This window comes from Paraburkholderia sp. BL27I4N3 (genome assembly GCF_003386115.1).
Taxonomy (GTDB): Bacteria; Pseudomonadota; Gammaproteobacteria; order Burkholderiales; family Burkholderiaceae; genus Paraburkholderia.
This window is the reverse complement of the sequence record NZ_QREJ01000001.1, coordinates 3,330,197-3,387,867: the sequence shown is the minus strand read 5'-3', so window position 1 is coordinate 3,387,867 and position 57,671 is coordinate 3,330,197. Positions and strand designations below refer to the sequence as shown.

Annotated in this window: 45 protein-coding genes and 1 tRNA gene (2 of these 46 running past the window's edge); 22 read left to right on the top strand and 24 right to left on the bottom strand. The window is 62.8% G+C overall.

Annotation, left to right across the window (positions count from 1 at the left end):
• The 3 genes in view from cobD to cobU are tightly spaced (each overlapping or abutting the next) and all read right to left on the bottom strand, a layout consistent with a single transcriptional unit that may run on beyond the window.
• Positions 1-484, bottom strand: the 5' end (the start) of a protein-coding gene (gene cobD, locus B0G71_RS15420) for a threonine-phosphate decarboxylase CobD (RefSeq protein WP_116142622.1). Its footprint begins 581 nt before the window's first position; 484 of the gene's 1,065 nt are visible here — the first part of the coding sequence; its start codon is at positions 482-484; the stop codon falls past the left edge of the window.
• Positions 477-1,412 (bottom strand): adenosylcobinamide-phosphate synthase CbiB, encoded by a 936-nt coding sequence (cbiB, locus tag B0G71_RS15415; RefSeq protein ID WP_116142621.1) that lies wholly within the window; start codon positions 1,410-1,412, stop codon positions 477-479. Before cbiB ends, cobD begins: the two co-directional genes overlap by 8 nt.
• Positions 1,412-1,966 (bottom strand): bifunctional adenosylcobinamide kinase/adenosylcobinamide-phosphate guanylyltransferase, encoded by a 555-nt coding sequence (gene cobU, locus B0G71_RS15410; protein ID WP_116142620.1) that lies wholly within the window; start codon positions 1,964-1,966, stop codon positions 1,412-1,414. Before cobU ends, cbiB begins: the two co-directional genes overlap by 1 nt.
• Positions 1,967-2,230: 264 nt before the next feature.
• Here cobU and B0G71_RS15405 point away from each other — a divergent pair, with 264 nt between their 5' ends.
• Together B0G71_RS15405 and B0G71_RS15400 are read left to right on the top strand one after the other, a co-directional pair.
• On the top strand, positions 2,231-3,691 hold the full coding sequence (locus tag B0G71_RS15405; RefSeq protein ID WP_116142619.1) for a cobyric acid synthase: 1,461 nt from the start codon (positions 2,231-2,233) through the stop codon (positions 3,689-3,691).
• A gap of 155 nt (positions 3,692-3,846) precedes the next feature.
• Positions 3,847-4,263 carry a DoxX family protein gene (locus tag B0G71_RS15400; RefSeq protein WP_116119236.1) on the top strand — a complete coding sequence of 139 codons (417 nt, stop codon included), beginning with the start codon at positions 3,847-3,849 and terminating at the stop codon, positions 4,261-4,263.
• Between the two features lie 103 nt (positions 4,264-4,366).
• Here B0G71_RS15400 and B0G71_RS15395 read toward each other — a convergent pair whose 3' ends face one another.
• On the bottom strand, positions 4,367-4,786 hold the full coding sequence (locus B0G71_RS15395; RefSeq protein WP_106279901.1) for a PaaI family thioesterase: 420 nt from the start codon (positions 4,784-4,786) through the stop codon (positions 4,367-4,369).
• A gap of 208 nt (positions 4,787-4,994) precedes the next feature.
• Between B0G71_RS15395 and B0G71_RS15390 the strand changes: the two genes are divergently transcribed.
• A complete protein-coding gene (locus tag B0G71_RS15390) occupies positions 4,995-5,633 on the top strand; it encodes a ParA family protein (protein WP_116142618.1) in 639 nt (212 codons plus the stop codon).
• 201 nt (positions 5,634-5,834) lie between these two features.
• On the opposite strand, the gene panD is transcribed toward B0G71_RS15390, so the two are convergent.
• The 4 genes from panD to B0G71_RS15370 form a co-directional block, all read right to left on the bottom strand.
• Positions 5,835-6,221, bottom strand: coding sequence for an aspartate 1-decarboxylase (gene panD, locus B0G71_RS15385; protein WP_012432059.1), 387 nt, complete (start codon positions 6,219-6,221; stop codon positions 5,835-5,837).
• Positions 6,222-6,270: 49 nt separating this feature from the next.
• Entirely contained in the window at positions 6,271-7,104 is an 834-nt protein-coding gene (gene panC / locus B0G71_RS15380; protein ID WP_116142617.1) for a pantoate--beta-alanine ligase, read from the bottom strand.
• Between the two features lie 202 nt (positions 7,105-7,306).
• Positions 7,307-8,182 carry a ScpA family protein gene (locus B0G71_RS15375; RefSeq protein WP_116119239.1) on the bottom strand — a complete coding sequence of 292 codons (876 nt, stop codon included), beginning with the start codon at positions 8,180-8,182 and terminating at the stop codon, positions 7,307-7,309.
• Between the two features lie 4 nt (positions 8,183-8,186).
• Positions 8,187-8,372 carry a DUF3460 family protein gene (locus B0G71_RS15370; RefSeq protein ID WP_007175923.1) on the bottom strand — a complete coding sequence of 62 codons (186 nt, stop codon included), beginning with the start codon at positions 8,370-8,372 and terminating at the stop codon, positions 8,187-8,189.
• Positions 8,373-8,714: 342 nt separating this feature from the next.
• Here B0G71_RS15370 and B0G71_RS15365 point away from each other — a divergent pair, with 342 nt between their 5' ends.
• Both B0G71_RS15365 and B0G71_RS15360 read left to right on the top strand, forming a co-directional pair.
• Positions 8,715-10,550: an autotransporter assembly complex family protein gene (locus B0G71_RS15365; RefSeq protein ID WP_116142616.1), complete on the top strand. Its 1,836-nt coding sequence runs from the start codon at positions 8,715-8,717 to the stop codon at positions 10,548-10,550.
• Between the two features lie 28 nt (positions 10,551-10,578).
• Positions 10,579-15,075 carry a translocation/assembly module TamB domain-containing protein gene (locus B0G71_RS15360; protein WP_116142615.1) on the top strand — a complete coding sequence of 1,499 codons (4,497 nt, stop codon included), beginning with the start codon at positions 10,579-10,581 and terminating at the stop codon, positions 15,073-15,075.
• A gap of 114 nt (positions 15,076-15,189) precedes the next feature.
• Here B0G71_RS15360 and metG read toward each other — a convergent pair whose 3' ends face one another.
• A complete protein-coding gene (gene metG, locus B0G71_RS15355; protein ID WP_116142614.1) occupies positions 15,190-17,325 on the bottom strand; it encodes a methionine--tRNA ligase in 2,136 nt (711 codons plus the stop codon).
• Between the two features lie 362 nt (positions 17,326-17,687).
• Positions 17,688-18,341 (bottom strand): OmpA family protein, encoded by a 654-nt coding sequence (locus tag B0G71_RS15345; RefSeq protein WP_106279916.1) that lies wholly within the window; start codon positions 18,339-18,341, stop codon positions 17,688-17,690.
• Between the two features lie 346 nt (positions 18,342-18,687).
• Here B0G71_RS15345 and apbC point away from each other — a divergent pair, with 346 nt between their 5' ends.
• From apbC to B0G71_RS15320, 5 genes are all read left to right on the top strand, one after another.
• Positions 18,688-19,776, top strand: coding sequence for an iron-sulfur cluster carrier protein ApbC (gene apbC / locus B0G71_RS15340; protein ID WP_116142613.1), 1,089 nt, complete (start codon positions 18,688-18,690; stop codon positions 19,774-19,776).
• A 222-nt stretch (positions 19,777-19,998) separates the two neighbouring features.
• Positions 19,999-20,532, top strand: a complete 534-nt coding sequence (locus tag B0G71_RS15335) for a superoxide dismutase family protein (protein WP_106279920.1) — start codon at positions 19,999-20,001, stop codon at positions 20,530-20,532.
• Positions 20,533-20,875: 343 nt separating this feature from the next.
• Positions 20,876-21,445, top strand: coding sequence for a dCTP deaminase (gene dcd / locus B0G71_RS15330; RefSeq protein WP_012432068.1), 570 nt, complete (start codon positions 20,876-20,878; stop codon positions 21,443-21,445).
• Positions 21,446-21,532: 87 nt separating this feature from the next.
• Positions 21,533-23,818: an arginine/lysine/ornithine decarboxylase gene (locus tag B0G71_RS15325; RefSeq protein ID WP_106279922.1), complete on the top strand. Its 2,286-nt coding sequence runs from the start codon at positions 21,533-21,535 to the stop codon at positions 23,816-23,818.
• Between the two features lie 2 nt (positions 23,819-23,820).
• Positions 23,821-24,558, top strand: coding sequence for a lysozyme inhibitor LprI family protein (locus tag B0G71_RS15320; protein WP_258875765.1), 738 nt, complete (start codon positions 23,821-23,823; stop codon positions 24,556-24,558).
• A 38-nt stretch (positions 24,559-24,596) separates the two neighbouring features.
• Here B0G71_RS15320 and B0G71_RS15315 read toward each other — a convergent pair whose 3' ends face one another.
• Together B0G71_RS15315 and B0G71_RS15310 are read right to left on the bottom strand one after the other, a co-directional pair.
• A complete protein-coding gene (locus B0G71_RS15315) occupies positions 24,597-25,523 on the bottom strand; it encodes a bestrophin family protein (RefSeq protein WP_116142612.1) in 927 nt (308 codons plus the stop codon).
• Positions 25,524-25,779: 256 nt separating this feature from the next.
• Entirely contained in the window at positions 25,780-26,850 is a 1,071-nt protein-coding gene (locus B0G71_RS15310; RefSeq protein ID WP_258875480.1) for a transposase, read from the bottom strand.
• A 746-nt stretch (positions 26,851-27,596) separates the two neighbouring features.
• Between B0G71_RS15310 and B0G71_RS15305 the strand changes: the two genes are divergently transcribed.
• Positions 27,597-28,049 (top strand): hypothetical protein, encoded by a 453-nt coding sequence (locus B0G71_RS15305; protein ID WP_116142611.1) that lies wholly within the window; start codon positions 27,597-27,599, stop codon positions 28,047-28,049.
• Between the two features lie 876 nt (positions 28,050-28,925).
• On the opposite strand, the gene B0G71_RS15295 is transcribed toward B0G71_RS15305, so the two are convergent.
• The 3 genes from B0G71_RS15295 to zwf form a co-directional block, all read right to left on the bottom strand.
• The gene (locus B0G71_RS15295) at positions 28,926-30,842 is read right to left on the bottom strand and encodes a bifunctional transcriptional regulator/glucokinase (RefSeq protein WP_106279928.1); all 1,917 of its coding nucleotides are present in this window, start codon (positions 30,840-30,842) and stop codon (positions 28,926-28,928) included.
• Positions 30,820-31,527, bottom strand: a complete 708-nt coding sequence (pgl, locus tag B0G71_RS15290) for a 6-phosphogluconolactonase (RefSeq protein WP_116142610.1) — start codon at positions 31,525-31,527, stop codon at positions 30,820-30,822. The genes B0G71_RS15295 and pgl overlap by 23 nt, the downstream gene beginning before the upstream one ends.
• A 180-nt stretch (positions 31,528-31,707) precedes the next feature.
• Positions 31,708-33,171, bottom strand: a complete 1,464-nt coding sequence (gene zwf, locus B0G71_RS15285; RefSeq protein WP_106279932.1) for a glucose-6-phosphate dehydrogenase — start codon at positions 33,169-33,171, stop codon at positions 31,708-31,710.
• A gap of 544 nt (positions 33,172-33,715) precedes the next feature.
• Between zwf and B0G71_RS15280 the strand changes: the two genes are divergently transcribed.
• The 4 genes from B0G71_RS15280 (at position 33,716) to B0G71_RS15265 (ending at position 38,164) form a co-directional block, all read left to right on the top strand.
• A complete protein-coding gene (locus B0G71_RS15280; protein WP_116142609.1) occupies positions 33,716-34,963 on the top strand; it encodes an ABC transporter substrate-binding protein in 1,248 nt (415 codons plus the stop codon).
• 196 nt (positions 34,964-35,159) lie between these two features.
• Positions 35,160-36,098: a carbohydrate ABC transporter permease gene (locus B0G71_RS15275; RefSeq protein WP_116142608.1), complete on the top strand. Its 939-nt coding sequence runs from the start codon at positions 35,160-35,162 to the stop codon at positions 36,096-36,098.
• On the top strand, positions 36,088-36,945 hold the full coding sequence (locus B0G71_RS15270) for a carbohydrate ABC transporter permease (RefSeq protein ID WP_106279938.1): 858 nt from the start codon (positions 36,088-36,090) through the stop codon (positions 36,943-36,945). Before B0G71_RS15275 ends, B0G71_RS15270 begins: the two co-directional genes overlap by 11 nt.
• Positions 36,946-37,048: 103 nt before the next feature.
• Positions 37,049-38,164 carry an ABC transporter ATP-binding protein gene (locus B0G71_RS15265; protein ID WP_116142607.1) on the top strand — a complete coding sequence of 372 codons (1,116 nt, stop codon included), beginning with the start codon at positions 37,049-37,051 and terminating at the stop codon, positions 38,162-38,164.
• 92 nt (positions 38,165-38,256) lie between these two features.
• Here the strand turns inward: B0G71_RS15265 and B0G71_RS15260 are convergent, their stop codons facing one another.
• Both B0G71_RS15260 and B0G71_RS15255 read right to left on the bottom strand, forming a co-directional pair.
• Complete coding sequence (locus B0G71_RS15260; RefSeq protein WP_116142606.1) at positions 38,257-39,171, bottom strand: LysR family transcriptional regulator; 915 nt, start codon at positions 39,169-39,171, stop codon at positions 38,257-38,259.
• A 136-nt stretch (positions 39,172-39,307) separates the two neighbouring features.
• Positions 39,308-39,967, bottom strand: coding sequence for a glutathione S-transferase family protein (locus tag B0G71_RS15255; protein WP_116142605.1), 660 nt, complete (start codon positions 39,965-39,967; stop codon positions 39,308-39,310).
• A gap of 280 nt (positions 39,968-40,247) precedes the next feature.
• Here B0G71_RS15255 and fliD point away from each other — a divergent pair, with 280 nt between their 5' ends.
• Positions 40,248-41,756, top strand: a complete 1,509-nt coding sequence (fliD, locus tag B0G71_RS15250) for a flagellar filament capping protein FliD (RefSeq protein WP_116142604.1) — start codon at positions 40,248-40,250, stop codon at positions 41,754-41,756.
• 69 nt (positions 41,757-41,825) lie between these two features.
• Here fliD and B0G71_RS15245 read toward each other — a convergent pair whose 3' ends face one another.
• The 3 genes from B0G71_RS15245 to trxB form a co-directional block, all read right to left on the bottom strand.
• A complete protein-coding gene (locus B0G71_RS15245; RefSeq protein ID WP_106280433.1) occupies positions 41,826-42,446 on the bottom strand; it encodes a trimeric intracellular cation channel family protein in 621 nt (206 codons plus the stop codon).
• 13 nt (positions 42,447-42,459) lie between these two features.
• Positions 42,460-43,218 (bottom strand): Smr/MutS family protein, encoded by a 759-nt coding sequence (locus B0G71_RS15240; RefSeq protein ID WP_116142603.1) that lies wholly within the window; start codon positions 43,216-43,218, stop codon positions 42,460-42,462.
• Between the two features lie 199 nt (positions 43,219-43,417).
• Positions 43,418-44,419, bottom strand: a complete 1,002-nt coding sequence (gene trxB / locus B0G71_RS15235; protein ID WP_116142602.1) for a thioredoxin-disulfide reductase — start codon at positions 44,417-44,419, stop codon at positions 43,418-43,420.
• Positions 44,420-44,774: 355 nt separating this feature from the next.
• Between trxB and B0G71_RS15230 the strand changes: the two genes are divergently transcribed.
• Together B0G71_RS15230 and lolA are read left to right on the top strand one after the other, a co-directional pair.
• Positions 44,775-47,087 (top strand): DNA translocase FtsK, encoded by a 2,313-nt coding sequence (locus tag B0G71_RS15230; protein WP_116142601.1) that lies wholly within the window; start codon positions 44,775-44,777, stop codon positions 47,085-47,087.
• A gap of 348 nt (positions 47,088-47,435) precedes the next feature.
• A complete protein-coding gene (gene lolA, locus B0G71_RS15225; RefSeq protein WP_116142600.1) occupies positions 47,436-48,170 on the top strand; it encodes an outer membrane lipoprotein chaperone LolA in 735 nt (244 codons plus the stop codon).
• Positions 48,171-48,250: 80 nt separating this feature from the next.
• Here lolA and B0G71_RS15220 read toward each other — a convergent pair whose 3' ends face one another.
• The gene (locus B0G71_RS15220; RefSeq protein WP_116142599.1) at positions 48,251-49,171 is read right to left on the bottom strand and encodes a LysR family transcriptional regulator; all 921 of its coding nucleotides are present in this window, start codon (positions 49,169-49,171) and stop codon (positions 48,251-48,253) included.
• 171 nt (positions 49,172-49,342) lie between these two features.
• Between B0G71_RS15220 and speB the strand changes: the two genes are divergently transcribed.
• Positions 49,343-50,332, top strand: a complete 990-nt coding sequence (speB, locus tag B0G71_RS15215) for an agmatinase (protein ID WP_116142598.1) — start codon at positions 49,343-49,345, stop codon at positions 50,330-50,332.
• A gap of 82 nt (positions 50,333-50,414) precedes the next feature.
• On the opposite strand, the gene cytX is transcribed toward speB, so the two are convergent.
• The gene (cytX, locus tag B0G71_RS15210) at positions 50,415-51,731 is read right to left on the bottom strand and encodes a putative hydroxymethylpyrimidine transporter CytX (protein WP_116142597.1); all 1,317 of its coding nucleotides are present in this window, start codon (positions 51,729-51,731) and stop codon (positions 50,415-50,417) included.
• Positions 51,732-52,112: 381 nt separating this feature from the next.
• On the opposite strand from cytX, the gene B0G71_RS15205 reads away from it, so the two are divergent.
• From B0G71_RS15205 to B0G71_RS15190, 3 genes are all read left to right on the top strand, one after another.
• The gene (locus tag B0G71_RS15205; RefSeq protein WP_116142596.1) at positions 52,113-53,426 is read left to right on the top strand and encodes a replication-associated recombination protein A; all 1,314 of its coding nucleotides are present in this window, start codon (positions 52,113-52,115) and stop codon (positions 53,424-53,426) included.
• 236 nt (positions 53,427-53,662) lie between these two features.
• The gene (gene serS / locus B0G71_RS15195) at positions 53,663-54,958 is read left to right on the top strand and encodes a serine--tRNA ligase (protein ID WP_116142594.1); all 1,296 of its coding nucleotides are present in this window, start codon (positions 53,663-53,665) and stop codon (positions 54,956-54,958) included.
• 206 nt (positions 54,959-55,164) lie between these two features.
• Positions 55,165-55,255, top strand: a tRNA-Ser gene (locus tag B0G71_RS15190).
• A 279-nt stretch (positions 55,256-55,534) separates the two neighbouring features.
• Here the strand turns inward: B0G71_RS15190 and B0G71_RS15185 are convergent.
• Together B0G71_RS15185 and B0G71_RS15180 are read right to left on the bottom strand one after the other, a co-directional pair.
• A complete protein-coding gene (locus tag B0G71_RS15185; protein ID WP_116142593.1) occupies positions 55,535-57,289 on the bottom strand; it encodes a ShlB/FhaC/HecB family hemolysin secretion/activation protein in 1,755 nt (584 codons plus the stop codon).
• 48 nt (positions 57,290-57,337) lie between these two features.
• On the bottom strand, positions 57,338-57,671 hold the 3' portion of the coding sequence (locus tag B0G71_RS15180) for a hypothetical protein (RefSeq protein ID WP_116142592.1). 296 nt of this gene lie beyond the right edge of the window; only the last 334 of its 630 coding nucleotides appear in the window; its start codon lies off the right edge, out of view; its stop codon occupies positions 57,338-57,340.

The window sequence follows — 57,671 nt, the reverse complement described above, 5'->3', positions numbered from 1 at the left end:
TCAGATGTGCGGCGGTGGGATTGTTCGGATTCACGACGACTACATGCATGAGCGCTTCGGGCAACGTTTCCCACGCGACGTCGAGCGGCATCACTTCATGGCCGCTGCGCTCGAACGCGGGCGCGTATTCGCTATACGTAAGCGGCGCGATGCCGACGCATGCGCGCGGCAGCAGCGCGGGCAGCGCGCGAATCGCCGCCTGGCTGCCGGCGACCGGCAGTACATGCGTCGCGTCGGGCGCGCCGTAATAGCGCGCGGCGCACGCGGCGAAATCGTCGCCTTCGTCGGGCAGACGGCGCCAGACATCGGCGGGGACCGGCGGGACCGGATAGCCGTGCGGATTGATACCCGTCGACAGGTCGAGCCACTGTGCGTACGGAATGTCGTAGCGCCGCGCCGCTTCGTGCAGATTGCCGCCATGCACGACCGCATCTATCGCGGCGAATGCTTCGCCGCCCACGTGGACATTCACTGAATCAACCATGAAACGGTACGCTTAACAACGCCAGCACGATCAACACCGCAAGCCACAGAATCACCGTGCGCTCGACCAGCATCAACGCGGCGCTCACGTGACTGGCTTTCGCGGTATGCCCGAAGCCGAGCGTCGGCCGGTGTTCCAGCGCGCCGTGATACACCGCCGGCCCGCCGATCAGCACGTTCAGGCTGCCCGCGCCCGATGCCATCACCGGCCCGGCGTTCGGGCTGTCCCACCTTGGCGCCTGCTCGCGCCAGCAGCGCCACGCGGTGCGCGTGTCGCCGAGCAACGCGTAGCTCGCGGCGGTCAGGCGCGCGGGAATCCAGTTGAGCACGTCGTCGATACGCGCGGCGGCCCAGCCGTAGCGCACATAGCGCGGCGTGCGATAACCCCACATCGCGTCGAGCGTGTTGGCGAGGCGGAACGCGAGCGCGCCCGGACCGCCCGCAATGGCGAACCAGAACAGCGCGCCGAAGATCGCGTCGTTGCCGTTTTCGAGCGCCGATTCGACGGCGGCGCGCGATAACGCACCTTCGTCGGCGTCCGCGGTTTCGCGCGAGACGATGCGCGCGGTCAGCAAACGCGCTTGCGGGAGATCACGCTGCACCAACGCCTGCGCGATCGGCGCGATGTGCTCGTGCAGACTGCGCGCGCCGAGCGCGAACCACAGCAGCAGCACATGTACCACGCAAGCGCCGTAAAACGGCAGCACGGCGATCAGACACCACGCGATCAGCACTGGCGGCACGACGGCCAGCGACCACGCCAGCAGACCTTTGAGCCGTAAGCGCCGCCCAGTGTTGTAGCGTTTTTCCAGGCGCTTCGCCCAGTTGCCAAAGCCCACCAGCGGATGCGCCACGCGCGGCTCGCCGAACCAGCGGTCGACGGCGACGCCCGCGGTGGCCAGCGTCACGAGAAGCGGGAGCGAGAGCATCACGCGTGGCTCGCGGTTTTCAGCGCGAGCGGCAAACCGGCGACCATCATCGTGGCCTGAGTGCTCAACGCGGCGATGCGCTGGTTGAGCCGGCCGAGTTCATCGACGTAAAGACGCGTGGCCGCGCCGAGCGGCACCACGCCCAGGCCGATCTCATTGCTGACCACGATGAGCTTGCCTTTGGCGTTAAGAAGCGCTGCTTCGAGCGCGGCGACTTGCGCGTGATAGCGCTCGAGCGGCAGAGCGTCGCTATCTGGCGGACACAACAGATTGGCGAGCCACAACGTGAGGCAATCGATCAGGATGCAGTGGCCGGACGCGTCGTTTTGAGTCACGGCGCCGGCGAGATCGACGCCCGCTTCGAACAGTTGCCAATGCCCTGGACGCCGTTCGCGATGATGCGCGATGCGCGCGCGAAATTCGGCGTCGTCCGTCACGCGCGCGGTGGCGATGTAGGTGACGGGGAGAGCGCTGTCGGCGGCAAGCTGTTCGGCGTGCAGGCTTTTGCCTGAGCGGGCGCCGCCGAGTACGAAGGTGAGGTCGCGGGGAGTCATCGCGTGATTGTACCGGCGTGCAGCGCGGGCCGGCGCGATGGGATAATGCCGCGTTCGACGGGTTTGGTGCGAACGACGCGAACTACGCGACGCGAGTGGCATGCATGCGTTTAGCCGCGTTCCACACCCCGCGCGCAGTGTCGCCGCGTCGCCGCTTGCTTCACTGCTTAACCCAATCGACTCACTGTTCACCGCCAAGCCCGAGATTCCGTGACCACCACTTCGACCCCGCCTGTCGCCCTACCTGTGCCGCGCGGCACGCTGATGATTCAGGGCACCACGTCCGATGCCGGCAAGAGCACGCTAGTCGCCGGGCTGTGCCGCCTCGCGCGCCGCGCCGGAGTGCGGGTCGCGCCGTTCAAGCCGCAGAATATGGCGCTCAACAGCGCGGTGACGGTGGACGGCGGCGAGATCGGTCGCGCCCAGGCTTTGCAGGCGATCGCCGCGGGGATTGCCGCGCACACGGATCTGAACCCGGTGCTGCTCAAGCCGACCAGCGACCGCGGCGCGCAAGTGATCATCCATGGCAAGGCGCGCATGAATCTCGACGCGCGCGCGTATCACGACTACAAACCCGTCGCGTTCGAAGCGGTGCTGCAATCGTATGCGCGTCTGCAGGCGGCGTACGAGACGATATTCGTCGAAGGCGCGGGCAGTCCGGCGGAAATCAATTTGCGTGATCGCGATATCGCCAACATGGGTTTCGCGGAAGCGGTCGATTGTCCGGTCGTGCTGGTCGCCGATATCGACCGCGGCGGTGTGTTCGCCCATCTCACGGGCACGCTCGCGTGCCTGTCGGAGAGCGAGCAGGCGCGGGTGCGCGGATTCATCATCAACCGCTTTCGCGGCGACGTCAGTTTGCTGAAGCCCGGTTTGGATTGGCTCGAAGCGAAGACCGGCAAGCCGGTGCTCGGCGTCGTGCCCTACTTGCACGGCCTCACGCTCGACGCCGAAGACATGCTGCCGCCCGAGTTGCGCGCGGCACACAGCGGCGGCGCGGGACGCATGCTGAGAGTGGTCGTGCCGGTGCTGCCGCACATCAGCAATCACACGGATTTCGACGCGCTGCGCGCGCATCCGCAGGTCGATTTTCATTACGTGCGTAGCGGCACGCCACCGCCGCGGGCTGATCTGATCATTCTGCCGGGCTCGAAGAACGTGCCCGGCGATCTGGCGTTTTTGCGCGCGCAAGGTTGGGACGCGGTGCTGCAAAAGCATTTGCGTTACGGCGGCCGCGTGATCGGCATTTGCGGCGGCATGCAGATGCTTGGGCGTGAAGTGGCCGATCCGCATGGTGTCGAGAGCGCGCCGGGGATGTCGGCGGGACTCGGCTGGCTCGACTACTCGACGGTGCTCACGCGCGACAAGACGCTCAAGAATGTCACCGGACACCTCGCGTTGCCGGGCTCGCCAGAAGTGGCCGGCTACGAGATTCATATGGGCGAAACGCGCGGCCCCGCGCTCGACAGGCCCGCGTTACGCTTGGGCGATGCGCACGCCGCGCATCCCGACGGCGCGATTTCCGCCGACGGCCAGATTCTCGCGACATACGTCCACGGGTTGTTCGACACGCCGGCCGCATGCGCCGCGCTGCTCGAATGGGCGGGATTGCGCGAGGCCGAGGAAATCGACTATCCGGCGTTGCGCGAAGCGTCGCTGGAACGTCTTGCGGATACGCTTGCGGAGCATCTCGATCTGCCGAAATTGTTTGCGGCGATCGGGTGACCTGGCGTCCGGCGCGGCGGGGTGCGGGGTGGGCCAATTAAATCCTACTGAGAAATAATCAAAGCCCGCAGGGCGGTTTTTTGCCATATATGGTTCGAATAGAGTTCCGATATCGACGGCCGGTTCCAGGCTGTCCCTCTCTCAAGGATCTCGTCATGAACTCGAACCGCTCCGCCGATCTGGCCGCTTTGCTTCTTCGCGTCGCCCTGGGCGTGCTGTATCTTGCTCACAGTCTGCAGAAGATTTTCGTCTTCACGCTGCCCGGCACGGCACAGTTCTTCGTTTCGCTCGGCTTGCCGGGTTGGCTCGGCTATGTGACGGCGTTCGTCGAACTGTTCGGCGGCATCGCGCTGCTGCTCGGCGTGCAGGTTCGCTGGGTCGCGCTGGTGCTGCTGCCGTTCATGCTCGGCGCGATGTCGCAACATCTGCATAACGGCTGGGGCTTCGCGTCGCCGCATGGCGGCTGGGAGTATCCGGCGTTCTGGGCGGTGACCTTGGCGGTGCAGTCGCTGCTCGGCGGCGGGGCGCTGGCGTTCGGTGGGGCGAGGGCGCCGCGGGCGGTGGCTGCCTGACCGGCCAGGCCCGGTAGGGCCAAACCCAGTCAAAAAAAGCACGCGCCCGGAAGGCCGCGTGCTTTTTTCATGGCGCGGCGCTCGTTGCGCCGGCTTCATGCAATCAATACAACACCATCTGCGTACAACGAAACAGCGCCATCGTCTTGCCGTTCGGATCGGTGACCGTGGCGTCCCACACCTGCGTGCTGCGCCCAAGATGCACGCCCGTCGCGACCGCGCGGATCGTTCCCTCCGTCGCCGTGCCGAGAAAATTGCTTTTCAGCTCGATGGTCGTGAAATTGCGCGCCGTCTCCGGCAAATGGGCGAGGCAGGCGTAACCGCAGGCGGTATCGGCGAGACCGATCACGGTGGCGGCGTGCAAAAAGCCATTCGGCGCGAGCAATTCCGTGCGCACGGCCAATTCCGCGGTCAGGACGCCTTCTTCCAGCGACAGCACATGCACGCCCAGCAAGCCGGGCAGCGAGCCTTTCTGGCGTTCGTGGAGACGTTCGACGGTGTATTCCGGGCGGAGTTTGCTCATGAGATTCGGGTCCTCGATGGAAAAATCGGCGGGCACGGCGGCCGATTAGCCGTTTGGGGGCTTCGGCCAACGTGCATTTGTCGATATTATCAACGGCTGGATCAGCAGGTGGCACTGAACCCGGCACGAATCCGGGCACACTTGCGCATGTCAAGCAACTACGCGGCAAACCGGCTGGCGGCGCCCAGCCTTCTTTCCGGGAGAATTCATGACGGTGATCGTGGTGGCGAATCCGAAGGGCGGCGTGGGCAAAAGCACGCTGTCGACCAATCTGGCCGGCTATTTCGCCGCAGCCGGCGAATGGGTCGCACTGGCGGACCTGGACAAACAGCAGTCCGCGCACGCGTGGCTGTCGTTGCGGCCCGACACGCTGCCGCCCATCGAAACCTGGGAAGTCAATCAGGACGCGCCGGCCAAACCGCCCAAAGGGCTGGAGCACGCGGTGATCGACACGCCGGCCGGGCTCCACGGCAATCGTCTGGGTATCGCGCTGGATCTGGCGGACAAGGTGATCGTGCCGCTCCAGCCGTCCATGTTCGATATTCTGGCCACCCAGGAATTCCTCGAACGGCTGGCCAAGGAGAAGGCCGTCAGGAAAGGCGCGATCGAAATCGGCGTGGTCGGCATGCGCGTGGATGCGCGCACGCGCTCGGCGGAACAACTGCATCGTTTCGTCGAGGGTTTGAAACTGCCGGTGCTGGGCTTTTTGCGCGACACGCAGAATTACGTGCAACTGGCGGCCCACGGGCTGACCCTGTGGGACGTCGCGAAAAGCCGTGTGGAGAAGGATCTGGAGCAGTGGCAGCCGATCCTCGAATGGACTAACGGGAGCGGCAAGAAAGGATGAAGCGGGCAGGCGGGCCGAGCGGCCCGCTACACGGTGATGCAGCCCACGTTGTAAGTCTTTGGACGCTTAACGAAGGGCGCACGCCAGTGGTCTACGAGGGCTGAAAGTCCAGACTGACATTTCACGCTCACGCCTTGACCCGGCCAAAAAGAAGCGTTCAGCGCCGCGACCAGACGAGGGCTCAAGCGAACTACAGGGCGTTCAGGTCCAGTTCTGCGTCGGCACGTGATCGCGGCTGCCCTTGATCTTGTTGTTGTCGTCTACGAAAACCAGGTCCGGCTTCCAGCCGGCCTTCAGTTCCGCTTCATCCACCACCGCGAACGCCGCGATGATCACCAGATCGCCCAACTGCGCGCGCCGCGCGGCGGAACCGTTCAGCGAAATCATGCCGCTGCCGCGCTCGCCCTTGATCGCGTAGGTCGAGAAACGCTCGCCGTTGTTGATATTCCAGATGTCGATCCGCTCGTTCTCGACGATATTCGCCGCTTCCAGCAAGTCTTCGTCGATCGCGCACGAGCCTTCGTAGTGCAGCTCGCAGTGCGTGACCGCGACGCGGTGGATCTTCGACTTCAGCATATTGCGTTGCATGACCAATCCTGTGTGATTCTTATGCGTGTCTACGTTATCTGAGACGGCTTCAGATTTCGAGGTTGTCGATAAGACGAGTGGCGCCGAGCTTGGCGGCCGCCAGCACGACCAGTTCCGCGTTCGCGTCTTGCGGACCCGGCGGCAGCAGATTCGAGCGCTTGCGCACCGCGATGTAATCCGGCTGCCAGCCGCGCGCGGCCAAGGCCGCCATCGCCGTCTGTTCGACCTTCGCGAAGTCGCGCTCGCCGGAAAGCACGGCGTCGCGCACGCGATTCAATTCAGCGGCCAGCTTCGGCGCTTCGGCGCGCTCGGCGGCCTGCAGATAGCGATTGCGTGAGCTGAGCGCGAGCCCGTCGGTGTCACGCACGGTTTCGGCGGCGATGATGTCCGTAGGCAGCGCGAACTGGTTGCACATGCGGCGCACGATCATCAACTGCTGGTAATCCTTCTTGCCGAATACGGCGACGCGCGGCTGCACGCACGACATCAGCTTCATCACCACCGTGCACACGCCCTGGAAGAAGCCAGGCCGGAATTCGCCTTCGAGGATATCGCCCAGATCGTGTGGCGGATGCACGCGGTACTCCTGCGGCTCCGGATACAGATCCTTTTCCGTCGGCGCGAACAGCACGTAGACGTTTTCCTTCTGGAGCTTTTCGATATCCGCTTCCATGGTGCGCGGGTATTTGTCGAAATCCTCGTTCGGACCGAACTGCAGCCGATTGACGAAAATACTCGCCACCACCGGATCGCCGTGCTGGCGGGCGAGACGCATCAGCGACAGATGGCCCTCGTGCAGATTGCCCATGGTCGGCACAAAGGCCGTGCGATTCTGGCCGCGCAACTGGTCGCGCAATTCATGGATCGAGCTGATGACTTTCATGATCGGACAGGGATTTCCTCGCGCGGCGCGAGACTGGCTGGACGCAAATCCCTACGGAATCGCGCGGGCCGCCGCCTCACTGGTAATGACAGGTTCGGAGCGCGGGATTGTAGTGGATTTGCGTGGCCGCCGCACCGAAAAGAGGCGGCTTTCCCCATCGGGTTAAATCCTCATATGCGGGATTTCGCCCTGTTCGAGGCCGTCAGGCGGGCAGATAGGCGAGGCGCACATAAATCGGCGCGAAGGGTTCTGCCTGGGTGATTTCGACGAGCGTTTCGCGGCACAGCTCGAGCACGGCGATGAAATTCACCACCACCACCGGCACGCCCTTGCTCGTGTCGAACAGGTCGGAGAACTCGATGAAGCGCGCGTTCTGCAGCTGCCGCAGGATCGAGCTCATATGCTCGCGCACCGACAGTTCTTCGCGCGAAATCTTGTGATGCTGGACCAGCTTGGCGCGTTTGATCACGTCGGCCCACGCGGCGCGCAGGTCTTCGCTGTTCACGTCGGGAAAACGCGGCGTGATGCTTTGCTCGATGTACACCTCGGCGCGCAGGAAATCGCGCCCGAGTTGCGGCAACTGGTCGATACGCTGCGCAGCGAGTTTCATCTGCTCGTATTCGAGCAGGCGCCGCACGAGTTCCGCGCGCGGATCTTCGGCTTCCTCGCCGCTGTCGGCTTTCTTGACCGGCAGCAGCATGCGCGACTTGATCTCGATCAGCATCGCGGCCATGAGCAGATACTCGGACGCGAGTTCGAGATTGGTCTGGCGCAACTGGTCGACATAGCCGAGGTATTGCACCGTGACGTCCGCCATCGGGATGTCGAGTACGTTGAAGTTCTGCTTGCGGATCAGGTACAGCAACAGATCCAGCGGTCCTTCGAACGTTTCGAGAAAGACTTCGAGCGCGTCCGGCGGAATGTACAGGTCCGTCGGCAGCTTGAAGAGCGGCTCGCCGTACAGGCGTGCGAACGCAATGCCGTCGACGGTGTCCGGTGTCGAATCGGTGGCGGGCGCGGCGAGCGCGGCGTCGGCGGGGGCCGGCGGTGCGCCGTGGGCCTCGTCGGCGTGACTCACGCGCTTAGAAGTTTTGATAGTACGAGTAAGGCGTCTGTTCCACGCGCGAGGCTTTCTGCTCGGCGCGTTCTTCCAGGTCGATCGGCTGTTTGTCCCACAGCAGCGCGCGGCCGCGGCGTTGTTCGGCTTCCAGATTGGGTTTCTGTTGCTTGAGCTGGTTCAGGAACTGGGTGATGTCCGATTGATACATGGCTCGACGTCCGTGGTGTGGGAATTGGCGGCTGCCCGGCGCGCATTTGCGTAGCTCGCATCTGGGTTGTTTCGTCGCACGGTGCCGCTGCTATTCCATAATTTTACCGCATGCGCGGCGCGGGGTCGAAAAACCGCGGCATAGCCGGGCGGGCGGTGTATGAAAATAGCTGGAACCCGCGTGGCGCGGCGTGCGTCCAAGGCGGGCGCGTTGGCGGCTGGCGTGCCGCGGACGTTGTTTTAGAGATCTGGCGGCGTCGCGCCAATGTGGTCAAATAGCGTGCTTCGGCCGCCGCGGCGCGCCTGAGCGACAAAATTCATCAACCACGGCCGGAGGTCCTGTTTGGCGGGGTGCGCGATCGACAAGCCGCGGCTGCGGCGCGGCAAGGCCGGTTCCGGGTCTGGGCATCGCACGCCCATGCGGCACTGGCTGCGCACGTGGCTGGCATTTGGCCTCGTCATGCTGGCGCTGGCAACCGGCAACGCCCATGCAGCGAAAGCGGCAGCCAGCTACAAGGTCGACATCGAAGCCACGCCGCGCTCGCTGCGCAAGCTGTTGGAAGCGCATCTGGATATCGCGCGTTTCGCCAAACGCCCCGACATCAGCGACGACCAGTTCGAGTTTCTGATCACCGCCACGCCCCAGCAAGTGCGAGATCTGGCCTCCACACAGGGCTATTTCACGCCGATCGTGCGCACGGACGTGCGTACCGTCGATGACGCGAAGCGCGTCACGGTGAGCGTCGATCCCGGTCCGCAGACCGTCGTCTCTTCGGTTTCGCTGTCGTTTCGCGGGCCGGTGCTGACCGAAGATCCTGAGCAGGAAAACACCGCGCGCTTCGCATTTTCACTGCACGAAGGCGATCCGTTCTCGCAGGGCGGTTGGGACGATGCGAAAAACGCGTCGCTCAAGGCCTTGCAGGCGCGTCGCTATCTGGGCGCGAAGATCTACCACTCGGAGGCACGAGTCGATCCGCGCACGCACGAGGCCAAACTGTCGGTCACGTACGACAGCGGGCCGACCTTCACGATGGGCAAGCTCGACGTATCGGGCACGCGCCGCTATCCGGAACAGATCGTCGAGAACGTGAATCCGATTTCGGTGGGCGATATCTACGACGTTCAGCGCATCACCGAATTGCAGCGGCAGTTGCAGAACACGCCTTACTACGCGAGCGTTGCGATCGACGTGAACAGCGACCCCGCCAAGCCGGTCGAGACGCCGGTGCACGTGAAGGTGTCGGAATATCCGTACAACAGCATTCGAGGCGGCGTCGGCTATTCGACGGACAACGGTCCGCTGGTCCAGGGTTCCTATTCGTATCTCGACACGTTCGGCAAAGCGTGGCCGTTCACCATTCAGGGTCGCGTCGACCAGATCCAGCAATACGGGCAAATCCAGCTCGCCATGCCGCCGGGGCCGCGTGGGTGGACCAATAGCACGCTGGCGTCCTACACCACCACCGACGTATCCGACACGCGTATTTACAGTATCCGCGGCGGCGTGCAGCGAGCCCGGACCTCGCAATTTATCGACTACAACTACTCGCTCCTGTACTACCAGGACCGGCTCGATCAGAATGCGGCGGAGCCGACCACGAGCCGCGCGCTGGTACCGTCCTGGTCGTGGACCCGGCGCCATACCGACGACCCGTTGTTTCCGCGCAGCGGCAACCTGATTCACGTCGAGGCGGGTTTCGCGGTCAAAGGCGTGCTGACCGACCAGACCTTCATTCGCGGCTACGCGCGCGGTCAGCAGTATCTGCCGATCGGCAAGCAAGACCTCGTGCTGATTCGCGCCGAACTCGGCGGCGTGTTCACGAGCGGCCCTTCGAGCGGCATTCCGGCGTCGCTGCTGTTTCGCGCGGGCGGATCGAATTCGGTGCGCGGCTATGGCTATCAGAGCATCGGTAACAGCGTCGATGGTTCGGTGCTGCCCACCAAGTATCTCGTCACGGGCTCGGCCGAGTACCAGCACTGGTTCAATCACGACTGGGGCGCAGCTGCGTTCTTCGACGTCGGCACCGCCACGGACACATGGGGCGAAAAAGTCTTTTATCCCGGTGTCGGCGTCGGGGCGCGCTGGCGCAGCCCGGTTGGACCGGTCAACGTCGATCTCGCCTACGGCATTCGCAACAGGAGCGTGCGGCCGTATCTGACGCTGGGCATTGCCTTCTGATGAAAACCTGCTTCCACATGATCCACGCATGACCACCGACGTTTCCACTCAACCTCCCGTGCAGCCTCCCGGCGCTAATCCGCCAGGAGAGCCGCCGGGACAGCAGCCGCCGCCCGGGGCGCCGCCGCCCAGGCGCCGCCTCGGCCGGTTGCTGCTGAAAACGTTCGCGTGGATGGTGGCCGTGCTGGTGTTGTTGCTCGCGTTGGGAGTGGGTTTGCTGTACGGCGCGTTGACCACCGAGCGCGGCACCGCCTATGCCTGGCAGGCGGCGGTGAAGCTGCTGGGCGGCAAGCTGAGCGGCACGCTGGAGCGAGGGACGCTCGCCAATGGCGTGCAATTGCGGCAAGTACGCTGGCGCAGCCTCGACGGCAGCGGCACCGATATTCAGATCGACCGCGTGGCGGGCCGCTGGGCGCTCGCGCGTGAGCCGTGGCGATTCACGATCGACTATCTGCATATCGGCACGGTGGACGCGCGCATCGGTTCTTCGTCGTCGAGCAGCAGCGGGCCGGTGAAACTGCCGCAGGATTTGCGCTTGCCGATGCAGCTCGACGTCCGCGACGTCCAGGTCGACAAGCTGCTGCTGCATCAGGGCGCGTCGACAACCGAATTCTCGCGCTTCGTCTTTCATGGTCGCAGCGACGGGCGCCATCACGAAGCCGCGATCGAGCGGCTGGATACGCCGTTCGGCGCGGTGACGGCGGCCGCCAAACTCGACGGTGTGCGGCCGTTTCCGTTGAGCGGGGAGATCGGCTATTCGGGGAAGGTGAACGACGAAGCGGTGCAGGTGGGCGGCCATCTGAGCGGCTCGTTGGAGAATCTCATTGCGGAACTCGACGCTAGCGGCATGAAGCTCGCCGGTCATGCGCGGGTCGAGGCTACGCCCTTCGGCGACGTACCGCTGCAGCGCGCCACGCTGACTTTCGATCACATCAACCCACAGGCTTTTGCGCCCGGTGCACCGCTGGCCGATCTGGCCGTGCGGGCGGAATTGCAGCCGGTGGGGCAGGGTGCAGCGGGGGAGGTCGTGCTGGGGGCGAGTGCTGAGAGTGCCGCGAGTGCAACAGGCGCTGCGTCCGGGACAGGCGCGGCAGATGGGGCGAAGGCAGTGAGAAAGCCCGCAAGTTCGGCGAGTGCCGGTAATGCCGCGAACACCGCGAACACCGCGAACACCGCCAGCGCAGCCGACACCCGCAGCCGCGCCGCCAGCCAAAGCGCCCTCGCAAGCGCAAGCCAGGCCGCGAGCGCAGCGCCACCGCCCGTGGCGAAAAACGGAAAAAGCAACCTCCAATCCGCCGCGACATTCGCCGTCGCCGGCCACGTTTCGATCGTCAACGCCAAACCCGGCGCGATCGACCAGAACCTGCTGCCGCTAATCGACGCCAACGCGGACGTGCGGCTCGACGCCCAGGCGCAGCGCATCTCGAACCTCGCCGTGCGGATCGTGAAGAACGCTACGCTCACCGGCGGCGGTACGCTATCCGGCAAGCGCGGACAGTTCGATCTGCGCGTCGCCAATCTCGACCTGAACGCGCTGCAAGCGACGGTGCGCCCCACGCAGCTGTCCGGCCCCATCGGCGTGCGCCTGAACGACGATGTGCAGAGCCTCACGCTCGATCTCGCCGACCCGAAAGCGGCGTTGCGCGCCCAGGGCAAGGTTACATTCGATCCCGCCCGCATGAGCTTCAACGACGTGCGCATCACGTCGGGTAAAGGCCGCATCGACCTGTCCGGGGCACTCAAGCACGACGCGAATTCCACCTACAACCTGAAAGCGCAACTGACCGATTTCGATCCGTTGACGCTGACTTCGCAGATGCCGTCGCGCAAGCCGGTAGCCGAAGCAGCGCCGGCAGCGAACCAGGCCAGAAACAGCAACACCGCACAGGCCGCGGCCGCGCAAGCGGGCAGCACGGCCGGCGCAAAGTCCGCGGCGCCCGCCGATAAAGCCGCCGCCGCCGTGAAAAACACCGCCCAAGCTGCGGTCAAAACCGAAGTAGTCGAGCGCAAAACGCCGCCGCCGAAGAAACGCGGCGCTCCGCCCGCCCGCAAGATCGAAGCGCGCGTGACCGGCACGCTTACCGCCGCCGGCGTGCTCGGTCCAGTCTTCACGACCAAGGCCGAATTCAAGCTTGGTCCGAGCGTCTACGGCGGCCTGCCGCTGACCGGCGGCGGAACGATCCAGTTGGCGGGTTCGCGGATTTTGCCGAGCCGCGCGAACCTCTCGGTGGCGGGCAATCAGGTGGATCTGCAGGGCAGTTTCGGCGCACGCGGCGACCGGCTGAAGTTCCGCGTCGACGCCCCGGCGCTGGAACGCCTCGGCTTCGGTCTCGCGGGACTCATCGCGGCCGATGGCGACGTCACCGGCTCGTTCGCGCATCCGAACGTCGTGCTGAACTACAAGGCGGACAGCGTGGTGTTCAGCAGCAACCACATCGGCCATGCGGAAGGGCACGCCGAATTGCGCGACGGCGCGAACGGCGCGCTCGTCTTCACCACCGACGCGCGCAATGTCAGCGCGGGCGGCGTCGATCTGAGCACGCTCACGGCGCGTCTGTCCGGCACGCGCGCCAATCACACGCTCGAGGCCGCGGCCACCGGCAAGCTGCAGGGGCGTCCGCTGGATCTCACGCTCGCCGCCAACGGCAAGCTGACCGAAGCGCGCGACGGCACGCGCTGGGACGGCACCGTCACGCGCTTGCAGAACCGCGGCACGCCGGCGTTGAATCTCGAGTCGCCGCTCGCCGTCAGCGCCGGGCCGGACCGCCTGACGCTCGGCACGACGCGGCTGACGCTCGAAGGCGCGGTGTTGAGCCTGAAAACCTTTGCCTTCGACCACGGCAAGGTACAGTCGGCCGGCAGTCTGACCGGCATCTCGGTCGCGCGTTTGCAAGACCTGCGGCGCGAGATCACGGGCGAGCCGCCGCACGTCAAAACCGATCTCGTGTTCGATGGCGACTGGGACTTCGCGCTCGGCAGCACGGCGACCGGCCACATCCAGTTGCAGCGCCGCAGCGGCGACGTCACGGTTGAAATCGGCCGGGGGCTCGCGTCTCTCGGTATTTCGAGCCTCGCCGCGCGTGCCGAGTTCAGCGGCGGCAACCGGCTCAACGCCACCGTGCACGCGCAGGCGAGCCGCATCGGCGTGATCGACGCCGACGCGCACACCACGCTGGTGATGCGCGACGGCTTCCTGGCCCTCAACGAAGACGGCGCGCTCACCGGCAATGTGGACGCCAACGTGCCGTCGCTGAAAACGACCGGCGGCCTGTTCGGCCCGAGCTATCTGCTCGACGGCCACCTCGCGCTCAAGCTCGCGCTCGGCGGCACCGTCGCCAAGCCGAACCTGACCGGCTCGCTGCTCGGCGACGGCTTGTCCGCGACCATGGTCGATCAGGGCGTGCAGTTGAAGGAAGGCGTGGTGCGCATCGCGCTTTCGCACAATCTGGTCGACTTCCAGCAGGTTGAATTTCACGGCGCAAGCGGCACCCTGCGTGCCACCGGGCGTGTGCGTCTGGACGGCGCGGAGCCTGATCTGACCGCGAGCATCGTCGCGGACAAGCTCGAACTGTTTGCGGCGCCGGATCGTAACTTGTCGCTGTCGGGCAGCGCGAGCGTCGCGAACGCGGGCGCGCAGGGCGGCATGGCGATCAACGGCAAATTCGTGGTCGATCATGCGTTGTTCGACATGCCGGAGCAGTCCGCGCCGAAGCTCGGCGACGACGTCGTGGTGGTGCGCCCGGACGGTTCGGTGGCGGGCGAGCGGCCGCGGCCCGTGCCTGGCACCAACAAGCCGATCGGTCCGTTTGCGCCGCGCGCCAATATCGACATCAGCCTTGGCAACAACTTCCGTTTTCGCGGCCAGGGCGCCGACCTGGGCCTGACCGGCACGATCACGGCGATGAGCGCGCCGGATCTTCCGCTGCGCGCGGTGGGGAACGTGCGCGTCACGCAGGGCTCGACCTACACGGCGTTCGGCCGCAAGCTCAACATCGAGAACGGCTTCTTCACGTTCAACGGGCCGGTGGCCAATCCAGGCATCAATATCCTGGCCATGCGCCGCAACCAGCAGGTCGAGGCGGGCGTACAGGTCACGGGCACGGTTCAATTCCCGACGGCGAAGCTGGTGTCCGAGCCGAACGTGCCGGACAACGAAAAGCTCTCGTGGCTGCTGTTCGGCCACGGCACGGATCAGGGTAACAACCTCGGTCAGCAAAGCACCATGACGACGGCGCTCGCGCTGCTCGGCAGCGCGAGCGGCAAGCGGATCGCGCAGACGTTCGGGCTTGACGAATTTTCGGTCGGGCAAAGCGAAGTCGGCTTGACCGATCCGCAAGTGGTGATGGTGTCGAAGGCGATCAACGAGTGGCTCGTGATCGGCTACGAACAGGGGCTGCAGTCGGCGAGCAATGCGATCAAGGCGACGGTCAACCTGACGCGGTACTGGTCGGTCGGGGCTTACGGCGGCACGTTCACCGGCGTCGAACTGTTTTACACGCGGCGCTTCGACCGGATTCGCTGGTGATGGGTCGATTGGCTGCGCTTGAATCTTCGCGCCTAGGGTCAAAAAAACGGCACGCCTTTTTAGGGCGTGCCGTTTTTTTCATGCTTGCTTGCTGTGTGAGACGCCGCGCGCTTCTTACTTCACGCGCATGCCCGGCTTCGCGCCGCTGTGCGGCTCCAGGATGTACAGGCCCGGTTCCGCTTTCTCGTCGATGGCGGAGGCGGCCAGCACCATGCCTTCGGACAGGCCGAATTTCATCTTGCGCGGCGCGAGATTCGCGACCATCACCGTCAGCTTGCCGACCAGTTGCTCCGGCTGATACGCCGACTTGATGCCCGAAAACACGTTGCGAGTTTTCTCTTCGCCAATGTCGAGCGTAAGCTGCAGCAGCTTGTCCGATCCCTCCACCGCCTTGCACTCGACGATCTTCGCAATGCGCAAATCGATTTTCGCGAAGTCGTCGATCGAGATGATGCCGGACGTTTCGTCCTTGTCGGCGGCGGCTGCTTTCGCTGTCTTCGACTTGCCTTTGGCATCGGCCGGCGCGGTTGCTTCCGGCGTGGCTTGCAGCGAGTCGCGATTGGCGGCGATCAGCGCGTCGATCTGCTTCGAATCGACGCGCGTCATCAGATGCTTGTACGCATTGATCGGGCGCGTGGAGGTGAGCGGCACGTTGGCGTCGGCCCATACCAGCGGTTCGATGCCGAGGAAGCCTTCGACCGCTTCGGCGAGCTTCGGCAGCACCGGCTTGAGCGCCAGCGACAGGAGACGGAACGCTTCGATGCTCACGCTGCAGGTTTCATGCAGCGCGACGCCGTTTGCCGGATCTTTGGCCTGATCCCACGGCTTGGCGGTATCGACGTATGCGTTCACGGCGTCGGCCAGTTCCATGGTCTGACGCAGCGCGCGGTTGTATTCGCGCGCTTCGTAGTTCGCGGCGATTTGCGGCACGGCGGCGCGCAGCGAGGCGAGCAGCGGATGCTGCATCGCGCTGTCCTGCACGCGGCCGTCGAAGCGCTTGATCAGGAAGCCGGCGGCGCGGCTCGCGATGTTCACATACTTGCCGACCAGATCGCTGTTCACGCGCGCCTGGAAGTCGTCGAGGTTGAGGTCGAGGTCTTCCATCGTGCTGTTCAGCTTGGCCGCGAAGTAGTAGCGCAGCCATTCCGGATTCAGGCCCGTGTCGATCACGCTCTGCGCGGTGATGAAGGTGCCGCGCGACTTCGACATCTTCGCGCCGTCCACGGTCAGGAAGCCGTGCGCGAACACGTTGGTCGGCGTGCGGTGACCCGAAAACTCGAGCATGGCCGGCCAGAACAGCGTGTGGAAATACAGAATGTCTTTGCCGATGAAGTGGTACTGCTCAGCCGTCGAACCTTTGCGAACCCACGCGTCGAAGTCGAGGCCGCGTTTTTCGGCGAGGTTCTTGAAGCTCGCGTAATAGCCGACCGGTGCGTCCAGCCACACGTAGAAATACTTGCCCGGCGCACCCGGAATCTCGAAGCCGAAATATGGCGCGTCGCGCGAGATGTCCCAGTCGGCGAGCTTGGCTTCGCCGGCGTCGCCGAGCCATTCGCGCATCTTGTTGGTGGCTTCCGGCTGCGCCAGGCCGCCCACCCATGCACGCAGGAAATTCTCGCAACGCGGATCGGAGAGGCGGAAGAAATAGTGCGTCGACGTCTTGCGAATCGGCGTGGCGCCGGAGACGACCGAGTAGGGATTGATGAGCTCGGTGGGCAGGTAAGTCGAGCCGCATACTTCGCAGCTGTCGCCGTACTGGTCTTTGGCGCCGCATTTCGGGCATTCGCCCTTGATGAAGCGATCCGGCAGGAACATTTCCTTGACCGGGTCATACGCCTGTTCGATATCGCGCGCGTCGATCAGGCCCGCTTCCTTCAGAGCCAGATAGACGTTTTCGCTGAGAACGCGGTTCTCTTCGGAGTCGGTCGAGTAGTAATTGTCGAACGAAATCCCGAAGCTGTCGAAGTCGCGCTTGTGTTCCTGCCAGACGCGGTCGATCAGCTGCTTCGGCGTGAGACCTTCCTTCTCCGCGCGCAACATGACGGGCGTGCCGTGCGTGTCGTCGGCGCCCACGTAATAGACCTCGTGTCCGTGCATTCGCAACGTCCGGACCCAGATGTCCGTCTGGATATATTCGACCAGGTGGCCGATATGGATTTGCCCGTTCGCATACGGAAGGGCCGACGTGACGAGAATCTGGCGACGGCCTGACGGCGCGCCTGCGGAGAGATCGGTTACGGGTGCTGACATAAGGATGGCGGGAGCCTGCGGTGGGACGAAAGGTTGATTCTAGCAGGGCAGGCGCCCGGCGCGGGGCGGGCCGCCTAGGCGCGGCGTGAGTCGCTGCGGGCCGGACGGTGTGTAAACCGAGCGCCCAAAAAAAACCGGGGCTATTAACCCCGGAGCAACAACGACAAGAGGAGAATGGTGACGCGGCGGCTTCGCCAGCCACGTACCGTAAAGACAGACAGCGGATTTTCGGCAGAGTTCGAAATTTTTTTCGTTCCCCTGCGAGTTTCTTTTCCGCCGCCTTTCACGGCTTTCCAAAGCATAACGGTCGCCGAAGGTCCAACCCCGGCGACCGGCTTTCTCAATCTCCCTCGGTCTCGTCCTTATTGCGTGGTGTGCTGAGCCGTAGCGCGCAGATAGATTTCCACGCGGCGGTTCGCGGCACGGCCGGCTTCAGTGTTGTTGTCGGCGATCGGCTGGTTCTGGCCCATGCCTTGTGCCGACAGGCGTTGCGGCGCGACGCCACGTTGGCCCAGGTAACCCGTCACGCTTTCCGCACGGTTCACCGACAGCGTCTGGTTGTAGGCCGGCTGGCCCGTGCTGTCCGTATAGCCGATCACTTGTGCGATCAGTTCCGGATTCTGCTGCATGGTTTGCGTCAGTTGATCCAGCACCGGCGCGAACGACGGCTTGACTGCGTAGCTGTTGGTGTCGAACGTGACCGAACTCGGAATGTTCAGCTTGAGCGAACCGTCCGGCTGTTCGGTGATTTGCGTGCCGGTGCCCTTGGTGGCGCCCGACAGCTTGTTGTGAATGGCTTGCCAGTTGTAGCCGGTGATGCCGCCCACCGCCGCGCCGACGCCCGCGCCGATCGCCGCGCCCTTGCCGCCGCCGAAGATCGCGCCCAGCGCCGCGCCAGTGCCGGCACCCACACCAGTACCGACAGCCGTGTTCGTGCCCTGCTGGCTGGCGCAGCCGGCCAGCAATGAACCGGCAACCGCGAAGACTGCCAGGCGAGTCATGATTTTTGCATTCATTTTTGATTCCTTTTGAGTGAAGCGAGTCAGGCGAGCAAGGCGCGATCAAACAAATATATCTGGCGAAGATGACGGCAATGAAGCCGTCGGTTCACCAATACGAAAAGTCTTACGCCCTGTTCAGCCTCGGTCCGACAGTAAAAAAGGGTCTTCCGGCACGCCGTGGCGTCAGCCACTACAATAATGACTGAAGCACGCAGCGATGCGGCCCCATGGCGTTCCGCCTGCCCGAAGGGTGCCCGGCACGCCTGGTTTTCGCAATGCTGTCTAACAATTTCTTTCAAATTCCGGCGCGTGGCCGAGACTTCGATTCCGCTGCGCCGCAGGTGTTCCCCACGGAGTGTCAATGAGTATCGATCGGGCATTGGTCGACGCTGCCCTCGCAGCCGTCGCTGACCCCAACACCGGCCGGCCGTACGCAGCCGCCAAGAACATCAGGAACGTCGCCGTGCAGGGTGACACGGTCAGCGTCGAGGTGGTACTCGGCTATCCGGCCATGCGCCAATTCGACGCGATCCGCGCGCAATTTTCCGATGCGCTGCGCGCCGTGCCAGGCGTGGCGGACGTGCGTGTCCAGCTGTCGCAGCAGATCGCGGCGCACACCGTGCAGCGTGGCGTGAAACTGTTGCCGAACGTTAAGAATATCGTCGCGGTGGCGTCGGGCAAGGGCGGCGTCGGCAAAAGCACGACTGCCGTGAATCTTGCGTTGGCGCTGGCGAGCGAAGGCGCGTCGGTCGGTATTCTCGACGCGGACATCTACGGCCCGTCGCTGCCGATGATGCTCGGCATCGTCGGCCGCCCCGAGTCGCCGGACGAGAAGTCGATGAACCCGATGACCGGCCACGGCTTGCAGGCCAATTCGATCGGCTTTCTGATCGAGCAGGACAATCCGATGGTGTGGCGCGGTCCGATGGCCACTTCCGCGCTCGAACAACTGCTGCGACAGACGAACTGGCACGATCTGGACTACCTGATCGTGGACATGCCGCCGGGCACCGGCGACATTCAGCTCACGCTCTCGCAACGCGTCCCGGTGACGGGCGCGGTGATCGTCACCACGCCGCAGGACATCGCGCTGCTCGACGCGAAGAAGGGCCTCAAGATGTTCGAGAAGGTGGGCATTCCGATTCTCGGCATCGTCGAGAACATGGGTATGCATATCTGCTCGAATTGCGGCCACGAAGAGCATATTTTCGGCGCCGGCGGCGGCGAGCGCATGGGCGAGGAATACGGCGTCGACGTGCTCGGCAGCCTGCCGCTCGACATCGCGATCCGCGAGCAGGCCGACTCGGGCAAACCGACCGTGGTGGCCGACCCGCAGGGACGTATCGCGGAGATCTATCGGTCGATCGCGCGCAAGGTGGCGATCCATATCGCCGAACGCGCTCGCGACATGACGTCCAAGTTTCCCAATATCGTGGTCCAGAACACCTGAGGAAACGCGCGCTGCACTAAGTTTTTTGCCGCGCGGGAAGGCTCCTTGAGGATCACGCCCTCCGGCTGGCGTGACGCGCCGGGTTCGAGAGGCCGCGCTTGATCAGCCGTTCGGACAAGGGGCCAAGGCGTCTGTTTTGGCCTGGTCTCGCGGTATCATGTCGACTTCACAAGTTCGGCTCGGCGGCCGCAGGGGCGGCCACCAGGCCGGCAAGAGGATCGCATGGGAAAACGAATCGACGGGCAGGCGGTGCATGCGTTCATCGTCCTGGCTGCCAGCAGTGTGCTGTTATGCGGCTGTAGCGCATTCCTGAGACCACAGGAAAAACGTGCGGACGCGCAGTTGCTGCCCACCGTGGGCAATCAGGCGCGCGGTCTCGTCACGTTCATCGAGCGCTCGGACGGCGTGCAGGTTACCTACAATCTCGCGGGCATGCAGCCCAATAGCGACCACGCGTTGCAAGTGCACGAGCGCGGCGACTGCAATGCCGCTGACGGTTCCAGCGCCGGTCAGGTGTTTTCGCCGGCCGCGGAGCGTCTGAAATCGGGCGCGCGCGTCGAGGGCGACCTCGGCAATATTCATGCGGACGCGAACGGCGTGGCCACGGGCTTCATCGTTGCACCGGACGTCTCGCTCGACGGCATCCGCTCAGTGTTGCAGCGCGCGGTTCTGCTGCACCACGACGCGACCGATCCCTACGCCTATCCGCAACATGGCGCGGGTCCCGCGCTCGCCTGCGGACTGATTCGCCAGTGAGCGTTGGGGAAGCTGCGTGATCAAGGCCCGGGTACGGGCCGCCAGCGTCCGGTCGGGCGGTCTTGGGGCAGGCAGCGGAGCGCTCTTCAAGCCAAGCTGCGGCACCATTCTCACGATCGCGTAAAATGAGCGCCTTTCGTTCGGCGGGCTCGCCGGAAGGCCTGTTCTGCCGCATGGGCGGGACGCGCCGAAGGGCAAGCGTAGGGCGCCTGAACCGCACGCCGCCCGGGCCGCTTCCGCGGAGTCAGCGCAAAGCAGGCGCGCAGCAAGCCGAAAGTGACCCGGCAGTTGCCGGGTTGTTATCCGTCACATCTCTGTCATTCACGTCGAGCAGCGTTCACCTATGACTATCAAATCCGACAAGTGGATCCGGCGCATGGCCGCGTCGCACAACATGATCGAGCCGTTCGCGCCCGATCAGGTTCGCGTCTCCGAAGACGGCCGGAAGATTGTCAGCTACGGCACGTCGAGCTACGGCTACGACATCCGCTGCGCCGACGAATTCAAGATCTTCACGAACATCAACTCGACTATCGTCGATCCGAAGAATTTCGACGAGAAGTCGTTTGTCGACTTCAAGGGCGACGTCTGCATCATCCCGCCGAATTCGTTCGCGCTCGCGCGCACGGTGGAGTATTTCCGCATTCCGCGCAGCGTCCTGACCGTGTGTCTGGGCAAGTCCACGTATGCGCGTTGCGGGATCATCGTCAACGTGACGCCGTTCGAGCCGGAATGGGAAGGGCACGTCACGCTCGAATTCTCGAATACGACACCTTTGCCTGCGAAAATCTACGCGAACGAAGGCGTCGCTCAAGTGCTGTTTTTCGAAAGCGACGAAATTTGTGAAACGTCGTACGCGGATCGCGGCGGCAAATATCAAGGTCAGCACGGCGTCACGTTGCCGAAAACGTGACGTCGGCAGCGCACTGACCCACCAGCTATACCGGGTGACCGCTGCCATTTACAGAATGCAGCGGTCGTTCTTTTTGGAGAATCGCCCATGAAGTTTCGTTTTCCCGTCGTCATCATCGACGAAGATTTCCGCTCCGAGAATATCTCGGGTTCCGGCATCCGCGCTCTGGCCGAAGCCATCGAGAAAGAAGGCGCGGAAGTGCTCGGGTTGACGAGCTACGGCGATCTGACGTCGTTCGCGCAGCAGTCGAGCCGCGCCTCGTGCTTCATCCTCTCGATCGACGACGACGAGTTGCTGCCGTACGTCGATAATGTGGTGGTGGAAGGCGAAACGCCGGAGCTGGCCGCGGCGATCGTCGCGCTGCGGGCGTTCGTGACCGAAGTGCGCCGCCGCAACGCCGACATTCCGATCTTCCTGTACGGCGAAACGCGTACCTCGCGCCACTTGCCTAATGACATCCTGCGCGAACTGCACGGCTTCATCCACATGTTCGAGGACACGCCGGAGTTCGTGGCGCGCCACATCATCCGCGAGACCAAGGTGTATCTGGATTCGCTCGCGCCGCCGTTCTTCAAGGAACTGGTGCAGTACGCGGACGAAGGCTCGTACTCGTGGCACTGCCCGGGACACTCGGGCGGCGTCGCGTTCCTGAAGAGCCCGCTCGGCCAGATGTTCCACCAGTTCTTCGGTGAGAACATGCTGCGCGCGGACGTGTGCAATGCCGTGGACGAACTCGGCCAGTTGCTCGATCACACGGGACCGGTCGCGGCTTCGGAACGCAACGCGGCGCGCATCTTCAGCGCGGATCACGTGTTCTTCGTGACCAACGGCACGTCGACCTCGAACAAGATCGTCTGGCACGGCACGGTCGCGCCGGGTGATATCGTGCTGGTGGACCGCAACTGCCACAAATCGATCCTGCACGCGATCACGATGACCGGTGCGATTCCGGTGTTCCTCACGCCTACGCGCAACAACTTCGGCATCATCGGTCCGATTCCGCGCAGCGAGTTCGAGCCGGAAAACATCAAGAAGAAGATCCTCGCGAATCCGTTCGCTCGCGAAGCGCTCGCGAAGAATCCGGATCTCAAGCCGCGCATTCTGACGATCACGCAAAGCACGTACGACGGTGTGATCTACAACGTCGAGATGATCAAGGAAATGCTGGGCGACTGGCTCGACACCTTGCACTTCGACGAAGCCTGGCTGCCGCACGCGGAATTCCACGAGTTCTATCAGGATATGCACGCGATCGGCGCGGGGCGTCCGCGGATCGGCGCGATGGTGTTCGCCACGCACTCCACGCACAAGCTGCTGGCCGGCATTTCGCAGGCTTCGCAGATCGTCGTGCAGGATTCGAAGAACAGCCGCTTCGACAAGCATCGCTTCAATGAAGCGTATCTGATGCACACATCCACCAGCCCGCAGTACGCGATCATCGCCTCGTGCGATGTGGCCGCGGCCATGATGGAAGCGCCGGGCGGCCCCGCGCTCGTGGAAGAATCGATTGCAGAAGCGCTCGATTTCCGCCGCGCCATGATCAAGGTCGACGCCGAATACGGCGACGACTGGTTCTTCAAGGTGTGGGGCCCGGACCAGTTCGCCGAAGAAGGCATCGGTTCGCGCGAAGACTGGATGCTGCGCCCGAACGACGCGTGGCACGGCTTCGGGCCGCTCGCCGAAAACTTCAACATGCTCGACCCGATCAAGGCGACCATTGTCACGCCGGGTCTGGACATGGGCGGCGGCTTCGGCGAGACGGGCATTCCGGCTGCGATCGTCACGAAGTACCTGGCGGAACACGGCATCATCGTCGAGAAGACCGGGCTGTATTCGTTCTTCATCATGTTCACGATCGGCATTACGAAGGGCCGCTGGAATTCGATGGTCACCGAACTCCAGCAATTCAAGGACGACTACGACAACAACCAGCCGTTGTGGCGCGTGCTGCCCGAGTTCGTCTCGCATCATCCGATGTACGAGCGCATCGGCCTGCGCGATCTGTGCCAGCAGATTCATAGCGTCTACCGCGCGAACGACATCGCCCGATTGACGACGGAGATGTACCTGTCGAGCATGGAACCGGCCATGAAGCCGTCGGATGCCTTCGCCAAGCTCGCGCACCGCGAGATCGACCGCGTACCTATCGACGAGCTCGAGGGCCGCGTCACGTCGATCCTGTTGACGCCGTATCCGCCGGGTATTCCGCTGCTGATTCCGGGCGAGCGCTTCAACAAGACCATCGTCAACTATTTGCGTTTCGCGCGGGAATTCAACGAGCGCTTCCCGGGGTTCCATACGGATATCCATGGACTTGTCGGCGAAACGATCAATGGGCGGATCGAATACTTCGTCGATTGCGTTCGCGGCTGATGATGTTGCGGGTGACGTCCCTGTTGGCAACTGGCACTGGCGTTCGCGGCGCGCGGCGCGCGTTCGGTGCGCTCGCTTTGGCGGCGGTGTTCGGCGCGGCGTCGTTGCCGGCGCATGCCGAAGTCGCCGCGGCCGATCCGATCGATGCGTCGATGCGTACGTGCCTTGCGCGCGGCGACATGTCGTCGACAACGGGGCAAGTGCAGTGCATGGACAACGCGCGGATCGGCTGGAAGACCGCGCTCGATAACGCGTGGCAGCAGCTTCAACAGAAGTTGCCGCCCGCGCGGCGCAAGCAGTGGGAAAAGAGCCAGGCGAGCTGGCAGGCTTCACGCGATGCCGAGAAGCAGCTGCTCGCAGCCGTGTTTGCCACGACGCACGGCTCGATGTACGTGCTTGCCGAAGCTGACATGCAATTGCAGCCGGTGCGTGACCGCGCGCTCGCGCTGCGCAGCGCGCTGGCGAAGGCGAGCGCCGGCGGCGATCCGCCGCGCCGTGTGCGCGCGTGCCGCGCGGACGCACAGTGCGAGCATGCGATGTTCGATCTGAACCGCTATTACCGGCGTTTGCAGTCGAAGATGCCGGTGCGTACGCGTCCGACGCTGACACGCGCGCAGAAGGCGTGGACCGCATATCTGAATGCTACGACGCCGGTGGTCGATGAGCGTGGTCGGATCGATATCATCGGCGCGCGTGTGGCGACGCTCAAGCGATTGTCGGAGACGGTCGGCAATAGCTGAGCGTTGAGAGCGACCGACGCACTTTGGCCGAAGCGTGTTCAATCGAGCAGGTAGTCTTCAGCTTCCGGGCTTGGCAACTTGATGGCTGGTTCGCCGAGCAGGTCGCGCATTGAGTCCTCGATCACTACGGACATCATGTTGAGCGCGAGGTCGTTGTCGTCGGTGCCGAAAGGTTCTTCGATTTGCGATGCAATGGCTTCGTGCGCCATGAACGTGTACGCCACGAAGACCGCGAAGACGGGCGTGAAGATGCCGATACTGTCCACCAGTCCGAACGGCAGGGACGCGCAGAAGAAATACACCGTGCGGTGAATCATCACCGAATAGGCGAACGGCAGCGGCGTTGAAACGATGCGCTCGCATCCGCCGATTACATCCGAGATTCCATTCAGATTTCGATCGAAGGCGATGACGGCCATCGGGTCGATCGCGCCCGTTTTGGCCTGGCGTTGCACCCATTCGCCGAGGGAAAGCATCAAGGCGGCCGGTTTGTAGCGCGATGCTACGACGCGGGCGAACAGGGTGGGCGGCAGGCGTTCGGCGAGGTCTGCGGTTGGGTCGCTCTTGCGGAGTTGGTGACGCAGCGCGTGCGGGAGGGCGCTGAGTGCTGCTGTAAATTCTTTGAGGTCTTCTTTTTGCAACTGTTTTGTCGGCAGGGTGAGCGCCTGGCGGATGAGTGAGCGCGATTCGTTCAGCAGTTGACCCCACAGTTTGCGGGCTTCCCACCAGCGGTCGTAGCTGGCGTTGTTTCTGAAGCCTAGAAATACCGCTAACGCTATGCCTATTAGCGAGAAGGGCGCTGTGGTGTTGAGGTTTAGCGAGATCGGGAGCAGGTGGTCGTGGGCTGCTACGGCGACTATCGAAATGCAGAAGATCAGCGCAAGGCGCGGTAGCAATTGCGGGAGGACGGAGCCTCGCCAGGCTAGCAGCATGCGGAACCAATGGACGTGGGGGCGGATGATCATCTGGTTTTTTTGCCTGCGGCGCTTCGGGGTTTCTATTATCGCTTTTTTGGGTGTTGGGGGATGGTTGGGCTTCTTGCTTTGGCCTTTCCTTGATTTGTTAGTGGTCCATTAGTGTTGCCCCTGTGCGGGGCAATGCTCTCAACTTAAGCTCCGCTGCATCAAGCAAGTTTGTACGCGAGGTGGAAGTGGGGCTTGGCTTTTCTGGGTGGTCTTGTATAGGAGCGTGAGGGCTGTATCCGGCATCGGGTCTGTTGGATCATTTCCAGCACACCGGCGAGGCCGTCCAGGCAGCGCTGGATGCGCAGAAGACACGCGCCGAGGATGGGCTTGAGTGCGCCCAGTGCATACACCCGGTTAGGACGGCTGGCATGTCTGTCGTCGTGCGGCGCATCGAGATCGCTGAGCAGGGTGAACAGGTTGTCGGCGAGGATTTTGCGCCGAAGTCCTGCTGTAACGCCAGGTAATCGAGGCCTGTGACGGCTTCCAGCCGCAGCCGGTGCTTGAGTCGTTTGAACGCTTCCTCGACCCGCCAGCGCTGGTGATAGAGCGCGCCGAACGATGCCGCCGGATAACGCCCGCCATCGAGCAGCGAGGTCATCAGCACCCGCACGCGACCGCCCGGCGTGACGTCGCGGATCAGGCGAACAGTGGTGGGCGTACGCGCCAGTTCATAGTCGCGGGCATCCAGTTCGCCGGGCGCGTCCAGTGTCACCACACGCTCGGCTTTACCGCTGCGGGCAAAGGCGCTGACGCATTTCCAGTTACGCGCATCGACGCGCATGCAGAACGGGATTTCGCGCTGTGCGAGTGCGGCCACCATCGCGTTGCCGATATAGCCGCGATCGAGCAGCAGCAGGTCGGTATGCGGTTGCAGCACATCGAGGGCTTCGAACAGCATCTGCCGCTCGCCGCCGTCGGCGGGATGAAGTGCAGCGTGCAGGGTCAGTTCGGAACCCGGCAGGAATAGCGCAAACGCGTAGTGATCGGCGCGCAGTTCATGGCCGCGACGCGTGCCCACACGCAGGCGGCTGCCATCAGCGGCGACCAGCCTCAGGCCGTGCCAGCGCATCGAATCGATATGGGGTTGGGCCAGCGAGATCAGGCGGGCGCGGGCCAGCTCGAACAGTTCGGCAGACACGCCCCGTCGCGCCTTGCTGAAGGCCTGTGCGCTGACAGCGCGGGTGCGCCCGCCGCGGCTTCCCAGTGCGCCGAATAGCGCGTCAAGTTCGGCCTGCACACTGGCGCACATGCCCGACATCATCAGCGCGGCCATGCGCGGCAAGGTCAGTGTGCGATTGCGGGTAAAGGCGGTGGGAGAACGACGCACGCGATCGGCGAGCGCCGGATCGAACAGGAATTCGGAGAACTCAGCCAGAAGCCTTGAGGACGCTGGTATTTGAGTTCATATCGTTGATTTATCAGTGAGTTATGCGATGAAGTTTACAGGGCTAACGCCCTGTATACAAGCCCTTCGAGGCTTAAGTTGAGAGCATTGCTGTGCGGGGCGGCACCTACTTTTCTTTGCCGGCCGCAAAGAAAAGTAGGCAAAAGAAAGCGGCTCACACCGCTAATTCTTAAGCGGGTCCCCCGCGCAGTCGCGGTAGTGGTTCATCTGGAATCTGTGCTCTCGCACATTTCGCTTTCGTGACAAAGCGCTCATTCTTCCGGCGGCGCTGCGCGCGCCGTCGCGGTCGTTCATTTGCCCCGTTCGCTTCGTTTTCCTTCGGCGTTACCCTACCGCTGTAGTCCTCGTATTCGGGTGATGGTTGGGAAATTTCAGAAATCTTGCTGGCGGGCGGCTTTTAGCTCGTGCGGGTGATCACTCGTGAAGCAAGACGTTTAAACTCAATTCGCCGTCAGAACAACGACGGCCAGGCTTGGCGGCCTGCTACCAAACACGCGCCTGCATTGGCAGGGCGTGTGTCTGTCTCAGCACGTCTTATGGGCGGGCCTTGATGGGGAGGCCTTCGGGCCTGCCGGTTTGGTAACGGCCGCCAACCTTGTCACTGTGCCCGCTCACCACCTTGCAAGCGCGTGTCGGGCGATCCAGATAAGTTTCAGGGAGATCGCGCCATGAGTAAATCCGTCAAGAATTCACGCACTACGTCGCGCCCACCCGTAGACGCGCTTCAATACGAAAAACTGGCTTTGTCCGCATTCGGACTCGTTGAACGGCAGCTAGGTCAACTGGACAAGCTGGTCACGTTTGTGGCATCGATAGTTAGGAGTCCGGCGGTGATGCGGGAAGAAAGGCACCGCCAGCGGAAACTGCTGGAACTGCTGTTGGACACCGTCGAGGACTACCACCGCGAAGTCGAGATTGACCGCGAGTTATACCAGGTCATCGCACTCGACGCGAAGGGCATTCCCGAAAGCCGGATCACGGCGCGCCGCGCAGCGGACCTCCTGGCAAAGGCTACGCGGACAGCGGCGGGTAGCCGTGAGCGTATCGGCGCAACGAGGCGGACGGAGAACAAACAGATGCAATTCAAAACGGTCTCGCGTCGCACAGCGACAGCACACTGACGGCAAGCCACAAGCCACAAGCCACAAGCCACAAGCCACAAGCCACAAGCCACAAGCCACAAGCCACAAGCCACAAGCCACAAGCCACAAGCCACAAGCCACAAGCCACAAGCCACAAGCCGTGGGCCACGAGCCATGAGCCGTAAGCCGTGAGCCGTGAGCCGTACCCGTGACCCGTGACCGGTGAGCCAAGAGCCAAGAGCCAAGAGCCAAGAGCCAAGAGCCAAGAGCCAAGAGCCAAGAGCCAAGAGCCAAGAGCCACGAGCCACGAGCTACGAGCTACGAGCCACGAGCTACGAGCTACGAGCCGCGAGCCGCGAGCCGCGAGCCACGAGCCACGAGTCACGCGACGACCTGCGGCGTCGCACTGCGGCCATGAAGGAAGAGGCATGTATCTTTCGCATTCCGAGGGTACTGCGGTGCGACGGGATGCGCGTGCTGAGGTGATCGCAAATGTGGTGGCTCAACGCTGACATTTTCCCGAGCAACCCCGCTTAAAGATCCGAAAGCCTCCAACAGCACATCGCCGAGGCGAAGCCGACGGCCCGCACTGCGCACGGCGAAACCCACGGACTTCAAGCAGCCCCTTCCGGCGAGCGCGTTGCGCGAGGCGGGAAGAATGAGCGCTTTGTCACTCACGCGGAATGTGCGAGAGCACAGATTCCAGATGAACCACTACCGCGACTGCGCGGGGGACCCGCTTAAGAACTAGCGGTGTGAGCCGCTTTCTTTTGCCTACTTTTCTTTGCGGCCGGCAAAGAAAAGTAGGTGCCGCCCCGCACAGGGGCAACACTAATGGACCACTAACAAATCAAGGAAAGGCCAACACCACAAAAAAACACCCAAACCCGCGGCGCAGACCAAAAACCTCAATCCTCAATCCCTAGCCGAAGAAGCCGCCCCATGACTCAACCAATCGAGCACAGCACTAGCATCATCATCAGCCCCTTGCCTGGCCTTAGCCACAGTCTCAGCCACATCAGCGCTGGGCACAGCGCGCCGAATAGCCACCCCCACAGCAAGAATATCAATCATAACCAGATGCAAAATCCGCGAAATCATGGACAACTGCGACTCACGAATTTCAATATGATCAGTCTCAAGCGCGACAGTAGCCCGCTTAGCCAAAGGCGTATTACTCGAAGTAATAGCAATCACCTTAGCGCCAGCCTGCATAGCCACATCAAGAACGCGCAACAACTCAGGCGCGCGCCCTGACTTGGACACAGCAACGATCACATCCCCCTTCCCAAGCAAAGCAGCCGACGCCGCCTGCATATACAAATCACCGTAGGCGATAGTAGGAATGCCAAACCGGAAGAACTTGTAATGCGCATCCTGAGCGACGATATTCGAATTCCCGAGCCCATAGAACTCGATGCGCCGCGCGCCGTTCAGCAGATCAATAGCCCGCTCAACCTGATCGAAATTCAAATGCTCGCGCAACTGCAAAATCGCCGACACGGTGTTATCGAGCACCTTCGCACCGAAGTCCGTCGCCGTATCGCCGAGATGCACCTGACTATGGCTAACAGGAATAGTGCCCGTCAACCCGGTCGCCAGCTTCAGCTTGAAATCCGACAGCCCCTGGCAACCCAACGACCGGCAAAACCGGATCACAGTCGGCTGACTCACATCCGCCTTCCGCGCGATATCCACAATCGGATCATTGATAATCGAGCGCGGATGATTCAGCGCAAGGTCAGCCACACGTCGCTCGGCCGGCGTCAACGCATCGCGCATCTGTCGAATCCGCTCGAACACGGCCGATGAACTGCCCCCCGCACGATTCGACAACTGCTCGGCAAGAATCGCGGAAACACCCAGAAACGCCGGATATTCAGCGGTAATCACATAAGTGGGCACGTTCTGCAGATAAGCCTCGAACCGGCCTTTAGCCTCGAAGCGCTTGCGAAACGACGACCGCGAAAAGAACTCGCCAAGCCGCGGCACGACACCACCGCCAATATAAATCCCGCCCAACGCCCCAAGCGTCACCGCAATATTGCCCGCGAAGGTGCCGAGAATGCCGCAGAACACATCGACGGATTCCGCTGCCAGCGGCTCGCCTTCCAGCGCACGCTTGACGATCTCGATCGTGTCGACATTCGCCGCCACACGCTTCTTGTCGCGGCCCGCGAGCGCGCGATAAATCACTTCGATACCAGGCCCCGCCGCCACACGCTCGAACGACACATGCGACCACTTCTTGCGCGCGTACTGCAACACGATATCTTCGCGCTCGTCAGCCGGCGCAAAAGTCGCATGACCACCTTCACTGCCAAGCGCGATCCAGCGATCATCAGCGGGAATCAAACCGGACACACCCATGCCGGTCCCAGGCCCAAGCAAACCAATCACGCTATTCGGCCGACGCGCACCACCGCCCACCTGCACGCGCTGCGCGTCGGTGAGGCCAGGCAGCGCCATCGCCAGCGCGGTAAAGTCATTCACCACCAGCAGCGTGTCGAAACCAAGCGCGCGCCGCGTCGCCTCGATCGAAAAGCTCCAGTCGTGATTCGTCATGCTCACCTGATCGCCATCGACCGGATTTGCAATCGCGATCGCCGCATGATTCACGCGGCCGATCTTGGTGTCCTTCAGATACTTTTTGATGACTTCGGCAACGCCCGGATAGTCCGCGCACGGATAGACTTTCACCGAGCCGATTTCGCCCGGGCTCGTCTCCAGCGCGAAGCGCGCATTCGTGCCGCCGATGTCGGCCAGCAGCCTCGGTCCATCGGCGTGCTGGCCCGCGCCCGGAACAGCCTTAGTTTGCACACCAGTAGACATCGAGTCTCACTCCCTTGTCGTTTGCCAACTGCGAGATGGCATTTTTTTGTAGCGAAGCGGACGCGGCATTCAGCACGTCCATCTTGCGCGGTCCTGCGATCAGCAAAAACAGATGCTTCACTTCCTTCAACGCGGACATCGACCAGCTCACGCGCGCGTGCGGCGCGCTGCCAGGATGCACGGCAACGAAGCGATCGGTGGTGGTGATCGCATGATCCCATTCGGGCGAGTCGGCGAAGATCGACGCGGTGTGGCCGTCTTCACCCATGCCGAGAATCGCGACGTCGGGCGCGCTGCTAAAACGCGCGTCGGCGTTCAGCGCGGCGACGTGCGCATTGAGATCCTGCGTGGTGTCCACGAGCGGCCAGAACGTGGTGTCCTTCGCGGCGTTCTGCAACAGCGTGGCGTGCACCAACTGCGAGTTGCTCGCGCTGTCCGTTTCCGGCACCCAGCGGTCGTCGACCAGCGTCACGGCAATGCGCGCCCAGTCGAAGCTTTGCGTCGACAACGTCTGCAGGAACGGGCGCGGACTGCTGCCGCCGGACACTGCAAGCATTGAGGGGCGCGCGCCAGTGGTGGAACCGGCGGCCTGCGCGGCGAGCGACGCATGTAACGCGTCGCCGACCGCTTTCGCCAACGCGTCGGATTGGGCGCGTTGGTCGTCGAAAGTGTGAAGCTGGATCACTTCTCCTCCGTGCTGCTTTTTTGTGTGATCTGCGGAATGTGCCGTACTGCTCTCACGCGATGCCTGCACAGTGGATGACTTGCAGGCGCCCTCGTGATACCGGCGCCATTCCGTTCAGTTCGTCGGTGGGTCTTACGGGCGGCGCGTCGTATTCCATTCAATACGACGTGCCGCCGTGATTCAATTCTCTTCTTCGAGCCAGCAGGTGCCGTGCTGCGCCAGCATCGCGCTCGAAGCAGCCGGTCCCCATGTGCCCGAAGCATACGGTTTGGGCGGCTTGTTCGACGCCTTCCATTCGTTCAGGATCGGTTCGACCCAACGCCACGCGGCTTCCTGCTCGTCGCGCCGCACAAACAGCGCGAGGCGGCCGTTGATCACGTCGAGCAGAAGGCGCTGATACGCCTCCATCTGTCCTTCGCGGAAGAACTGGTCGAACGCGAGGTCGAGGTGAACGCTGGCCAGGTTCATGCCCTCGCCGGGCTGCTTTGCGAGACAGTACAGGCGAATGGTTTCGTTCGGCTGCAGACGGATCACCAGGCGGTTCGCGCCGGCACGCAAAGCGGAAGCCCCGAGCGCCGAATGCGGCACCGCACGAAAGTTCACGACGATCTCGGCGACGCGATCCGCCAGGCGCTTACCGGTGCGCAGGAAAAACGGCACGCCGGCCCAACGCCAGTTTTCGATCTCGACCTTCAGCGCGACGAAAGTCTCGGTCGTGCTGTCCGGCCGCACGCCGGGCTCGGTCGCGTACGCGGGCACCGCGGTGCCGCGGATCACGCCGGAATGATATTGGCCGCGCACGGCGACCTTGCCGATATCGCGCGGATCGATGGGCTTCAAAGCGCGCAGCACGCGCAGCTTTTCGTCACGTACCGAATCCGAATCCATGGAGTGCGGCGGTTCCATCGCGACGATGGAAAGCAGTTGCAGCAAATGGTTCTGCACCATGTCGCGCAACGCGCCGGTGTTGTCGTAGAAGTCGCCGCGCGCTTCCACGCCGAGTTCTTCGGCAATCGTGATCTGAATGCTCTCGACCCACTCGCGACGCCACAGCGGTTCGAACAGCGCATTGCCGAAGCGCAGCGCCAACAGGTTCTGCACCGGTTCTTTACCGAGGTAGTGGTCGATCCGGTAGATCTGTTCTTCAGCGAAGATTTCGCCGACTGCATCATTGATGGCATTGGACGACTTGAGGTCGTAGCCAAGCGGCTTTTCCAGCACGATGCGCGAATTCTCGTTCAGCCCAACCGATGCCAGCGCATGGCAGATCGGCACGAACAGCGACGGGCCGGTGGCCAGATAGAACACCCGAATGCCAGGCAAGTTCTGAATGGCGTCGCGCAAGTGCACGAAGTCTTCCGCTTTGCCCAGGTCGATGTTCACGAACTCGATGCGCTCCAGAAAGCTCGACCATGCCGCTTCGTCCACACCGTTCTTCGACACGTGCGGTTTGACGTGCTCGTTCACCCAGTGGATGTACTCGCCGCGATCCGTTGCATGCCGCGCCACCGCGACGATCTTGCCGCTGTCGGCCAGCATGCCGCCTGCACGGTGCGCTTCAAACAGTGCGGGGAGGATCTTGCGCATCGACAGATCGCCGGTTCCGCCGAAGAGAACGAAGGTGAAGCTTGAATCGGTTTGCATGAGTCTCCGTCGATGTCCTGGGGCCGCGGAAGATGAGCGAAAGCGCGACCGTAGTCCGATAAAATATTTTTTGACACTGAATTGTAGTTTAACTACAATCCAAATCAAGAGGTAGCGCTAATTCGATGAAAAAAGCGTGCGCTGTGAGTCAAGATGCGCGTTTTCCCGAATCGGCAGGCGCCCCCTGCATGTTAACGGACATTGCGTGTCGGCACGCGCCAGCATGCCCCGGCGGCCTTACGGAAAACCGGGGAGTTGAGCGGCTTTCCGTAATGGTCGGCACCAGGTTGACATGTAAGGCACCTCGAGTCTGCCGCGCGAAACGCGGGCAGGCAAAAATCAAAAGAGGAGACAGTCAGTTGCATCCCGAACCACTCATCTCTTGAGCTTCCAGCGGCCGGACATTGGTCCGCCGGCACATGCCTCGCGCATGCGCCCGACCGTGCTCGATCGCCCAGTGTTTTGCCTGTTTGAACCAACCACAGCACCCTGGCGACATCAGGGGCCATTTGTTTTTTGTTCAGGTGTCTGGAGGAGATAAGCAATGAAATTTCGCGCGATCATGGGCGCTTTGTGCGCCGCAGGTCTGATGTGTGGCGTCTCGGCCGTGCAAGCCGCCGAGTCGATCGAAGTGTTGCACTGGTGGACTTCGGGCGGTGAATCGAAAGCCGTCGGCGTCCTCAAGGACGACATGACGAAGCAGGGTTACACGTGGAAGGACTTCGCGGTTGCGGGTGGCGCCGGCGCGGCTGCCATGACGGCACTCAAGACGCAGGTCATCTCGGGCAACGCACCGAGCGCTGCGCAGATCAAGGGTCCGCTGATCCAGGACTGGGCGTCGCAAGGCGTGCTGGTGCCAATCGACTCCGTCGCGGGCGACTGGAAGAAGAATCTGCCGCCGGAAATCGACAAGATCATGCACGCGGACGGTCACTACGTGGCAGCGCCGTTCTCGGTGCACCGCGTGAACTGGCTGTACATCAACAAGGCAGCGCTGGACAAGGCAGGCGGCAAGGCGCCGACCACGTGGCCTGAATTCTTCGCGGTGGCCGACAAGATGAAAGCCGCGGGCATCCAGCCGATCGCGATGGGCGGCCAGCCGTGGCAAGACCTGACGCTGTGGGAAGACGTCGTGCTGTCGCAAGGCGCGGGCTTCTACAAGAAGGCGCTGGTCGACCTCGACGAGAAGACGCTGACGTCGGATCAGATGGTCGGCGTGTTCGACACGGTCCGCAAGATCCAGGGTTACTTCGACGCGGGCCGCACGGGCCGTGACTGGAACCTGGCAACGGCCATGGTCATCAACGGCAAGGCCGGCATGCAGTTCATGGGCGACTGGGCGAAGGGCGAATTCGCCAACGCCGGCAAGAAGTCGGGCTCGGACTACATCTGCGCCGCAGTGCCGGGCACGGAAAAGTCCTACACGTTCAACGTAGACTCGTTCGTGTTCTTCCAGCAGAAGGGCGCAAAGGCGGCCACGCCGGGTCAGCTCGCACTGGCCAAGACGATCATGTCGCCGGACTTCCAGGAGCAGTTCAGCCTGAACAAGGGTTCCATCCCGGTTCGCCTGGGCGTGTCGATGGCCAAGTTCGACGACTGCGCGAAGAAGTCGTACGCGGATGAACAAGTGGCGATCAAGTCGGGCGGCTATGTGCCTTCGCTGGCACACGGCATGGCGCAACCGGATGCAGCAGCCGGCGCGATCTCGGATGTGGTCACGAAGTTCATGAACTCGCAGCAGGATTCGAAGAGCGCGGTTGCCGCGCTCGCGAAGGCAGCGAAGACCAAGTAAGTGAAGTAAGCGAAGCGGCGCGCCCGGCGGTTCAGCAACGGGCGCCGGGCGCGCCCTTCACGTCGCTGATTGCACTGGTTGCACTGGTCACAAGCGGCTTCACCCCTGGTTTCATAGAGTCACACCTATGCCGTTGCGGCCTCGCGTCTGTCAGGCGTGAATCTCCCGGCGGTACAGTTTCAGCAGGAGTCGAGTAGTGACTGCTTCTATCAGCGGAAACGGGAAAACGGCTAGCGCCGCCCGCCGCGCGTCGCCCATGGCGGCCCTTGCCGATCGCTGGATTCCGAAGCTGGTGCTCGCACCCAGCGTCGTGATCAGCCTGATCTTCGTCTATGGCTTCATTGCAGTTACCGGCTATCTGTCGCTGTCCAATTCGCGACTGATGCCCCGTTATGAATTCGTCGGTCTCGATCGTTATCGCGAACTGTTCGATAACGATGTGTTCTGGACCTCGGCTGCGAACCTCGGCTGGTTCGGCATCCCGTTCATCGGTATCTGTATCGGTCTTGGTCTGTTTCTCGCGATCCTGCTCGATCAGCAGATCCGCAACGAAGGCGCGCTGCGCGCCGTGTTCCTGTACCCAATGGCGCTGTCGTTCATCGTGACGGGTACGGCGTGGCAATGGATCATGACGCCCAGCGTCGGCCTCGAAAAAGTGTTCCACGACTGGGGCTGGACGAGCTTTTCGTTCAGCTGGCTGGGCGATCCGGACAAGGCGATTTTCTGCGTCGTAATCGCGGCCGTGTGGCAGTCCACCGGCTTCGTGATGGCGCTGTTCCTTGCGGGCTTGCGTGGTGTCGACGGTGAAATCTTCAAGGCCGCGCAGATGGATGGCGCGGGCTTGCCCACCATCTACCGCAAGATCGTGATTCCAAGCATGCGCCCGGTGTTCTTCTCCGTGCTGCTGATTCTCTGCCACATCACGATCAAGACCTTCGACCTGGTGGTTGCGTTGACCGCGGGCGGTCCGGGCACGTCTTCGTCGCTGCCGGCTATTTTCATGTACACGTTTTCGTTCAATCGCGGGCAGCTGGGCGTCGGCGCGGCATCGTCGATGATGATGCTCGCCACTGTCGTAGCCGTGCTCGTGCCGCTCATGTATCTGGAATCGAGGAGCACCCGCAATGCAGCCTAAGATGACGATCAGCCGTGCCGTCATTTATGCGGCCCTGTTCCTGTTCGCCCTGTATTTCCTGTTCCCGCTGTACGTGATGCTGTCCACGTCGTTCAAGGACATCGATCAACTGCGCACGGGCAATCTGCTCACGCCGCCCACGCACTGGACCGTCGATCCGTGGATCAAGGCCTGGAGCGGCGCCTGCACGGGTGTGCGTTGCGACGGCATGCAGCCGTTCTTCATGAACTCGGTGCGCATGGTGATTCCCGCCGTGCTGATCTCGTCGATCATCGGCGCGTTCAACGGTTATGTGCTCACGCACTGGCGTTTCCGTGGCGCGGATCCGATCTTCACGATGATCCTGGTCGGCTGCTTCATTCCGTTCCAGGCGATCCTGCTGCCGATGGCGCGTTTCGAAGGCTTTCTCGGCCTGTCGAACACGACCACCGGTCTGGTGGTGGTGCACGTGATCTACGGTATCGCCTTCACCACGATGTTCTTCCGCAACTTCTACGTCAGCATTCCGGCTGAACTCGTCAAAGCGGCGCGTATCGACGGCGCGGGTTTCTTCACGATCTTCACGAAGATTCTGCTGCCGGTTTCGCTGCCGATTTTCATGGTGTGCCTGATCTGGCAATTCACGCAGATCTGGAACGACTTCCTGTTCGGTATCGTGTTCTCCGGCGTCGATTCCATGCCGATCACGGTGGCGCTGAACAACCTCGTGAACACCTCGACCGGCGTGAAGGAATACAACGTGGACATGGCCGGCGCGATCATCGCCGCGTTGCCCACGCTGCTGGTCTATATCATCGCCGGACGCTATTTCGTGCGCGGCCTGACGGCCGGCGCGGTGAAGGGCTAAAGGCCAGGCTAGTTCATCCGAGCGCGGCGGCTTCTGTTCGATTCGAAGCCGCCGTCACCCGACAAAGTTTTCAAGCAGTACCAGAGACAAGAGGATTCACAGCATGGCAAGCCTTTCCATCCGTGACGTGTATAAGACTTACCCGAACGGGGTGCCGGTTCTGAAGGGTGTCAATATCGACATCGAAGACGGCCAGTTCCTGATTCTGGTCGGCGGTTCGGGCTGCGGGAAGTCGACGCTGCTCAACATGATTGCCGGCCTCGAGACTGTGACCAAGGGCGAGATCCAGATCGACGGCAAGACGGTGAACAACCTGTCGCCGAAAGATCGCGACATTGCGATGGTGTTCCAGTCGTACGCGCTGTACCCGTCCATGACGGTGCGCGAGAACATCTCGTTCGGTCTGAACATCCGCAAGGTGCCGAAGAACGAGCAGACGCAGATCGTCGACCGCGTGTCGAACACGCTGCAGATCACGCACCTGCTGGACCGCAAGCCGGGTCAACTGTCCGGCGGCCAGCGTCAGCGCGTGGCCATGGGCCGTGCCTTGGCGCGCGATCCGGTCATGTTCCTGTTCGACGAGCCGCTGTCGAACCTCGACGCGAAGCTGCGTATCGAGATGCGCTCTGAAATCAAGCTGCTGCATCAACGCCTCGGCACGACGATCGTCTACGTGACGCACGATCAGATCGAAGCGATGACGCTCGGTGACCGCATCGCGGTGATGAAAGACGGTGTCGTGCAGCAGTTCGGCGCACCGCAGGACATCTACGACTCGCCGTCGAATTTGTTCGTGGCCGGCTTCATCGGTGCGCCGCCGATGAACTTCATTCAGGGCAAGCTGGTGGAGCAGGGCGCGGGTGTGGCGCTCGAACTGGATACGGGTGTTGCGCGCACGCCGCTGAACCTGCCGTTCGACTCGGCGAAGGTGAAGTCGCACGTGGGCCGTGAGGTGATTCTCGGCCTGCGTCCGGAGCGCATCACCGACGCGCGCGGCGCGCACGGCGACAACGCGAAGCTGCAGCCGATCGAAGTAAAGGTCGACGTGATCGAGCCGACCGGTCCGGACACGCTGGTGTTCGCACAGGTCAACGGCAAGCGTATTGTGAGCCGCGTGCACCCGGCGTCGAATCCGCAGCCGCTGGCGAATACGACGCTGCTGTTCGATACGTCTAAGGCGGTGCTGTTCGATCCGTCGAACGAAGAGCGGATTGCCTGATCGCGAAGTTTTACTGCTTTCAGTGCAATTGAAACAAAAACCCCATGCGTTCCACAACGCATGGGGTTTTTAGTTTTGCGCGCCTGGTTTTACTACTCCGTAATACGCAGATCCGGATTGTTGCGTGCCAGTTCGGTCACCCATTCGATGAAAGCACGCAGCCGCGAACTTAGATTGCGGCGATGCGCATACAGCACCGAAAGCGGCGTGCTGGGGCTCGTATAGCCGGTGAGGATTTCCTTCAGCGCGCCTTGCGCAATCAGATCGGCGACCATGAAGCGTGACGGCTGGATGATGCCGTGACCGAGCGCCGCCGCGCCGATATAGACGCTGCCGTCGTTGACAGCGAGCACGCTCTTTAACGACACCTTGGCAATATCGCCGTCCACCTCGTATTCGAACGGGAACGTCCTGCCGGTGCGCGCCGACACGTAGTTGACCGCGCGGTGCTCGCTCAATTCTTCGAGCGTGGTCGGCTCGCCATGTTTCTCCAGATATGCCGGCGATGCGCACGTGACAATGCGCGCCTGGCCGATGCGCCGCGCGACGAGACTCGACTCTTCCGGCGTGCCCATACGGATCACGCAATCCACGCCGTCCTGAATCAGATCGATGTTGCGGTCGGCGAGGCCGAGCCGCACGTCGATCTCGGGGTATTGCCGGTAGAAATCGTCGAGCGCGGGCAGCAGCAGTGCGCGCGCCAGCGTGCCGGACGTATCCACGCGGATCGTGCCGGCCGGATTTTCGCGCTTGTTCGACAGCGACGACTCGGCGTCGGTGACTTCGGCGAGGATGCGCACGCAGCGCTCGTAGAACAGCGCGCCGTCTTCGGTCACGCTGACCTGGCGCGTCGAACGATTCAACAGACGCACGCCGACGTGTTCCTCCAGCGCCTGGATGGTGCGGCTGACTTTGGCGCGGGGCAGGTCGAGCGACTCGGATACTTTGGTGAAGCTGTTCGCCTCGACCACACGCGTAAATATCTCCATGGCTTCGAAACGGTCCATGTTTGGCCTTAAGGTTGATTGGCGGAAGTAGGTTTCGAAGTGAAGTGTATAGGTTGGGAAATTTGTTGTCGCAAACCGTTAGGGTCGACGTGGCGCAGACGCTCGTCTTTTGCGCGACACGGCCACGCCGTAGCCCTCAATCCCGGTCCGGCGCGCCGAGCGGGAAATACGAACGATAGGGCCGCGCTTCGTCCACCGCGCGAGCGAACGACGGCCGCGCCAGCAGGCGCTTGCGGTAGGCGAGCACGTGCGGAAACGCCGGGCCGATCGCGTGCGTCCAGTCGGCGTAAAACAGGAACGGCGTGGCGCCGCAATCGGCGAGGCTGAACGTATCGCCGGCCGCCCATTCGCGCTCCGCCATCACCTTGTTCAGCCAGCCGTACGCGGTATCGAGCATGGCGCGCGCCTCGGCGACGGCTTGCCGGTCGCGCTCCGGCTCAGGGCGCATGCTGTCGTAGACGATCTTTTGCTGCGGCGTCGAGATGTAGTTGTCGAAGAAGCGATCCATGCTGCGCACTTCCAGCGCCGCGCGGGCGTCGGCCGGCAGGAGTTGAACCGGCCCGGCGTGGTAAAGGCCCAGATACTCGATGATGATGCTCGCCTCCATCACCGTCCGGTTGCCGTCCACCAGCACCGGAAAGCGCTTGATCGGCCAGAGCGCGGCGAATTCGGCCATGACTTGCGGGTCGTCGTGCGCCAGCAGGCGCAGCTCGAACGGCGTGCCGTTTTCGTAGAGCGCGGTCAGGACCTTCTGGCAGTACGAGGAGAAGGGATGGGCGTAGAGCTTCAGGGTCATCGTGGTCACCTTGGACGGTTGGTGAGTTGCTGTGGCACGAAAACGGCCGGAGCGACCGTTTTATCTCACGACGAGTGAGCGCCACGCAAATCGACAGCCACGACCCTTGGCATCACCAACATTCGCTACGTTAAAACGTCACAAAGCCGTGAAGAAAGATGGTGTAACATTTGAAAAATTTGTAAGGGACCGCGATGTGACCGGCCAGACGGCGCAGCAGCAACAAGCCCGGGGCGTCACTCAATCAAAAACGAATAATTCGACGCACGGGGAGCTTCACATGTCCAGCATCACGTCCTCGGTGAACAGCGCGACGGCCAACGCGCAGAGCCAGGTTCAGCAGGCAGCGCAATCAATCATCAGCGGTTCGACCGGCAATTCGTCGATGGACGTCTCGACCCTGGTCTCGGCACTCGTCAACGCCAAAACGGCGGGGCAGGCGGCGGCGTTACAAGCCAGGCAGACCAGCGACAACACCACCTTATCCGCCTACGGCGCGCTCAGTTCGGCGTTGTCCGCCTTGCAGGCGGCGATCAAGAACCTGTCGGACGGAACGACGTTGTCCACCTTCGCGGCCACCGCGAGCGCCAAGGGCCTCGACCCGAAAGCGGGCCCCGGCGCGGTGGCCGGCAGCTATGCGATCGACGTGACGCAGATCGCTTCGTCGCAAAGCCTGTCTTCGGCGGCGTTCGGCGCGACCACGCAACTCGGCACAGGCACGTTGAGCATCTCGGCCGGCGGCAAGTCGATGGATGTGTCCATCGACAACACCAACAACACGCTGAGCGGCATCGCCGCCGCAATCAACAAAGCGTCCAACAACCCCGGCGTCACGGCCACGATCGTGACCGGCACCGGCGGCGCTCACCTCGTGCTGCGCTCGGCGGCCACCGGTTCGGGCAATACGATCAACGTGACCACTAGCAACGTCCAGAACGACGCAGGCCTGTCGAGCCTCGGCGTGACGTCGACGCCCGGCGCGAACGGCGGAGCGTCCACGATCGTGTCGTCGGATGCCGGCAATGCGTGGCATCAGAGCGAAGTGGCGCAGGACGCGCTGCTCACCATCGGCGGAATCGCGGCGCGCAGCGCCAACAACGCCGTTACCGATGCCATTGCCGGCGTCACGCTGAATCTGTCGAGCGCGTCGGTCAACAATCCGCAGACGCTGACCATCGCGCCGGACACCACCGCGCAGAACACGGCCATCACGAATTTCGCCAACCTGTACAACACCGTTGTCACCACGGTCAGCAAGTTGTCCTCGTACGACAAATCGTCGAAGCAGGCTGGCGCGTTGCTCGGCGATTCCACGCTGTTGACGGTCAAGAACGCGCTGGCGTCGATCGTGAGCGGCGGGGTGGGTACGGGCACGTCGGTGGTGAGCCTCGGGCACATCGGCATCACCCTGAAAGGCGATCCGGCGGACGGCACGCTGGTAGTCGACAACGCGAAACTCACTACCGCGCTAAATACCAGCCCGGCGCAGGTTGCCGCGTTATTCAACTCGACCGATGGTCTCGGCGCGAAATTGAACAAGAGCATCAACGAGTTCACGCGGACGGGCGGCATCATCGACACGCGCAATACCGCGTTGAATGCCGACCTGAAGAGTGTCACCGCGCAACAGACCAGGCTCAGCGATTACTCCACGCAATTGACGAAGCAGTATCAGAGTCAGTTCACCGCGTTGAACACCTTGATGGCGACCATGAACAACAATTCGGCCTATCTGACGGCGCTGTTCGGCGGCTCGAAGAGCGCGGGGGCGTTGGCGACCAACAAGTGATTTTGAAGCGCGGCGCGTTGCAGTTTGCGGGCAATGCGCGGCGCGTCCTTGCGAGCCACGCCGCGTTAGTCAATGCGGTAGACGCACATTGAACCTGAACGTCACCAACCTCGCGAGCAGGATAAAAGCGGTGGCAATCAACACGCTATACACCGTGTCGAAATCGATGTAATCCAGCAGCACATACAGCCAGCAGCCCACGAACGCACACGTGGCGTACGGCCGCGAATCGCGCAGGATCAGCGGCACTTCGTTGCACAGCACGTCGCGAATCACGCCGCCGAAAACGCCCGTCAACACGCCCATCATCACCGAGGTGAACCACGGCATCTGCGCGTCGTGCGCGATCGATGTACCGCCTATGCTGAACAGTCCCAGCCCGATCGCATCGGCTACCAGCAGAACCCGCTCTGAAAACAGCCGCGAGGTCATCTTCAACAGCGTCGGCGCGAACAGCGACATAACGAAGATCGCGATCAGATAGCCTTGATGTTCGACCCAGTAAAAGGGCCGCCTCTCGAGCAGCACATCGCGCAACGTACCGCCGCCGAAAGCCGTGGCGATCGCCACCAGAAATGTCCCAACGGCATCGAGCCGGCGGGTTTTGGCTTCGATGAAACCGGAAATGGCGTACGCGAAAATCGCCAGCGCCTCCATGATGGTCAGCGCGAGCGTCAGCCTTGGATGGATCACCGTGGCTCCGTCAGGCTTTGGCGTGAGCCGGCGCGGCGCCCGGCTGCAACAGCACGACTACCGCGCCGGCGCCGCCGTCATGCGGACGCGCCTGGCAGAATGCGATCACTTCTGACTTCTGCACGAGCCACGCGCGTACTTTGCCCTTCAACACCGGCTCCTTGCCGATCGACCCCAAGCCCTTGCCGTGAATCACGCGCAAACACCGCAAGCCGCGCTTCACCGATTCGCGGATGAACTCGGCCAGCGCCTCGCGCGCTTCCTCGCGCCGCATGCCATGCAGATCGATTTGCGCCTGCACGATCCAGTCGCCGCGCCGCAGTTTGCGCACGACTTCCTGGCTCACGCCGGGGCGGCAGTAGTACAGCGTTTCATCCGTTTCGAGCAGAATCTCGGGATCGAACTCGTCTGAGATTGCTTCGTGCAGCACGGCTTCTTCGTCGAGTTTGGTCTGTACCGGCAGCGGCGGCGGGGGATTGCGCGGCAGCGTGGCACGCGGCGGCACGGCGAGCGGCGCGACGGAGCCGATCTCGCGGCGGAACAGATCGGCGTCCGCCGAGGCTTCACGCTGCGCGGCAGCAGCGGCTACCCTTTCACGCTCGCGCCGTTGCGTGTCGACTTTGAGCGCGTCGCGCAATGCGCCGAGGCCGGCGAGACCGGCCGCCGGATCGAGCTTCGGTTTGACGGCAGGCGCAGCCGGTTCGGGCGCGGGCCGCGCGACGGCTCGCGCGCGCTTCGGTTCGCTCGGGTGAGGCTGATTCTTCGGCATATCGCTAGTAACAGGCAGAGAAAGTAGATCGGTTGCGCGACGTTTCCTGGCGACCGGAAGACCTGAATGCGAAAAGGCCGCCGGCTTTGCAGCCGCGGCCTTCTTTCAAGCGGGCGGCCGGGCGATGCCCAGCCGCCATTTTACCGTTGCACTCAGTCTGCCGACGCGGTTTGCAGACTGGCGCGGCCGCCGCCGTGAATTAACGCTCGGCTTCCTGGCTCATCGCGTGCTCGCCGGCCATCTCGTCGATGGTTTCCAGGTAGCGTTGCGCGTCGAGCGCAGCCATACAACCCGTGCCGGCGCTGGTGATCGCCTGACGGTATACGTGGTCCTGCACGTCGCCCGCGGCGAACACGCCCGGCACGCTGGTGGCGGTCGCGAACCCGTTCAGGCCGCCCTTGGTGATGATGTAGCCGTTCTTCATCTCCAGTTGGCCGGCGAAAATGTCCGTGTTCGGCTTGTGGCCAATCGCGACGAACAGACCTTGCAGCGCGATGTCTTCGGTGGCACCCGTTTTCGTGTTCTTGATACGCAGACCGGTTACGCCGGACTGGTCGCCGGTGACTTCGTCGAGCGTGCTGTCCCACTTGATCTCGACCAGGCCTTCCTTTTCCTTTGCCAGCAAACGGTCGATCAGGATCGGCTCGGCGCGGAACTTGTCGCGGCGATGGATCACCGTCACCTTCCTGGCGATGCCGGACAGATAGAGCGCTTCCTCGACAGCGGTATTGCCGCCGCCGATCACGGCCACATGTTGTTGCTTGTAGAAGAAGCCGTCGCAGGTGGCGCAAGCCGACACGCCTTTGCCCATGAACGCTTCTTCCGACGGCAGGCCGAGATACTGCGCCGAGGCGCCGGTCGAGATGATCAGCGAGTCGCAGGTGTATTCGCCCGAGTCGCCGATCAGGCGGATCGGCTTTTCATCCAGCTTGGCCGTATGAATGTGGTCGAAAATGATTTCGGTGTTGAAGCGCTCGGCGTGCTCCAGGAAGCGCCCCATCAGTTCCGGGCCTTGCACGCCGTTGGGGTCCGCAGGCCAGTTTTCGACGTCGGTCGTGGTCATGAGCTGGCCGCCTTGAGCCAGACCCGTGACGAGCACCGGCGCGAGGTTGGCGCGCGCCGCGTAGACCGCCGCCGTGTAGCCGGCGGGACCGGAACCGAGAATCAGAACCTTGGCGTGTTTCGTGGAAGTTGCAGGCATGATCGAATCCTTTTACGGCGCCCGGCTCGCCCATGCGAGGCCGCGCGACTTGAGCTGAAACTATAGATGGGTATCAGCGCGACATTATAAAGGGCGGGGCGCCGGCCTGCTCCATGAAGCTTTCCGATCACGCCGATAGCGTCGGCGGCGGGCCTCGCCACGCCTTTCTGTGGCCAAACGGCCAAGTTACCGTCATTTACAGCCTCGCGCGGGACACTGCGTTTACAATAGGCCGGATCGAAGTTCCCGGACGCCGGGATCGGGCCCGAAGCCGCGCTGGGCGAGGCTTAACCACGACTCAGGCCGGGGTCGGGCGCACACCGGGCACACACCGGGCACACACGCAACAGGATCAATGGCAAAAGCTCCCTATTCCGCGAGCGCGCAGGCATTGCCGCACCGCATGTCGCGCCTTTTCACCGAAATCCGCTGGATCCTGCAGGTGGCGCTCGGCGTCTTCCTGCTCATGGCGCTCGTCAGCTACAGCCGGCGCGATCCGAGCTGGACCCACGCCGCGCAGGTCGACCATATCGCCAACTGGGCGGGCCGCGTCGGCGCGTGGACGTCGGACATCCTGCTGCTGCTGTTCGGCCTGTCCGCCTACTGGTGGATCGTGCTGCTCGGCCGCCATATCTCTGCGAACTACAAGCGCATCACCCATCACGAGGAAGAGCAGGAAGACGTGCCGCGCGAGAGCTGGCTTGCCGACGCGTTCGCTTTCATGCTGGTCCTGCTGGCCTGCGACGGCATCGAGGCGCTGCGCATGTGGTCGCTGAAAGTGCAGTTGCCACGCGCGCCGGGTGGCGTGATCGGCGAGGCCGTCGCGCGTGGCGTGTCGCATGCGCTCGGCTTCACGGGCGGCACGCTGGCGCTCCTGATCGTGCTCGGCATCGGTTTGTCGCTGTATTTCCGTTTTTCGTGGCTGTCGGTGTCCGAGAAGGTCGGCGAATCGATCATTTCCGCAGTGACTTTCGCCAAGCTGCGCCGCGAGGCCGGCCGCGACCGCAAGCTGGGCGAAGCGGCTGCGGTTAAGCGCGAGGGCAAGGTCGAGAAGGGCCGCGTGCGGATCGAGGAGCACGAGCCGGTCATGATCGTGCCGCCGGTCGTCACGCCGGCCAAGTCGGAGCGTGTCGAGAAAGAACGGCAAGTGCCGCTCTTCACCGACCTGCCGGGCGATTCCACCTTGCCGCCCATTTCGCTGCTCGATGCCGCGCCCGTCGCGCAGGAAACTATCTCGGCGGATACGCTGGAGTTCACCTCGCGCCTGATCGAGAAAAAGCTCAAGGACTTCGGCGTCGAAGTGAGCGTGGTCGCGGCGTATCCCGGCCCGGTGGTCACGCGTTATGAGATCGAGCCGGCCACCGGTGTGAAGGGCAGCCAGATCGTCGGTCTCGCCAAGGACCTCGCGCGTTCGCTGTCGCTCGTGTCGATTCGCGTGGTCGAAACCATTCCTGGCAAGAATTTCATGGCGCTGGAGTTGCCGAACCAGCGTCGTCAGACCGTGAGCCTCTCGGAGATTCTCGGCTCGGCGGTCTATGCGGATGCCGCGTCGCCGCTGACCATGGGGCTCGGTAAAGACATCGGCGGCAAGCCGGTGTGCGCCGACCTCGCGAAGATGCCGCACTTGCTGGTGGCGGGTACGACGGGTTCGGGCAAGTCTGTCGGTATCAACGCGATGATCCTGTCGCTGCTCTACAAGGCGAGCGCCGAGCAGGTCCGCATGATCCTGATCGATCCGAAGATGCTCGAAATGAGCGTGTATGAAGGCATTCCGCATCTCTTGTGTCCGGTCGTGACGGACATGCGTCAGGCCGGTCACGCGCTCAACTGGGCAGTGGCTGAGATGGAGCGCCGCTACAAGTTGATGAGCAAGCTCGGCGTGCGTAACCTCGCCGGCTACAACAACAAGATCGACGAAGCCGCCAAACGCGAAGAAAAACTGCCAAATCCGTTCAGCCTCACGCCGGACGATCCGGAGCCGCTCACGCGTCTGCCGAACATCGTCGTGGTGATCGACGAACTGGCCGACCTGATGATGGTGGTCGGCAAAAAGGTCGAAGAACTGATCGCGCGGATCGCGCAGAAGGCGCGCGCGGCCGGCATTCACCTGATTCTGGCTACTCAGCGTCCGTCGGTGGATGTGATCACCGGCCTCATCAAGGCTAACGTGCCGACGCGGATGGCTTTTCAGGTGTCGTCGAAGATCGACTCGCGCACCATTCTCGACCAGCAGGGCGCGGAATCGCTGCTCGGCATGGGCGACATGCTGTATCTGCCGCCGGGCAGCGGGTTGCCGGTGCGCGTGCACGGCGCGTTCGTGTCGGACGAGGAAGTGCATCGCGTGGTCGACAAACTCAAGGAGCAGGGCGAGCCGAATTACATCGAGGGCATTCTCGAAGGCGGCGTGACGGGCGAGGGCGACGAAGGCTCCGCGGGCGCCGGAGGAACCGGATCGGGCGACGGCGAGTCGGACCCGTTATACGACCAGGCGGTCGACGTCGTGCTGAAGAACCGTCGTGCGTCGATCTCGCTGGTGCAGCGGCATTTGCGCATCGGCTATAACCGTGCGGCCCGGCTGCTTGAGCAGATGGAAAACTCGGGCGTGGTGTCGGCGATGTCGTCGAACGGGAATCGCGAGATTCTCGCGCCGGCGCGGGAAGCGGAGTAAACCGCGGGCAGCGAGGCGGCAAATGCGCCTTCGGCCGCGAAACGCGGCGCCTGTTTAGCGCAACCGAAAGCAAGGCAAGCCACGCCCTGCGGCGTAGAGGCGTCGCCACCGCGTCGAAGGCTCGTTTGGCGAGCCGAGCTTTGCGGCATCAAAGGGCCGGTCGCTACCCTAAGGCTCGTTTAAGGCGGGGTGGCTAAGCTGCCCATGACCCGTCAGTACGGCGCCGATGGGAAACAGGCTCGCTGGCATCGCGGCAGCCCCTCACCAAATACGGGCACCCAAGGCATTGCCCAATGCGCAAGCAAGCGGTCACGACCGCTCAACGAATTCAATCAAGGGAGAAACCACATGCAGCTATTCGCGCAGCAGCACGCTCGAGAGAATGCTCGATCCAACCGATTTGGCCAGTTCGCCCGCAGCTTCGTGCGCGGCGTCGGCAGCGTGGCGATCGGCGCGTCGGTGCTGTTCGCGTCGCAGGCGTTCGCGAGCGGGACCGAGCAACTGAAGGCGTTCGTCGCGCAAGTGCATTCGGCGCGCGGCACTTTTGTCCAGCAGGAAGTGCGGGCGCCGAGCAAAGCGCAAGGCGCAAGCGGCACGTTGTCGACCCAAGGGGCGGGCAAAACCGGCACGTCGAGCGGCACCTTCACGTTCGCGCGCCCCGGCAAGTTCATCTGGCAATACGAGAAGCCCTATGCGCAATTGTTGCAGGCAGACGGCGACAAGCTCTACGTCTACGACAAGGATCTGAATCAGGTGACGGTGCGCAGCCTCGGCGGTGCGCTCGGCGCGAGCCCGGCGGCGATCCTGTTCGGCAGCAATGATCTCGACAAGAACTTCACGCTGCGCGATGCGGGCGTGAAGGCCGGCATCGACTGGCTCGAACTCACGCCGAAAGCGAAAGACACGCAGTTTCAGCGCGTCGGCATCGGCTTCAAGGACGGCAATCTCGAAGCGATGGAATTGCACGACGTGTTCGGCAACGTGACGCTGCTGACCTTCTCGAACATTCAGAAGAATCCGCCGCTGCCGGCCGACGCGTTCAAGTTCACGGTGCCGAAGGGCGCGGACGTGATCAACGGATAAGCCATTACGCAGTTGGTGTGCGATTGGCACAAAAGCCGCGCCGTGAGCGCGGCTTTTTCATTGCGCGCGTGACTTGTCCACTATTCGCCCACTTCCAGAACCTGCACCGGATGCGCGGCCTTCATATCGTCGATAAACGCTTCGACGATATCCGTACGATGCTGCCGCGCCCGCGTGACCATGTGAAACGCGACGCGATAACGCATCTGCGCCGGGTTCAGCGCGGCGAGCAGCCCTTGCTTGACGAACGGCGCGGCGAAATGCCCCGGCAGATAGCCGAGATGATGCCCGGAGAGCACCAGCATCGCGACCGCTTCCATGTTGTCCGCGACTGCGGTGACGTTCTGCGGCGTGGTCGAACTCTCGGCTTCGGGCAGCGGGTAGCTGCGCCACGCCCATTCATGCTGCGCAGCCTCCGCGGGCGGCACGTCACCGGCCTGAGCGAACAACGGATGCCCTTTCGCGCAGTAGGCGAACTGATCTTCCGCGAACACCTCGGTGTATTCGAGCGACGGCACGCGATGCCAGAAATAGCCGATGCCGATCTGAATGCGCCCATTGAGCAGCAGTTCTTCGAGTTCGCCCGGCGAGCGCACCAGAATCGAAAATCGCACGGACTGATCGCGCGCCCGGAACCGGCCGATCGCGTCGCTGATGCGCGCGCTCGCCGACACCGGCGTGTGGCCTATCATGCCTATATCGAGCGTGCCGACCAGCTTGCGGCCGACATTGCGCGCCTGCATGCCGAAGGTATCGACGGCTGACAGCAGGGCGCGCGCCGCGTCGATGAATTGCTCGCCGCGCGCGGTCAGGCTGAAGCCGCCGCGACCGCGCTCGCACAGCCGGTAGCCAAGGCGGGTTTCCAGCGTGGCGAGTTGCGTGCTGATGGTCGACTGGCCGACGTTGAGCGTCGCCTGGGCCGGGGAGACGCCGCCCGCATCGACAATGGCGAGAAATACGCGGATCAGCCGCAGGTCGAGATCGGTGAGTTGGGAGAACATACGTCAGGATACATCGCTGAAGATCAATGTGAAGTTTATTCCGTCGGTATTTTAACTTCTGGGAAACTGCTCAAGAATCGAGATTCGCCCGGCAAGGTGCGCTTCTGATGCTTCCCCTCGGCCGGTCTGCACGATTTTGCTTGCTGCCCCTCTTTTCATTGCCGAGACACGATGAATACCTCTTCCTTCATTTCCCCAGAAGCCGGCGAACGGCCGCAACCTCTGTCCGGCAACGCGATGCCCCGCTGCGGCGGCATCGCGACGATGATGCGGCTGCCCAACGTCGGCTCGGCCGAAGGCTTCGACGCCTGCTTCGTCGGCGTGCCGTTCGATCTCGGCACCTCGAACCGCACCGGCGCGCGCTTCGGGCCGCGCCAGATCCGCAGCGAATCCGTGCTGCTGCGTCCGTACAACATGGCGACGCGCGCGGCGCCGTTCGATTCGCTGCGCGTGGCCGACCTCGGCGACGTCGCGATCAATCCGTATAACCTGCACGATTCGATCAAGCGCATCGAAACCGCCTACGACGAAATTCTTCAGCACGATTGCAAGCCGATCACGCTGGGCGGCGATCACACCATCGCGTTGCCGATCCTGCGCGCGATTCATCGCAAGCACGGCAAGGTCGGCATGATTCATGTCGACGCGCACGCCGACGTCAACGACACCATGATGGGCGAGAAGATCGCGCACGGCACGCCGTTCCGCCGCGCGGTGGAAGAGGGCTTGCTCGATTGCGACCGTGTCGTGCAGATCGGCCTGCGCGGCACGGGTTACGCAGCGGAAGACTTCGACTGGTGCCGCGATCAGGGTTTTGAAGTCGTGCAGGCCGAGGCATGCTGGAACCAGTCGCTCGTGCCGTTGATGGCGCGCATTCGCGAGCGCATGGGCGACGGTCCGGTGTACATCACGTTCGACATCGACGGGATCGATCCGGCCTTCGCGCCGGGTACGGGCACGCCGGAAATCGCCGGGTTGACGGTGCCGCAGGCGCTGGAAATCATTCGCGGCTCGCGCGGGCTGAATATCGTCGGCTGCGATCTGGTCGAGGTCGCGCCGCCCTACGATCCGTTCGGCACGACCGCGCTGCTCGGCGCGAACCTCGCGTTCGAGTTGCTGTGCGTGCTGCCGGGCGTCGAGTATCGGGCATCCACGCGCTAAAACGATTCGCGCGATAAGAAAAGGCCTGCATTTGCAGGCCTTTTTGCGCTTTATCTGACGCAGACGCTAGCTCATATGAGCCTCACGCATACGCCGTCTTACGCGCCGACACGAACACCAGATAGCACACCGCGCCGATCACCAGCGCGGGCAAGGTCGCGCCGAGATTCGGCAGCCATTGATTGATCACCTGATACGCGACGATGCCGATCGCCCACGCGAGGAACGCGCTCAGATGCCAGCCGCCCGAGAAGCCGTAGCGGCCGCGCACGTCGGCGAGCGCGGCAACTTCGATACGGCGCTTGCGCACGATGAAGTGATCCACCAGCACCACGCCGAACAGCGGCGCGAACACCGAACCGATCAGCAGCAAAAAGTTCTGATACTTCGCCATTGGCACGGCAAGGGCGATCAGCGTGCACAGCGCGCCGAACGCCGCCGACAACATGGGCACGCTGCCGCGCGTCCAGAACGTGCCGGTCGACACCGCGGCCGAGTGGATGTCAGCGAAAGCGTTGTCGACTTCGTCGATCAGGATCAGCAGCAGCGCGAGGCCGCCGCCCGCTTGCGCCAGCGCGCCGGTCAACAGCGTGTCGCCGCCGCCCGCCGCGAGGCCGTAGATCGCACCGAGCGCGTAAAACCAGATGTTGGCGATGCCGTAACCAATCAGCGTGCCGCGGAACGTTTCGCCGGGCTTCCGGCCGAAACGCGTGTAGTCCGCGATCAGCGGCAGCCATGAGAGCGGCATGGCCACCACCAGATCGATCGCGCCGCCAAACGACATCTCACCTGTGCCGGGGCGGCGCATCAGCGCGGCCAGATCGTGCTTGGCGAGCAGATTCCAGGTGAGCCACGCCGCGCCCGCGAGCAGCAACCAGATGCCCCACGTACGCAGAAAGCGCCGCACGAACGAGAGCGGGCCGCTGATCGCGAGCAGCGTCGCGAGCAAGCCGAAGATCACCGTCCAGATGAGCGGCATGGAGAGGCCGAAGGCCTGCTTGGCGAGGGCGTCGGCGGAATCGCGCATCACGATCACCTCGAACGAGCCCCAGCCGACCAGTTGCACCGCGTTCAGCACGGCGGGCACCGACGCGCCGCGCACGCCGAGCGTCGGCCGCAGCGAAGACATGGCCGCGAGCCCCGTATCCGTGCCGATCACGCCGGCCAGCGCCAGCAGCACGACGCCGATCACGCTGCCGATCACGATGGCCAGCAGCGCATGCGGCAGCGACAATCCCGGCACTAGCAGCGCGCCCGCCTGCGCGACCAGCAGGCCGATGCCGAGCGAGAACCAGAGCGCGAAGGCGTCGCCGGTGCGGAACGCGCGGCGCGCGTCGGGCACCGGCGTGAGCGGTGCGTAGGTGGAACCGGCGTCGCCGGCGAGTGGATCTTGTGCCATCTGGTCTTGTCCCTGTTGATAGTGCTTGCCGACTTATTTGCAAACCCGTTTGCCGACTCAGTTGCCAACTCAGTTGCCAATCTAGCTGCGAAGTTGTGTCGACGCTTGTGTCTGCTGTTCTGTCCGCGGTCAGGTCATGCGTTGCCTGCCCTGTCCGCTCGATCTTCCAATTGCTTCAACCGTTGCCGGATTGCGACCGCGCGAGTCGTTCCCGGCGCGCCGCGTGTGTTCGTTCGGGAGCCGGGCGATTCTTGCCCGGGCGCCGTCACTGTCATAATGCAGGACGTTGCCCGCACTTTCGCGTGCTGGCGTGGCTCACCGGCAGTACGCCGCCTTCACACGGACCGCGTCCGGAAAAGCCGAGATTATCCCCAAAACGTCATGTTTGAAGAAACCCGTGCCAATGTTCCGCTCGCCGAACGCCTGCGGCCCCGCAATATCGACGAAGTGATCGGCCAGAAGCATCTGCTCGGCCCGAACAAGCCGCTGCGGGTCGCATTCGAATCCGGCGAAGCCCATTCGATGATCCTCTGGGGCCCGCCCGGCGTCGGCAAAACCACGCTCGCCCGGCTCATGGCCGATGCGTTTCACGCGGAGTTTATCGCGCTGTCCGCCGTGCTCTCGGGAGTGAAGGATATCCGCGAGGCGGTCGAGACCGCGCAGATTCATCGCGCGAACGGGCATCAGACGCTCGTGTTCGTCGACGAAGTGCACCGCTTCAACAAGAGCCAGCAAGACGCGTTCTTGCCGCACGTCGAGTCTGGGTTGTTCGTGTTCGTCGGCGCGACGACCGAGAATCCGTCGTTCGAGGTGAATAGCGCATTGCTTTCGCGTGCCGCCGTCTACGTGCTGAAAAGCCTGACCGACGATGAGCAGCGCGAGTTGCTCGAACGCGCGCAGCTGGAGCTCGGCGGCCTCACGTTCACCGACGAAGCCCGCGACGCGCTGATCGGCTCCGCCGACGGCGACGGCCGCAAGCTCTTGAACAACCTCGAAATCGTCGCGCGGGCGGCCGCGCAGCAAAAGACCACCGAAATCGACGGCGCGTTGCTCGGCAGTGCGCTCGCCGAAAATCTGCGCCGCTTCGACAAAGGCGGCGACGCATTTTACGACCAGATCAGCGCGCTGCATAAATCGGTGCGCGGAAGCAGCCCGGACGGCGCGTTGTACTGGTTCTGCCGCATGCTCGACGGCGGCGCGGACCCGCGTTATCTGGCGCGCCGCATCGTGCGCATGGCGTGGGAAGACATCGGCCTCGCCGATCCGCGCGCCGCGCGCATCGCGCTCGACGCCGCCGAAACCTATGAGCGCCTGGGCACACCCGAGGGTGAACTGGCGTTGGCGCAGGCGATCATCTATCTGGCGGTCGCGCCGAAGTCGAACGCCGGATACAACGCGTATAACGAGGCGCGGCGCTTCGTGAGCAAGGACCAGTCGCGCGGCGTGCCGGTGCATCTGCGCAACGCGCCGACCAAGCTGATGAAGGAACTCGGCTACGGTCACGAGTACCGCTACGCGCACGATGAACCCGATGCCTACGCGGCCGGTGAAACCTACCTGCCGGACAACATGCGCGATCCACACTGGTACGAGCCGACGCCGCGCGGCCTCGAAGGCAAAATCGGCGACAAGATGGCGCGTCTGGCCGAGCTGGATGCGCAGTGGCGCAGCGAGAACAAGCCGAAGAAGGGCTGACGTTTTTTCGAGCGCCTCTCGCGCTCCGGCTCGCTTTGCGCGCGGTTTCGCGCCTCGCTTTGTGCTTCGATGTACGCGTTGTTTCATGCCTCGCCGTGCGCCTCGACCCGCTCCTCGTTCTGCTCCTTAGCGCGCGCCGTGTGGGCATTCCGCACGCGCCGGCCATCTAACGCACCGGCCGCCCGCGCCGGTGCGCTAAAATCCCACCTTCATACAACGAACACCCGCCCCATCCCATGCTCGACACTCAGCTGCTGCGCAAAGACCTCGACGGCGTCGCCAAGCGCCTCGCCGACCGCGGCTATACCCTCGACGTGGCGGCCTTCGCCGCGCTCGAAGCGGAACGCCGCGATACCCAGACCCGTACCGAAGAGATGCAGGCGCGCCGCAACAGCCTGTCGAAGCAGATCGGCGCGATGAAAGGCAAGGGCGAGGACACCTCGGCGGTGATGGCCGAAGTGGGCGGTATCGGCGACGAGATGAAGGCGTCGGCCGCGAAGCTCGACGACATCCAGAAGCGTCTGTCGGAACTGCTCCAGGGCGTGCCGAATCTGCCGCATGAAAGCGTGCCGGTGGGCGAGGACGAAACCGGCAACGTCGAAGTGCGGCGCTGGGGCACGCCGCGCCAGTTCGATTTCGAGGTGAAGGATCACGTCGATGTCGGCACACCGCTCGGGCTCGACTTCGAGACCGGCGCGAAGCTCTCGGGGGCGCGCTTTACGATGTTGCGCGGCCAGATTGCGCGGCTGCATCGCGCGCTCGCGCAGTTCATGATCGACACGCACACGCAGCAGCACGGCTATACGGAGGTCTACACGCCGTACATCGTGAATCCGGAAATTCTGTACGGCACCGGCCAGTTGCCCAAATTTGCCGACGACATGTTCCGCGTCGAAAAGGGCGGCGACGAAAACACGGTCACGCAGTATCTGATCTCCACGTCGGAGATTTCGCTGACGAACACGGTACGCGACAGCATCCTCGAAGCGGACGCGCTGCCGGTCAAGCTGACGGCGCATTCGCCGTGCTTCCGCTCGGAAGCGGGCTCGTATGGCCGCGACACGCGCGGTCTGATTCGCCAGCATCAATTCGACAAGGTCGAGATGGTGCAGATCGTCGCGCCGGAAACGTCGTATGCCGCGCTGGAAGAGATGGTCGGCCATGCTGAGACGATCCTGCAGAAGCTGGAATTGCCATATCGCGTGATCACGCTGTGCACGGGCGACATGGGCTTCTCGGCTGCCAAGACGTACGACCTTGAAGTGTGGGTGCCGGCACAGAATACCTATCGCGAAATCTCGAGCTGCTCGAACACGGAGTCGTTCCAGGCGCGTCGCATGCACGCGCGTTATCGCAATGCGCAGGGCAAGCCGGAGCTGGTGCACACGCTGAACGGCTCGGGCCTGGCCGTCGGCCGCACGCTCGTGGCGGTGCTCGAGAACTTCCAGAACGCCGATGGTTCGGTCACCGTGCCGGTCGCGTTGCGTCCGTATCTGGGCGGCATTGGAAGGCTGGAAGTGGCGGCTGGATAAGCGGTTCCATGAGCAACGGGATCGTAATCGCGTCGATACTGTGCTGATGTTGCATCGAGACATGTACCGCGTACCAGGCGCTTCTGAAGTTTTTTTGGGTCAAGGGGCTTGGCAAACCGAAATAGGCTGTTTTATAATCTTTTTCTCCCAAGCAATCGACCCGCTTGGTACTGATGAGGCGGTAGTCAACGTGATTCAGTAGACCCGGAAAGGTGGCAGAGTGGTCGAATGTACCTGACTCGAAATCAGGCGTACGGTTTTCCCGTACCGTGGGTTCGAATCCCACCCTTTCCGCCAAAATTGTTCAAAGAACCCCGTAAAGTCAATGGCTTTCGGGGTTTTTTGTTTTTCGGTTCACGAATCGACTATCAAAACGGTTTCGCGCATCTTGGGTCGTCGACTGCAGCACGTTAGCCGTTCGCGGATCACTCCGGTTCCTGCTTGGGTCAAGCGTGACGTGATTGCGCATCTTGTTGGCAATCGACTTCCGTGGTTCTTCTCCTGGATGAGAACAGGCATGCGCCCACCCAAAAAAATACGTCGTCGTCGAGTCACCTCCTCCGACCATTCGTACAATTAGAACTGCCCCATCAGTTGAAAACCTACCGAGACCCGAGCCGTTTGAAATCCCGTCGGTTTGTAAATCGGCGTGCCGGCAAAGAGGTCGTACGCGAACCCTCCTACGCGAACCGGCAGATTCCCACGCACTCCGATCACTGCTCCGGCGAGTTGCGTGCCGGCAAGAAAAACCGTGTTGGGACCGAACACGCGCCCGTAGTCGATGCCAGCGTACACAGACTGTCCCGTCTGGCCGAGCGGCAACTGTAATTCATTTCTCCAGTAGAACCCGCGCTCTGCCGCGAGAAGGTTTTCACCATCAAAGCCCCGCACCGTATAGCGACTGCCGATCGTCAGGTCGTCGATGTAGTTGAGGGTGTTGTTGGTGAACTGTCCGTGCAGGGTGGTAACGTACTTCAACGGCTGTGTCGCGATCGCAAACGGCACGGAGAGGTTTGCATCGAGCACTGCCATGTGAAAGCGGTAGGTCGGACCGTTTGCAGTATCGGGAGTCGCGCCGAGCCAGCCGATTCCCTGCCGGTAGGCGAGCGTGCCATCGAACTGCGCAGCGCCGAAATAGTGGCGGTCGGTGAATCCCGCCTCGATGAACGTGTTGTCTCGACGCTGCTGAGGAATCTCAGTGTCTTCAATGAAGCTTGCGCCCCAGCGCTTTGTCAGTTGCGCCTCAACACCAAAGATATCGTCCTGACTACGCCGCAGCACGCGTTGCAGTTTGAGTCCCGCAATCTGCGAGTTGCCGCTAGAAACAAATGTCTGGTTCACTCCGGCGATCTGCTGATAGTACGTGTTGGTGTTGCCGAATAGCGTCGCTGTCCAGTAACCCCAAGGCACCGAATACGAACCGTTCCAGCCGTGCGAGCCCAGGCGCTTGTCGCCGAATTCGAGGTCCTGACTCGCACCGACGTTGAATATGTCGTTCAGCCCTAACGGGTTGTCGATGCCTAGCGCCAGATTCCCCTGCAGTTTTCCCGTCGCGCGTTGGCCGGAGTTGTCGACCGATGCGACGACCGTCCACGGCTTCGTGCGCTTCACAGTAATCACGACATCGCTTTCGCCAGGGGTTTCGGTCGGTACGACCTGCATATCAACGTCCTGACTCGCGACGCGCTTCATCTGCTCAAGCCCCTGTTCAAGATCGCGCAGGTTGAGCAGATCACCGCCGCGTGCCGGAAATGCTGACTTCCAGGTGCCATGCGTTGCGGTATCGGCAAAGCGTAATTTTCGAATGACACCGGGCGCGAGCGAGAGACGTAACGTTCCTTTCGACAAGTCCTGCTCCGGGACAAGGACGCGCGTGGTGATGTAACCCCTGCTGAGGATTACCTGCGACAGGCCCTTGACGATCAGTTCTACCCCCTGTTTGCCGACACATTGTCCGCTGTAATGCTCAAGCCACTCGCGGCCAAATGCAAAGCGGTCCTGCGGAAGCGCCGAGGCGCCTTGCGCACGAACGACATCGGGCAACGTCGCCGGTACATCCAGGACGAATGACCGGATGCGAAAGCATGGCGTCTCAGTTGGGAGATCAGGCCAGCCTTTAACATTGGGTGTGCCTGATCGGACAGCGGGCGCATTGACGGTCTGAGCGCGTTCTTGGGCCTGACGCTGCTGCTCGATGAGTTGCTGTTGCTGTGCCGCGCTGCGTGCGGCGTTTGCGAAATCGGGCGAAGGCGGCGACGTTTGCGCCGAAGCGCCGAAAGCTGCCAGCGTCAGTCCCGCCGACAGTGCTATCGCGACGCGTGAGTGTTGCATTGGTCTTTTTCTCTACGGGTTATTGTTGGTCTGACTGCGTGGTGCTTTTTACGGACCCCGTCTCGTCGCGGTCTCTGCTTCTGACGACGGACATTTAGGTGCGTATTGCGTTTGCACAGGTTCGTCCAGTCCGGTGGCGTTGATGTGGCGAACCTCGATCGAACAGCGATGTGACTTGCGCCCTTCTTCCTGCAAGGCCAAGTACACGTCGTAATCCTGCCCAGCAATCGGCGTGAAGGTCATCGCGTGCGGTTTGCAGGACCAGGAATAGCCGCCGTACTTGCTGCTGCCTACGTCATTGGCTGTGCTCAGCGACAACGTGATCGGCTGCCCGGTCGGAATGACGTATTCCCGGATCATGTCCTTGAAACGCAGCCCCTCG

Excerpts from the sequence above, each read along its gene's own strand:
- cbiB (WP_116142621.1), bottom strand. The coding sequence starts at position 1,412 with ATGCTCTCGCTCCCGCTTCTCGTGACGCTGGCCACCGCGGGCGTCGCC.
- cobU (WP_116142620.1), bottom strand. The coding sequence starts at position 1,966 with ATGACTCCCCGCGACCTCACCTTCGTACTCGGCGGCGCCCGCTCAGGC.
- B0G71_RS15405 (WP_116142619.1), top strand. The coding sequence starts at position 2,231 with ATGATTCAGGGCACCACGTCCGATGCCGGCAAGAGCACGCTAGTCGCC.
- B0G71_RS15400 (WP_116119236.1), top strand. The coding sequence starts at position 3,847 with ATGAACTCGAACCGCTCCGCCGATCTGGCCGCTTTGCTTCTTCGCGTC.
- B0G71_RS15395 (WP_106279901.1), bottom strand. The coding sequence starts at position 4,786 with ATGAGCAAACTCCGCCCGGAATACACCGTCGAACGTCTCCACGAACGC.
- B0G71_RS15390 (WP_116142618.1), top strand. The coding sequence starts at position 4,995 with ATGACGGTGATCGTGGTGGCGAATCCGAAGGGCGGCGTGGGCAAAAGC.
- panD (WP_012432059.1), bottom strand. The coding sequence starts at position 6,221 with ATGCAACGCAATATGCTGAAGTCGAAGATCCACCGCGTCGCGGTCACG.
- panC (WP_116142617.1), bottom strand. The coding sequence starts at position 7,104 with ATGAAAGTCATCAGCTCGATCCATGAATTGCGCGACCAGTTGCGCGGC.
- B0G71_RS15370 (WP_007175923.1), bottom strand. The coding sequence starts at position 8,372 with ATGTATCAATCGGACATCACCCAGTTCCTGAACCAGCTCAAGCAACAG.
- B0G71_RS15360 (WP_116142615.1), top strand. The coding sequence starts at position 10,579 with ATGACCACCGACGTTTCCACTCAACCTCCCGTGCAGCCTCCCGGCGCT.
- metG (WP_116142614.1), bottom strand. The coding sequence starts at position 17,325 with ATGTCAGCACCCGTAACCGATCTCTCCGCAGGCGCGCCGTCAGGCCGT.
- B0G71_RS15345 (WP_106279916.1), bottom strand. The coding sequence starts at position 18,341 with ATGAATGCAAAAATCATGACTCGCCTGGCAGTCTTCGCGGTTGCCGGT.
- apbC (WP_116142613.1), top strand. The coding sequence starts at position 18,688 with ATGAGTATCGATCGGGCATTGGTCGACGCTGCCCTCGCAGCCGTCGCT.
- B0G71_RS15335 (WP_106279920.1), top strand. The coding sequence starts at position 19,999 with ATGGGAAAACGAATCGACGGGCAGGCGGTGCATGCGTTCATCGTCCTG.
- dcd (WP_012432068.1), top strand. The coding sequence starts at position 20,876 with ATGACTATCAAATCCGACAAGTGGATCCGGCGCATGGCCGCGTCGCAC.
- B0G71_RS15325 (WP_106279922.1), top strand. The coding sequence starts at position 21,533 with ATGAAGTTTCGTTTTCCCGTCGTCATCATCGACGAAGATTTCCGCTCC.
- B0G71_RS15320 (WP_258875765.1), top strand. The coding sequence starts at position 23,821 with ATGTTGCGGGTGACGTCCCTGTTGGCAACTGGCACTGGCGTTCGCGGC.
- B0G71_RS15315 (WP_116142612.1), bottom strand. The coding sequence starts at position 25,523 with ATGATCATCCGCCCCCACGTCCATTGGTTCCGCATGCTGCTAGCCTGG.
- B0G71_RS15305 (WP_116142611.1), top strand. The coding sequence starts at position 27,597 with ATGAGTAAATCCGTCAAGAATTCACGCACTACGTCGCGCCCACCCGTA.
- B0G71_RS15295 (WP_106279928.1), bottom strand. The coding sequence starts at position 30,842 with ATGTCTACTGGTGTGCAAACTAAGGCTGTTCCGGGCGCGGGCCAGCAC.
- zwf (WP_106279932.1), bottom strand. The coding sequence starts at position 33,171 with ATGCAAACCGATTCAAGCTTCACCTTCGTTCTCTTCGGCGGAACCGGC.
- B0G71_RS15280 (WP_116142609.1), top strand. The coding sequence starts at position 33,716 with ATGAAATTTCGCGCGATCATGGGCGCTTTGTGCGCCGCAGGTCTGATG.
- B0G71_RS15270 (WP_106279938.1), top strand. The coding sequence starts at position 36,088 with ATGCAGCCTAAGATGACGATCAGCCGTGCCGTCATTTATGCGGCCCTG.
- B0G71_RS15265 (WP_116142607.1), top strand. The coding sequence starts at position 37,049 with ATGGCAAGCCTTTCCATCCGTGACGTGTATAAGACTTACCCGAACGGG.
- B0G71_RS15260 (WP_116142606.1), bottom strand. The coding sequence starts at position 39,171 with ATGGACCGTTTCGAAGCCATGGAGATATTTACGCGTGTGGTCGAGGCG.
- B0G71_RS15255 (WP_116142605.1), bottom strand. The coding sequence starts at position 39,967 with ATGACCCTGAAGCTCTACGCCCATCCCTTCTCCTCGTACTGCCAGAAG.
- fliD (WP_116142604.1), top strand. The coding sequence starts at position 40,248 with ATGTCCAGCATCACGTCCTCGGTGAACAGCGCGACGGCCAACGCGCAG.
- B0G71_RS15240 (WP_116142603.1), bottom strand. The coding sequence starts at position 43,218 with ATGCCGAAGAATCAGCCTCACCCGAGCGAACCGAAGCGCGCGCGAGCC.
- trxB (WP_116142602.1), bottom strand. The coding sequence starts at position 44,419 with ATGCCTGCAACTTCCACGAAACACGCCAAGGTTCTGATTCTCGGTTCC.
- B0G71_RS15230 (WP_116142601.1), top strand. The coding sequence starts at position 44,775 with ATGGCAAAAGCTCCCTATTCCGCGAGCGCGCAGGCATTGCCGCACCGC.
- lolA (WP_116142600.1), top strand. The coding sequence starts at position 47,436 with ATGCAGCTATTCGCGCAGCAGCACGCTCGAGAGAATGCTCGATCCAAC.
- B0G71_RS15220 (WP_116142599.1), bottom strand. The coding sequence starts at position 49,171 with ATGTTCTCCCAACTCACCGATCTCGACCTGCGGCTGATCCGCGTATTT.
- speB (WP_116142598.1), top strand. The coding sequence starts at position 49,343 with ATGAATACCTCTTCCTTCATTTCCCCAGAAGCCGGCGAACGGCCGCAA.
- cytX (WP_116142597.1), bottom strand. The coding sequence starts at position 51,731 with ATGGCACAAGATCCACTCGCCGGCGACGCCGGTTCCACCTACGCACCG.
- B0G71_RS15205 (WP_116142596.1), top strand. The coding sequence starts at position 52,113 with ATGTTTGAAGAAACCCGTGCCAATGTTCCGCTCGCCGAACGCCTGCGG.
- serS (WP_116142594.1), top strand. The coding sequence starts at position 53,663 with ATGCTCGACACTCAGCTGCTGCGCAAAGACCTCGACGGCGTCGCCAAG.
- B0G71_RS15185 (WP_116142593.1), bottom strand. The coding sequence starts at position 57,289 with ATGCAACACTCACGCGTCGCGATAGCACTGTCGGCGGGACTGACGCTG.